The organism is Pseudonocardia xishanensis (genome assembly GCF_039541715.1).
In the GTDB taxonomy this organism is placed as follows: domain Bacteria; phylum Actinomycetota; class Actinomycetes; order Mycobacteriales; family Pseudonocardiaceae; genus Pseudonocardia; species Pseudonocardia xishanensis.
In genome coordinates, this window is record NZ_BAABGT010000003.1 from 1 (window position 1) to 55,443 (window position 55,443).

Consider the following 55,443-nt stretch of genomic DNA (forward strand, 5'->3'; position numbering starts at 1 on the left):
TGACGTCGGCCAGGACCCGCTCGGCGACGGGCCTGCCGGGCAGCATGCGTGCGGTCATGAAGGGTGCTCCTCGTAGCGCGGCGGCCCAGGCGGTCGACCCCCGCGGACTCGGCTCCCCGATGGTCGGTGCCATCCTTCGTCTGCCGCCAGTCGCGCTCGTCGGCCATTGTGCCACCAGGCCAGTGGTGCGGGATTGGCCCTTCACGAACAGGCCACTTGTTCGCATCCTGGACGCATGGACCTCCGCCCGCTCCCCGTCGTGTACCGCCCGGCCCGTCGACTCCCCCAGCTGGTCGTGGGCCTGGCGCTGTACGGGACGTCGATGGCGATGCAGGTCCGCGGAGCGCTCGGCCTCAACCCCTGGGACGTGCTGCACCAGGGACTGGAACAGCGGCTGCCGCTGAGCTTCGGGGTGATCACCGCGATCACCGGCGTGGCCGTGCTGCTGCTCTGGATCCCGCTGCGGCAACGGCCCGGCATCGGGACGGTGGCCAACGTCGTGGTGATCGCCCTGTCCGTCGACGCCGCCCTCGCCCTGATCCCCGAGGCCCACGGCTGGCCCACACGGGTCGCGCTGATGGCGGGCGGGATCGTGCTGAACGGCCTGGCCACGGCCCTCTACGTCGGCGCCCGCCTCGGCCCCGGCCCGCGCGACGGGCTGATGACCGGTCTCGCCGCCCGCACCGGCGCCTCGATCCGGGTGGTGCGGACCGGGATCGAGGTCGTCGTGCTCGGCACCGGCTGGCTGCTGGGCGGCACCGTCGGCCTCGGCACCGTGCTCTACGCGCTGGCGATCGGCCCGCTCACCCAGCTGTTCCTCCCGTGGGTGAGGGTGCGGACCCCCGGCGGGGACGACCTCGTCGCGCCCGCGCCTCCCGCCGGCCGTTCCATGCGATGAGCAGCACGAACGTGCCGGCGAACAGCACCTCGGTCACACCCACGGCCACGTCGACCGGCAGCAGGTGGACCAGCGGGACCCGGATCACCGCCTCGGCGAGCAGCCCGACGCCCCACACGGTCGAGATCAGCGAGCCCCGCAGCAGCGTGCGCGGGGCGCCGGTCGCGAACGCCATCGCGAACCCGGCCATGTCAGGACTCGTCGGCGTTCCAGGAGCCGTGGAACCCGGCCGGGACGCCGCGGGGCAGCGCGACGCGGGCGACCCGGCTCAGGTCGGACGCGTCGAGAACGAGCAGGTCGGAAGCCCTGCCGTCCCGGGTGGTCGTGATCGACAGCAGCCAGCCCTCGTCCTCGTGCCTCCGGTCGGCGGCGGGTACGAACACCGCCTCGCCCGCGACGACGTCCGCACCCAGCTCGTGGGCCGCGACCGCGCCGGTCTCGGCGTCGTGGCGCAGGACCGCCGCCCGGGTCCCGGAGTCGGCGACGGCGTAGAGGTAGCGGTTCGACCGGCCCGCCAGGTCGTCGTCGACCGTCGGGAACTCGAGCCCCTGGTCGGACAGCTGCGTCTGGCTCACCGTGCCGGCGGCCGGGTCGACGGCCCACCGGTGCAGGGTGGCGACGCCCGCCGCCGCGGCAGCGGAGGCGTGGCCCGCCTCGTTGGGGCCGATCGAGTCCCACACCGCGGTGATGTCCTCGGGGGCGTACCGGGCGACGTCGAGCACGATCCGGCCCGCCGCGTCCTCGAACGCGTTGCCGACGTGGAAGACGTAGCACGGGTCGATCTCGAACCAGCGCACCTCGCCCGGGCGGTCCAGCGGCATCACGCCGAGCCGGGCGCCGTAGGTGTCGCTCCAGCCGTAGGGCAGCGAACCGGCCATCGCCGCCTCGAGCGAGAAGGCCATCGGCAGGTCGAGGAAGACCGCGTGCCGCTCGGTGACCGCGAAGTCGTGCATCATCGTGGGTCCGGCGACGGCGATCTCCGCGCTGGTCACGAGCTCGCCCGCCGCGTCGAGCCGGTGGTAGGTGAGCAGCGGCGGCAGCGCGCCGTAGCCGAAGAAGTGCAGGTCGCCCGTGGTCGGGTCGGTCTTCGGATGCGCGGTCATCGCGGTGGTGAGCCTGCCGCCGAAGTCCCGCGGGCCCACGGTCTCCAGCTCGGGGGTGACCTCGTACGGAAACCCGTTCTCGACCAGCGCGAGGAGCCGCCCGGCGTGCCCGACGATGTGCGTGTTGGCGGTGACGGCGGCCCGGTCGAAGGTGCCGTCCGGCCGCACGAACGGGTGGCCCTCGAGCGCCTCGGTCCGCACCCAGCGGTTGCGGTACCACTCCGCGCGGCCCTCCCGTAGCCGGACGCCGTGCAGCATCCCGTGCCCGGCGAACCAGTGCCCGGGGTCCTGACCGGGCAGGGGGTTGGGGCCGTTTCGGAGGTATCGCCCGGTCAGCTCCGGCGGGAGACTGCCCTCGACGGGCAGGTCGCGCGCCTCGATCTCGTCCGGCACCGGGGCGAGGTGGCCCCGCAGGTACAGCGGCGTGTCCGTGGTGGTCATGGGGACGAGCGTCCTCGGATGGCCTCGACATGTCAATACTGACATGTTGATATCGACATGTAGGCTGCGTACATGTCACTGCCGCACGCCCTGCTGGGCCTGCTCGCCGTCCAGCCGCGTAGCGGGTACGAGCTGACGAAGGTCTTCGAGCAGGATCTCGGCCGCTACGCCTGGCAGGCCGGGCACACCAGCATCTATCCGGAGCTGAACCGGATGGCGGAGAAGGGGCTGGTCGAGGTCACGTCGGAGGGCGCGCGCGGCTCGCGCACCTACGCGGTGACCGACGAGGGCCGGGCGGAGCTGCGGACCTGGCTGCTGTCTCCGCCGAGCCAGGGGAAGGTGCGCAACGAGCAGGTCCTGCGGATGTTCATGCTGTCCGCGCTCGAGCCCGCGGACGCGCTGGTGGTGCTGCGCCGGATCGAGGAGACGACCGACCGCACGGCTGCGGAGCTGCGCCGGGTCCGCGAGGCCGAGCCGGACGCGCTGACCGGCCCCGAGGGCTTCGGGCAGCTCGCGGCGGAGTACGGCCTGCGCCAGTACGAGGCGGTCCGGGACTGGGCGGCCTGGGCGATCGAGCGTCTCGAGCGCGAGGCCTGACACGACGACACCCCCGCCCGAGGGACGGGGGTGTCGTGGGAGGGCGGGTCAGGCGGCCTCGGGAACCGCCTCCTCGGCCACGCGGGCCGGGGTCGACTCCTCGAGGTCCTCCAGCGTCCACGGCCGGACGACGAGGACGAGGACGGCCAGCGCGATCAGCTGCGCACCCGCGATCGTCAGGCCCATCGCCAGCGCGTTGTTCCCCAGCAGGCCGACCACCGGGGACGTCACCGCGCCGATGCCGAACTGGATGGCGCCGAGCAGCGCGGCCGCGGTGCCCGCCCGCTCGCCGTGCCGCGACAGCGCCAGGGCGGGGGCGTTGGGGATCGCGAGGCCGACCGAGGCGAGCACGACCCACAGCGGCACGATCACGCCGACGAGGCCACCGGTCGCGGTGCCCGCGAGCACGGCCAGGGTCACGCCGCCGACGGTGCCGCCGATCATCGCCGCGAACAGCAGCTGCTTCGGCTCGTAGCGGCGCAGCAGTGCCGCGTTCGCCTGGGTGGCGGCGATCAGGAAGATCGCGCCCGCGCCGAAGAGCAGGCCGAACTGCTGGGCGTCGAGCCCGTACTGCTGCTGGAACACGAAGCTGGAACCCGAGACGTAGCCGAACATCCCGGCCATCGCGAAGCCCGCGACGAGGACCAGGCCCACGAAGGTGCGGTCCCGCAGGAGCAGCCCGTAGCTGCGCAGCGTCGAACCGACGCGCGCGGGGCGGCGCCGCTCGGCGGGCAGCGTCTCCTTCAGGCCGACGGCGAGCAGCGCGAGCGCCGCGACACCGTAGACGGCCAGGAAGACGAAGACCCCACGCCACTCGGCGAAGCGGAGGAGCTCACCGCCCAGGGTGGGGGCGAGCACCGGCGCCGCTCCCATGACCAGCATCAACCGGGAGAGCAGGGTGGCGGCGGCGCGCCCGGTGAACAGGTCGCGGACCACGGCCATGGCGACGACCGCGCCCGCGGCCGCGCCGACGCCCTGCAGCACGCGCAGCACGCCGAACACGGCGATGTTCGGGGCGACGATGATCAGCAGCGAGGACGCGATGTGCAGCCCGGTCCCGATCAGCAGGGGGAGCCTGCGGCCGAAGGCGTCGGACAGCGGGCCGATGAACAGCTGGCCGAAGGCCAGCCCGACCAGGGTGCCGGTGAGCGTCAGCTGGATCGTCGAGGCCGAGGAGGCGAACTCGCCCGCGATGCCCGGCAGGGCGGGCAGGTACATGTCGATGGTGAGTGGGCCCAGCGCGATGAGGGCGCCGAGCAGCAGCGCGAGCCGCGTGCGGCTGGGGGCGGAGGTGGTGCTCAACGACGGAGCCTTCCTAGCGGTGTCGGGGTGCGGATCGCCCGGCTTCCTCGCCTGATCACGGTTCGTCCCCGTCGGTGTGTTCCGCGTGGTTCAAGGCGCCGGGAGCGGAGGCTGTTCCGCTTTCCCGATCGGATGTGACACCGGTCTCTTACTCGTCGGTAGCTACGATTCGTGGCATGCGCAGCCCCGACGGTGTCGACCTGGCCCTCCACGCCGAGGGGCCGCCGGACGCCCCCGCCGTCCTCGCGGTGCACGGCTACCCGGACGACCACACCGTGTGGGCGGGCGTGGTCCCGCTGCTCGCGGACGAGTTCCGGGTGGTCACCTACGACGTCCGCGGCGCCGGTGCCTCCGGGGCCCCGCCCGACCGCGCGGGCTACCGGATCGAGCGCCTGGTGGCCGATCTCCTGGCCGTGGCGGACGAGGTATCCCCGGGCCTCCCGGTCCACCTGCTCGCCCACGACTGGGGCTCGGTGCAGGCCTGGCAGGCTGTCGCGGAGCACCCGGACCGGTTCGCGACCTTCACCTCGATCTCGGGCCCGTCGCTCGCCCACCTGGCCCGGTTCCGCGGCCGCGGGCGGCTGCGCCAGCTCGCCAAGTCCTGGTACATCGGGTTCTTCCAGCTCCCGAAGCTGCCCGAGCTGGCCTGGCGGATGGGGGTGATGGGCCGGGCCGTCGCCCGTCGCGAGGGCGTGCCGCGGCCCGCCCAGCGGGACGGGATCAACGGCCTGGAGCTCTACCGCGCCAACATGACCGGCGTCCGCGGAGACGGCCGCACCACGGTGCCGACCCAGGTCCTCGCCCCCACCCGGGACCGCTACCTGACCCGCGAGCTGCTGGCCTCCGCGGCGCGGTTCGCCCCCGATCTGCGGTTCCGCGAGATCGCGAGCGGCCACTGGCTCCCCCGCGAGCGCCCCGACGTCGTCGCGCGCTGCGTCCGCGAGCACATCGCGGCGACCTCCGACTCGCGCGAGTCCCCCACTTCGGACGCGCGAGTCGGACGTCGGCGCTGGGCGGGGAAGGTCGTGCTGGTGACCGGCGCGGCGAGCGGGATCGGCAAGGCCGTGGCCGAGGGCTTCGAGCGCCGCGGCGCCACGGTCGTCACGGTCGACAGAGCGCCGGGCTGCACGTTCCAGGTCGACGTCACCGACGTGGCCGCGATGGAGCGCCTGGCCGAGGAGGTCTGCGCCGGGACCGGCGTGCCGGACGTCGTCGTCAACAACGCGGGCATCGCGGTCTCCGGCCCGTTCCTCGCCCACTCCGCCCAGGACTGGCAGGACATCGTGGACGTCAACCTGGTGGGCGTCGTCCACGGCTGTCGGATCTTCGGGGCCCGGATGGCCGAGCGCGGCGAGGGTGGGCACCTGGTGAACGTCGCCTCCGCCGCCGCCTTCACCCCGACGTCCTTCCTGCCCGCCTACTCCGCCACGAAGGCGGCCGTGCTGATGCTGTCGGAGTGCCTGCGTGCGGATCTCGCGTCCGAGAACATCGGGGTCACCGCGCTCTGCCCGGGGTTCCTCCCCACGAACATCGCGGGCTCGGCGCGGTTCGTCGGCGTCGACGATCCGGCCGCCGAGCAACGCCGCACCGACCGGTTGCTCAAGCGCCGCCCGTACAGGCTGGAGAAGGTCGCGGACGCCGTGGTCCGGGCCGTCGAGCGCAACCGACCCGTCCAGCTGGTGACGGCGGAGGCCCGACTGGCCCGGGTGACCCCGCCGCCGATCCTCCGGCGGATCGCCGCGCTCGCCCGGCCGTAGGCTGCCGACGTGGTGGTGGACGATCTCGTGACCCCCGCGCTGCTCGTCGAGCGCGGGGCCCTGCGGCGGAACCTGGACACGATGAGCGCCGCGCTCCCCGGCGGCAGGCTGCGCCCGCACGTCAAGGCGCACAAGTGCACGTCGCTGGCGCGGTGGCAGCGGGACAACGGCCATCCCGGGTTCACCTGCGCCACGATCCGCGAGTGCGAGGTGATGGCCGAGCACGGCCTGGGCGGGGACCTGCTGCTGGCCAACGAGGTCGTCGACGCGACCCGGCTCGGTGCGCTCGTGCGCAACGGCGCGCGGGTCACCCTCGCCGTCGACTCCCGGGAGACGATCGCGGCGGCCCTGCGCGGCAACGTGATCGAGGTCGTGATCGACGTCAACGTCGGCCTCCCGCGCTGCGGCTGCCCGCCGGAGAAGGCCGGGGAGCTGGCCGACCTCGCCCGACGCAACGGGCTCGAGGTCCGGGGCGTGATGGGCTACGAGGGCCACCTGATGATGGTGCGGCCCGAGGCCGACCAGCGCCGGATGGTGCGCGAGTCCATGGAGAAGCTGGTCGCCGCGGCGCGGGACGTCGGTGGCGAGCTGGTGTCCGCGGGCGGCACCGGCACCTACCGGCTCAACGAGTGGGCCACCGAGATCCAGGCAGGCTCCTACGCGCTGATGGACTCCGCCTACGCCGAGCTGGGGCACCCGTTCGAGCAGGCGATCTTCGTGCTCGGCACGGTCATCTCGGTGTCGGCGGACCACGCCGTCGTCGACGTGGGGCTCAAGGCGCTCGGCATGGACCACGGCAACCCGTCGATCCCCGGCGCGCAGGTCTGGTTCTGCTCGGACGAGCACACGACCTTCGCGCCCGGCTCGCTCAAGCTCCGCGTCGGCGACCGGATCCGGGTCGTGCCCGCGCACGTCGACCCGACCGTCGCGCTGCACGAGGCGATGTGGCTGGTGGACGGCGAGCACGTCGCCGAGCGCTGGGCCGTGGACATGCGGGGCTGGTGACCGTGCTCGACCGGAACCCCCTCGCGGCACGCCTGCGGCCCTTCACCTCCACGATCTTCGCCGAGATCACCCAGCTCGCCGTGGCGCACGGCGCGATCAACCTGGGCCAGGGCTTCCCGGACACCGACGGCCCCGCCTCTCTGCTCGCCGACGCGCAGCAGGCGATCGCCACCGGCGCCAACCAGTACCCGCCCGCTCCGGGACTGCCCGCCCTGCGCGAGGCCGTCGCGACGCACCAGCGGCACTTCTACGGTCTGGACGCCGGCGAGGTCCTGGTCACGGCGGGCGCCACGGAGGCGATCGCGAGCGCGGTGATCGGGCTGTGCGAGCCGGGGGACGAGGTCGTCGTCTTCGAGCCGTACTACGACTCCTACCCGGCGGTGATCGCGATGGCCGGGGCGACCCGGCGCACCGTCGCGCTGCGCGCCCCGGACTTCCAGCCGGACCCGGCCCAGCTGCGCGCCGCCTTCGGCCCGCGCACGAAGGCGGTCCTGGTCAACACCCCGCACAACCCCACGGGCACCGTCTTCGGCCCGGACACCCTGCGCGCCATCGGCGACCTGGCGGTCGAGCACGACGCCGTCGTGATCACCGACGAGGTCTACGAGCACATGACCTTCGACGCGACGCACGTCCCGATGGCGACCCTCCCCGGCCTGGCCGACCGCACCCTGACGGTCTCCAGCGCGGGCAAGACCTTCTCGGTCACGGGCTGGAAGATCGGCTGGATCCACGGCCCGGCCGAGCTGGTGGCGGCGGCCCGGGCGGTGAAGCAGTTCCTCACGTTCGCGGGCGGCGCACCGTTCCAGCCCGCCGTCGCGAAGGCTCTCGCCCTCCCGGACGAGGTCTACGCCGCGATCGCGGGGGACCTCCGGCCCAAACGGGACCTGCTGGTCGACGGCCTGCGCGAGGCGGGCATGCGGGTCTTCGCGCCGCGGGGGACGTACTTCGTGGTCGCCGACCTGGCCCCACTGGGGGTCACGGACGCAGCCGCCTACGCCCGCGAGATGCCGGCGAGGCTCGGGGTGGCCGCGGTGCCGGTCAGCGTCTTCTGCGACGACCCCGCCCTGGCTCCCACCCTGCTGCGCTTCGCCTTCTGCAAGCGGGACGAGGTGCTGCAGGAAGCCCTCCGCCGGCTGTGAGCGGTCCCCGGTCGACCTCGTGCCCGTGACGGCTCACGGGGTCGCCGGGGTGCCGGACCAGCGGGTCCTCGCGCCCGTGACCGTGCCCTTCATCAGGAACGCGTCCGCGTCCAGGACCGTGCCCGCGCCCATCTCGACGCCGTAGTGCACGAAGGCGTCGGCGCCCACCGTGACCCCGTCCCGCAGCGCCGTGTGGTCGGACTTGAAGGTCCCGTCCTCCAGCGAGTGGCACTGGACGGTGCTGCGCGGACCGAGGGTGACGTGGTCCCCGATCGTGACCAGCGTGTGTTCCGGCATGGCTGCCCCGTCGTCCAGCAGGCGCCTGCCCACCCGCACCCCCAGCGCGCGCAGGACCAGCGCCTTCAGCGGCGTCCCGTCGAACAGGGCGAGGAAGGGCGGCAGGAGCTTCCACAGCCGCTCGTGCCCCCAGAAGTACGGGTCGTGGATCGAGCAGAGCGCCCGCTGCACCGACGGCGGGATCGCGAACGCGGGCGAGCCGAGCAGCCCGGTGTCCGTGCGCACCTCGCCGTCCAGCGGTAGAAGTCGAAGGCCAGGGTCATGCCCTGGTAGACCCGGTCGTCCGCGCGGTAGCCGTACAGCTCGCCCGACACCCGCACGAAGTTGACGATCGAGCCGTGCTCGGTCGCCACGCCCTTCGGTCGACCGGTCGTGCCGGAGGTGTAGATGAGGTAGGCGAGCTCGTCCGCCGGGCTGCCCGCCTCGGCGGCGGTCAGCGGGTCCGGGTCGCCCGCCTCGTCCGCGGGATCGACCGCGACGACCTCCCCGGGCAGCGCGGCCGCCAGGTGCGGCGGGGCGAGGGCGAAGCGGGCCCCGGAGTCCGTGCAGATGTAGCCGATCCGGTCGGCCGGGAAGCCCGCGTCGAGCGGGACGTAGGCGGTTGGACCTTCAGTGCGGCGCGCACGGCCGCGTACCCGGCGACGGCGTCGTCCGCGAGCAGCGCCACCCGGTCGCCGGGCCCGGCGCCCGCGGCGCGCAGTCGCCGGGCGAGCCGGTTCGCCCGCCGGTCCAGCTCGGCGAACGAGATCTCGGTGTCCCCCACGACCACGGCGGTCGCGGTGGGGCGGCGCAGGGCGAGGTCTTCGAAGACGTGGTGCAGCCGCTCGCCCGGGCGCCGGCGGACGGTCTGGTCGCGGCTCTCGTCGACCAGCACCAGGGCCGCGTCGGGCGGAAATGTGATTCGGCCTACCGTCGAGTGAATCCGCGACGCGCACGCCTCCGGGATTCGCTCACCGGGAGCCGGGCTACCGGCGGGGGACCAGCCGCACCACGACCCACTTCGAGGTGGGGGTGCCGGACTCCAGCGCCTGGGAGTCCAGCGGGATCAGCGGGTTGGTCTCGGGGTAGTACGCGGCGACGCAGCCCTTGGGGGTGTCGTACGAGACGAGCCGGAAGTCCTGCGCCCGGCGCTCGACGCCGTCCTCCCATTCGGAGACCAGGTCGACGTGGTCCCCGTCGGCGAAGCCGAGCTCGGCCAGGTCCGCGGGGGAGATGAACACGATCCTGCGGCCGGAGTGGATGCCGCGGTAGCGGTCGTCCAGGCCGTAGATCGTGGTGTTGAACTGGTCGTGGCTGCGCAGGGACTGCAGCACGAGCCTGCCCTCGGGCACCGTGGCGACCTGGAGCGGGCTCACCGTGAACACCGCCTTGCCCTGGGGCGTGGGGAAGGTGCGGGTGTCCCGCGGGCCGTGCGGCAGGGTGAACCCGCCGCGGCGGGTGATCTTCTCGTCGTAGGCCTCGCAGCCCGGCACGACCCGGCCGATGGACTGCCGGATCCGGGAGTAGTCCGCGGCGAAGTCCCGCCAGGGGATGCCGTAGCGGTCGCCGAGGGTGGCGTGCGCGATGCCGCAGAGGATGTCCACCTCCGACCGCAGCAGCGGGCTCGCGGGTTCGGAGCGCCCGCGGGAGGCGTGCACCGCGGACATCGAGTCCTCGACGGTCACCCGCTGCACCAGCCCGCCGGTGAGGTCCTTCTCGGTACGGCCCAGCGTGGGCAGGATCAGCGCGTCCCGCCCGGCGGCGAGGTGGCTGCGGTTGAGCTTGGTGGAGATCTGCACGGTCAGGGCCGCCGACCGCAGGGCGGCCTCGGTGACGTGGGTGTCGCTCATGGCCGACGCGAAGTTCCCGCCCAGCCCGACGAACACGCGGGCGCGACCGTCCCGCAGCGCCCGGACCGCGGCGGCCGCGTCGTGGCCGTGCTCGCGCGGCGGCTCGAAGCCGAACTCGGCGCCCAGGGCGTCCAGGAAGGAGCCCGGGGACTTCTCCCAGATGCCCATGGTGCGGTCGCCCTGGACGTTGGAGTGTCCGCGGACCGGGCACAGGCCTGCGCCGGGCTTGCCGATCATGCCCTGGAGCAGCGCGACGTTGACGAACTCCGAGATCGTGGCGACGGCGTTGCGGTGCTGGGTGATGCCCATGGCCCAGCAGTTCACGATCCGCGACGAGGTCGCGAACATCTCCGCGGCGGCCTCGATGTCGCTCCACGCCAGCCCGGTGGCGGCCACGACGGCGGCCCGGTCCAGCTGCCGGACGTGCGCGGCCCACTCCTCGAACCCCACGGTGTGGCGCTCGATGAAGTCCGTGTCCACGGCCCCGCGCTCGAGGAGCAGGTGCCCGATGGCCTGCCAGAGGGCGAGGTCGCCGTCCGACCGGATCTGCAGGTAGCGGTCGGCCAGCGAGGTGCCGAGGCCCGCGAGCCCGGCGGGCTTCTGCGGGTTGTCGAACTTCAGCAGCCCCGCTTCGCGCAGTGGGTTGACCGCGAGGATCCGTGCGCCGTTCTGCTTGGCGATCTCCAGCGCGGAGAGCATCCGCGGGTGGTTGGTGCCCGGGTTCTGCCCGGAGATGACGATCAGGTCCGCCTCGTGGATGTCCTGCAGCGTCACCGAGCCCTTGCCGATGCCGATCGTGCGGGCCAGCCCGACCGACGTCGACTCGTGGCACATGTTCGAGCAGTCCGGCAGGTTGTTCGTGCCGAACGCGCGGGCGAAGAGCTGGTAGACGAACGCGGCCTCGTTCGACGCGCGGCCGGACGTGTAGAACAGCGCCTCGTCCGGGCTGTCCAGTGCCTGCAGGTGCTGGGCGACCAGCGCGAACGCGCCGTCCCAGGAGATCGGCTCGTAGTGGTCCGCCCCGTCCCGACGAACCATCGGCCGGGTCAGCCTGCCCTGCTTCTCCAGCCAGTGCTCGGTCCGCCGCTCCAGCTCCGGGATCGGGTGCGCGGCGAAGAACTCCGCGCCGACGGTCTCCCGCTGGCCCTCCCACGACACGGCCTTGGCGCCGTTCTCGCAGAACTCGGCGGTGTGCCGGTGGCCCTGGGGGTCCGGCCACGCGCAGGACATGCAGTCGAACCCGTCGACCTGGTTGAGCGCGAGCAGGTTCCGGGCGGTCTTGACCACGCCCATCTGCCTGATCGCCCGGGTCATCGACACCTGGACCGCCTTGAGCCCCGCGGCGTGGTGCGCGGGCCTGCCGACCACGAGGTCGGCCTCCTCGCGGTCGACGGGCGGCGTGCGGTCGGGCGTGGTGGTCACCAGCGAACCTCCGGGTCGTGCGGTGCACCGAGTCTAGGTGCCTACAGGACGAGCAGGAGCGCGACCACCAGCACGACGAGGCAGAAGGCCGCGATGATCCCGAGCACGAGGTGCGGGCTCACGGCGGCGCGGGCGGGTGCCCAGCCAAGCTCGGCGGCGATCCCGGTGAGCATCCGGTGGGCCTCGACGGCGGGATCGACCGGGGCCTCGGCGCGGCGGTCCAGACGCAGCAGCGAGCCGCCCTGCTCGGGGGCCTCGTCGAGTGTCTCGCGGGTGTCGGTGACCCGGTAGGTGCCCTCCGCGAGCACCACGGCGTGCGTGAGCCGCTCGCGGTGGCGGCGCCCGCGCGCCCGCGGAGGGCCGACGACCTCGGCGGTCAGCACGAACCCGTCCGGCGTGCGCTCCACCGTGTACGGACCGGCCTTCGCGGCCTTGCGGACCTTCGCGACGAAGGCCTCCGGGCTCGAGGTCACGCCGCGGGGCTGGCGCCAGGCCGCTGCTCGCAGGCCGCCAGCGTGGACAGGTCGAGGCCCAGCTCCGTGGCCAGCGCGGCCACGGTGAAGAACGCCGGGGTGGGGATCCGGCCGGTCTCGATCTTGCGCAGGGTCTCCGGCGAGATGTCGGCCGCCGCGGCGACGGCGCCGATGCTCCGCTCGCCGCGGGCCGCGCGCAGCAGCGCCCCCAGACGCTCGCCGCGCTCACGGTCCTCGGCGGTCAGGGGTACGCGCACCATGGACGTCATAGTAATACCGGTATTGTTATCTCTCGTGATCGAGCTGAAGACGCCGGGGGAGATCGATGCGATCGACGCCGCCGGTTCCGTGGTCGCCCGCATCCTCACCGCGGTGCGCGAGAGGGCCGCGCCGGGCGTGCGCCCCACCGAGCTGGACGCACTGGCCGCGGACCTGATCGCCGAGGCGGGTGCGGTCTCCAGCTTCCGGGGCTACCACCCGCGCTGGGCGCCCGGCCCGTACCCGGGCGTGCTGTGCGTCAGCGTGAACGACGCGGTGGTGCACGGCATCCCCGCCCGCACGAAGCTCAAGCAGGGCGACCTGCTCTCCGTCGACTTCGCAGTGCACCTCGACGGCTGGTGCGCGGACGCCGCGTTCAGCATGCTCGTGAGCGGTGGCTCCGAGGCGTCCATGAACGGTTCCGCACGCTCCACCTCCGCAGACGAGAAGCTGATCCGGACGACGGAGGCGGCCCTCCAGGCGGGCATCGACGCCGCGCAGCCGGGCGTTCGGATGGGGGACGTCGGGCACGCGATCGCCCAGGTCGCGCGGGGTGCCGGTTACGGCATGCTGGCGGACCACGGCGGGCACGGCGTCGGCCGGTCGATGCACGAGGAGCCGCACGTCCCGAACGAGTCCAAGCCCCGCCGCGGCCTGCGCCTCCAGCCGGGCCTGGTCATCGCGATCGAGCCGATGCTCCACGCGGGCGGGCGGGACTCCTACCGGCACGACCGGGACGGCTGGACGATCCGCACCGCGGACGGCAGCCGCGCCGCGCACGCCGAACACACCATCGCGATCACCGAGCAGGGCCCGCGCATCCTCACCCTCCGGTGAGGGTCGGACTCGCGGGGTGAGCACCCGCGAGTCCCGCACTTCGGCCACCCGAGTCGGACATCTGTGGGTGTCGAACGCTCGGTCGGTCGGGCAGGATCGTGCCGTGTCCGACGTCGTGCCGTTCAGTCCCGAGACCACCGCCGCCATCGCGCGTGCCCGCCAGCACACCCTGGGTGATCTGTTGCACCGCACCGCGAGGCGCTACCCGGACAAGCTCGCCGTGGTCGCGGGCGAGCGCCGCGCCACGTTCGCCGAGTTCGACGAGGCGGTCAACCGGTGCGCGAACTCGCTGGGCTCCCGCGGCCTGGCCAAGGGTGACCGGCTGGCGCTGCTGTCCCACAACTCGTGGGAGTTCGCGGTACTGGCCTTCGCCACCGCCCGCCTCGGCGTGGTGCTGGTACCGGTGAACTTCATGCTCAACGCCGAGGAGATCGGCTTCATCCTGTCCCACTCCGGGGCGAAGGGCCTGGTCACCGAGGACGCCCTCGCCGTCACCGCGGAGAAGGCCCTCGCCGTGGCGGGACTGACCGGCGGGGTCCGCGGCTGGATCGCCCTGGGCGGGACCGCGGCGTCGGGGGACTGGGAGGACGTCGGCACCTGGATCACCGACGGCGCCCCCGACGCCCCGCAGGTCGCCGTGGCCGACGACGACCCGCTGCGGCTGATGTACACCTCCGGCACCGAGTCCCGCCCCAAGGGCGTGATGCTCTCATCGAAGTCGCTGACCAGCCAGTACGTGTCCTGCATCGTCGACGGCGGCATGACCGCCGACGACGTCGAGGTCCACTCGCTGCCGATGTATCACTGCGCGCAGCTGGACTGCTTCTTCTCCGTCGACGTCTACCTGGGTGCGACGAGTGTGATCCTCCCGGGTGCGGACGCGGCCACGATCCTGGCCACGATCGAGGCCGAGAAGGTCACCAAGCTGTTCTGTCCGCCCACGGTGTGGATCTCGCTGCTGCGCCACCCGGACTTCGACACCCGGGACCTCTCCTCGCTGCGCAAGGGCTACTACGGGGCCGCGGCCATGCCGGTCGAGGTGCTGCGCGAGCTGCAGGGCAGGCTGCCCGAGGTACGGCTGTGGAACTTCTACGGCCAGACCGAGATGTCCCCGCTGGCCACGATCCTGCGCCCCGAGGAACAGCTCCCGATGGCAGGCAGCGCCGGGCGGGCCTCGCTCAACGTCGAGACCCTCGTCGTCGACGACGACGACAACCCCGTCCCGGTCGGGGAGGTCGGCGAGATCGTGCACCGCTCCCCGCACGCCGCGCTGGGCTACTACAACGACGAGGACAGGACCGCCGCGGCGTTCCGCAACGGCTGGTTCCACTCCGGCGACCTCGGCGTGATCGACGACAACGGCTATCTGGCGGTGGTCGACCGCAAGAAGGACATGATCAAGACGGGTGGGGAGAACGTCGCCTCCCGCGAGGTCGAGGAGGCCCTCTACCTGCTCGACGGCGTGGCCGAGGTCGCCGTGTTCGGCATCAGCCACCCGCACTGGATCGAGGCCGTCACCGCGGTCGTCGTGGCCAAACCGGGCGTCGAGCTCACCCGCGAGCAGGTCGACGCGCACGCCCGCGAGAAGCTCGCCGGCTACAAGCGCCCCAAGTACGTGGTCTTCGCCGACGCCCTACCGAAGAACCCCAGCGGCAAGATCCTCAAGAAGGACCTCCGAGTCGAACACGGGAACCTCGCCGCCGAGGGTAGCTGATCGTACGTTCAGTAGGCTAGAACGGACCTCATGTACCCCGGCACCTGGGCCCGAGAGCGGCCCGACCATCCGGCGACGATCATGTCGGGAGGGCCGCTCGACGGCATGGTCCAGACCCACGCGGAGCTCGACGAGCGATCGACCCGGCTGGCCCGGGTGCTCGCCTGCGCGGGCCTGAGCAGGGGCGACCACCTCGCCGTCGTGCTGGAGAACCGGCCGGAGGTGTTCGAGGCCTACTGGGCGGCCCGCCGGTCAGGGCTGATCGTCACCGCGGTGAACAGCCATCTGACGCCGGGCGAGATCGCCTACATCGTGGGCGACTGCGGGGCCCGCGCGCTCGTCGTGTCGGCGGCGCTGGCCGGGTTCGACGCACCGGACGTCGAGCTCCGGCTCTCCGTCGGTGGGTCCGTCGCGGGGCACGAGGACTACGAGGCCGCGCTCGCGGCGGTGTCCGCGGAACCGCTCGCCGACCAGCCGGCGGGGATCGACATGCTCTACTCCTCCGGCACCACCGGGCGCCCCAAGGGGATCCTCAAGCCCCTGCCGGAGCGGCGGATCGACGAGCCGGGCGAGCCGATGCTCGAGATCTTCGCGTCCGCCTACGGCTTCAACCGGGACACCGTCTACTACTCGCCCGCGCCGCAGTACCACTCCGCGCCGCTGCGTTTCGGCGCGATGACGCACGCGGTCGGCGGCACGCTGGTGGTCGCGGACCGGTTCGGCGCCGAGCAGGCCCTCGCCGACATCGAGCGGTTCCGGGTCACCCACAGCCAGTGGGTGCCCACGATGTTCGTCCGGCTGCTCAAGCTGGCCCCGGAGGTCCGGGCGCCCTACGACCTGTCCTCGATGCGGGTCGCGGTCCACGCCGCCGCGCCGTGCCCGGTCGAGGTCAAGCGCCGGATGATCGAGTGGTGGGGTCCGGTGCTGGAGGAGTACTACAGCACCACGGAGTCGCCGGGGCAGACCCGGATCTCCTCCGCCGAGTGGCTGGCGCACCCGGGTTCGGTCGGCCGGGCGAAGGTCGGGGTGCTGCGGATCTGCGCGGACTCGGGCGCCGAGGTGCCGCCCGGCCGGATCGGCACGATCTACTTCGAGCAGCCTGCGCCCACGTTCAGCTACCACGGGGACCCGGTGAAGACCGCGGAGTCACGCCATCCGGACCACGAGAACTGGGCGACGACCGGCGACCTCGGCTACGTCGACGAGGACGGGTGGCTCCACCTCACCGACCGCAAGGCCTTCATGATCATCTCGGGCGGGGTGAACATCTACCCGCAGGAGATCGAGGACGCGTTCGCGCTGCACCCCGCGGTGCGCGACGTCGGCGTGATCGGGCTCCCGGACGAGGAGATGGGCGAGCAGGTGCTCGCCGTCGTCGAGCCCGCGGAGGGGGCCGAGCCGGGCCCGGCGCTCGAGCGCGAGCTGCTCGAGTTCGTCCGGACCCGGATCGCGGGGTTCAAATGTCCCAGGCGGATCGACTTCACCGACGCGCTCCCGCGCACCCCGACCGGGAAGCTGGTGAAGCGGCGGTTGGCCGAGCGCTACCGCTGAGCCGCCGCGCGGACGAGCTCGCCGATCGCGGTGGCCGGGCGGCCCAGCAGGGTCGCCAGGTCGTCGCCGGGCTCGCTGAAGAAGCCGCTGCTCACCAGGGCGCCGATGAAGTCCTCGTCGGCGAGCGGGAGTTCCCTGTGTGTCACGGCGGTGCCGGTCGCCTCGGTGATCGCAGCGGCCAGCTCGTCGTAGGTCCACAGCGGACCGCGCAGCTCGTGGACCGCGTTCTCGTGGCCCGTGCCGGTCAGCGCGGCGGAGGCGGCGAGCCCGAAGTCCCGGATGGTGGCGGTGTTGAGCGCCTTGCCCGCGTCCGCCGCCGCGATCTCCCCGGCCTCCACGGCTGCGGCCACGACGGCGGGGTTCACGAAGAGGTCGCTGTAGAAGCTGTTGCGCAGCACGGTGAACGGGACGCCGGACTCGCGCAGCAGTCCCTCGGTGACCGCGTGGTCGGCGAGGAAGCCCGGGCCGGTGTCCGCCGAGATCGCGCTGGTGTAGACGATCCGTCCGACACCGGCGGCCTGTGCTGCGGCGATCGCGTTGCCGTGCTGGCGGGGCCGGGTGCCGGGCGTGACGTCCGGGCTCGACACGATCAGCACCACGTCCGCGCCCGCGAACGCCTTCTCCAGGCTCGTCGGGTCCTCGTAGTCGCCCTGGCGCACCTCGACACCGGGAACGTCCACCTTCTCGGGCGTGCGTGCCACGCCCACGACCTGCTCGGCGGGCAGGCGGGTCAGCAGGTCGTCCAGGACGACGCGTCCGAGCTTCCCGGACACCCCGGTCACCGCGATCATGATGTTCTCCCTCTGGTGGTCTGGTGCCACGAACCTACGGTGATGTACTTTCTCTTCGTAAGTACGTACCTCGAGGTAATCACAGGGGTCCATGGTGAGCACGCAGGTGGAGACGGTGTCGTGGCCCGCCCCGGGTGACGCGTTCGACAGGAACTGCCCCACGCGGATCGTGCTGGACCACGTCACCTCGAAGTGGGCGGTGCTCGTGCTGGTCGCCCTGCGGGAGGACGGCGAGACCCGGTTCAGCGCACTGCGCCGCCGGGTCGGCGGGGTCAGTGAGAAGATGTTGGCGCAGACCCTGCGCACGCTGGAGGGGGACGGGTTCCTGGAACGGCGTGTCCTCGCGACCACGCCGCCGCAGGTCTCCTACCTGCTCACCGAGCCGGGCGAGGAGGTCACCGCACACCTCGCCGGGCTCGTCGGGTGGATCAACTCGCGGGCGCTGGGAAGGGTGGGGTCCACTCGCTGAGCAGGTCGGCCAGATCCGGCAGGCCGCTCAGCGTCAGGTCCCCGCGCAGGCCCTTGAGCGCCGCGGTCCGCATCCCCGCGCCGTATCCCGCGGCCAGGCCGGGATCGCTGTCCTCGACGACGAGGCACGCCGCGGGCTCGACCCCGAGCGCCGCCGCGGCCTTGAGGTAGCCCTCCGGGCTGGGCTTGCCCTCGCTGATGTCCTCGCTGGTCACCAGGGTGGCCGGGGTCGGCAGGCCCGCGGCGCCGAGCCGGGCGGCGGCCAGCCGCCGGTCGGCGCTGGTGACGACGGCCCACGGCAGGCCGAGCACGTCCAACAGGCGCAGCAGCGAGTGGGCGCCGGGGATCTCGCGGACGTCGACGAGGTCGGTGTACTGCAGCTCGAGCTGGCGTGCGGCCGCCGCCGCGACCGCGGCATCGTCCAGGTCGGGTCGCATCTCGCGCACCGTGGGCTCCGACGGCCTCCCGTGGGCGACGGCCAGCACGGCGGCGGGGTCGACACGGAACTCCGCGGCCCAGGTGTGCCAGGCGCGCTCCACCGCGGCGTCCGAGTCGACGAGCGTGCCGTCCATGTCGAACAGCACGGCCCGGAGGTCCTCGAGATCCATGCGGCCACCGTAGCCCGTGCGGAATACCCCTGGGGGGTGTCTGGTTGGGCGAGGCATGGACGACATGACTTACCGGATGGCGGAGGGCCTGCTGAACGGCGGACGGCCGCTGGAGGCCCTGTCGATGCTCACCCCGCGGGCCGAGGAGCTGCTCGAGACGGCGTCCGGCGCGGTCCTGCTCGGCCGGGCCTACTACCACTCGGCGCAGCTCGGTCGGGCCGAGAAGGCCCTGACCAGGGCGGTCGCGCTCGCGCCGACGGACTCCTTCGCGCGCTACCTGCTCGGCCGCACGCTGCAGCGGCAGTCCCGCTACGCCGAGGCCCTGCCCCACCTCAAGCTCGCCGCCGCCCAGGACCCGGCCTACGCCGAGGACCGCGACACCTGCGCGGCCCGCGTCGCCTGACCCGCGACGGCCCGCGTCGATCACCCCGCGTCCGACTCGGGTGCCCCGGTGTCGAACCCGCGGGCCGGGAGTGGGGGACTCGCGGAACCACGTCCGCGAGTCCCCCACTCCCGACGCCCGAGTCGGACGCTCGTCAGCCGACGAGGGCGGGGGTCGGGTCCTCGGTGCTCGTCTCGACGGCGGGGTCGGCGAGCATCGGGCAGGCGAGCCAGGGCTCGGGGATGCCGAAGGCGTCGACCAGCAGGCGGGCGTGCGGGCGCAGCTCCGCGCAGAGGTCGTTGACGGCCGCGGTGAGGGCTCGGGACTCGCTCGCGGTGAGCCTGCCGTGCTCGAGATACCAGGCGCGGTCCCGCTCGATGACGGACAGGGCGTGCAGGTCGCAGACCTTCCCGAGCAGCTCCCGCACCGCGGGGTCGGCGCGCTCGATGCCGGCCACGAACGCGTCGAACACCACGGTGTCGACGTGCGCGCGGGCCGCCGCCAGCAGGTGGTCCTGCGCGGCGTTGAAGATCCCGAACTGGTCGGCGCCCTTCTTCAGGGCGGGCCGCAGCCGTCGGGCCACCCCGGCCAGCAGGTGCTCCGAGCGGTCGGCGATCAGCGCGCGCTGCGCGTCGCGCGAGCGGGGGTCCAGAGCCTTCACGCGGACCCGGTTCAGGCCGGTCCGCTCCGCGGCGGCCCCCACCGCCTGCCCGCCGAGGAACCGGGCGAGCTCCATCTTGGACAGCCGGGACACGGACCTGCCGTAGTCGCTCACCAGGTTCTTGGCGAGCAGCTGCAGCAGGACGGTGTTGTCCCCCTCGAACGTGGTGAAGACGTCCGTGTCCGCCTTCAGCGCGGGCAGGTGGTTCTCGCTCAGGTAGCCCGCCCCGCCGCAGGCCTCGCGGCAGGTCTGGATGGTGTGCGTGGCGTGCCAGGTCGACGCCGCCTTGACCCCGGCCGCACGGCCCTCGAGAGCGCGCTGGGCCTTCTCGTCCGGGGCGGCGCCCGGCTCCTGCAGGCGGTGCATCTCCGCGACCATGTCGTCTTGCGCATAGGTCAGCGCGTACGTCGTGGCCAGCAGGGGGAGGAGCTTCCGCTGGTGCACGCGGTAGTCCAGGATCGCGGTCTCCTCGCCCGTGGCGGGATCGGCGAACTGGCGGCGGCGCTCGCCGTAGCGGATCGCGAGCGTCAGCGCCTTCTGCGCCGCGCTGCCCGCCCCGCCCGCCACCGAGATCCGGCCGCGCACGAGCGTGCCGAGCATGGTGAAGAAGCGACGGCCCTCGTTCTCGATCGAGCTGGAGTAGGTGCCGTCCTCGGCCACGTCGGCGAACCGGTTGAGCAGGGCCTCCCGCGGCACCCGGACGCCGGTGAACGTCAGCCTGCCGTTGTCGACGCCGTTGAGCCCGGCCTTGTGGCCGCAGTCGCCGATCTCGACGCCCGCGGCGGGCTTCCCGTCGACCCGGATCGGGACCAGGAACGCGTGCACGCCGTGCGTCTCGCCCTGCGTGACGAGCTGGGCGAACACCACGGCCATCTCGCCGTCTCGTGCCGCGTTGCCGATGTAGTCCTTGCGCGCGCCGGGCTCCGGGGTGTCGATCACGAACTCGCGGGTGTCCGCGTCGTACGTGGCGGTGGTGAGCAGGTGCTGGACGTCCGACCCGTGCCCGGTCTCGGTCATCGCGAAGCAGCCGAGCAGCTCGCCGTCCATGATCCGGCGCAAGTACCTGTCATGGTGACGAGAGGTGCCGAGGACCTGTACCGCTCCGCCGAACAGGCCCCACTGCACGCCGGCCTTGACCAGCAGTGACAGGTCGCCGTAGCCCAGCGCCTGGAAGGCGGTGACCACCCCGCCGACGTCCCCCTCGCCGCCGTACTCGGCGGCGAAGCCGCGGTGCGGCTGGCCGGTCCTGGCCAGCTCGCGGGTCAGGTGCAGGACGCGTTCGCGGTACTCCTCGCGGGACCAGTCCGGGTCGGCGGGGGCGAAGCGGGCCATCTGGTCGCGCACGTCCGCGCGGACGGCGGCCCAGCGGCCGTCGAGGCTCCGCTGGAGGGGCTGTAGGAGATCGGCGTTCATCGGGGTCCTCCTTCGGAGGTCGCGAGTCCGGACAGTCCGGTCCAGGCGAGGTCGGTCAGGCGGGCGGCGAGCTCCGCCCGGGTGGTGCCGTCGGGGCGGGCCAGCCAGTCGTCCGCCGCGCCGCGGACCATCCCGACGACGGCGTGCCCCCAGATCCGCGGGGCCGCCGCGGCGGGCAGGTAGGTGGTGATGACGGAGGCGACGTGGTCACCGATCACCGTGACGAGGTCGGCGACGGGATCCGCCCCGTCCAGCAGAGGCCGATGTACCACGAACCGGTACACCTCGGCGTCCGACTCGATCAGCCGCAGATAGGCGTCTATACCTGCGATGACGGCGGCGCGCGGCCCGGCGCCGTCGGCGAGGGCCCGGTCCGTCGCGCGGCGGACCTGGTCCACCAGTACCCGGGCGACGGTCTCGCAGACGGCGACGTAGAGGGCGGTCCGGTCGCGGAAGTGCCGGTAGAGCGCGGTCTTGCTGGTGCCGGCCGCGATCGCGACCTCCTCCATGCCGACGCCAGCGCCGTGTCTGCGGATGGCGGCCACCGTGGTGGTCACCAGCTCTGCGCGACGCTGCTCGCGATGGGCGTCCCATCGCGAGTCGCGCCGGTCCCGGGTCAGGCTCACGAAACCGACAGTACCGTGTACCGTGGGTACTGGCTACCGATGGGTAACCCATTCGAGGAGGTCTCATGGCTCCGCGCAAGGCCGCCGTCATCGGTGGCAACCGCATCCCGTTCGCGCGGGCGAACGGCAGGTACGCCCGGGCGTCGAACCTGGACATGCTCACCACCACGCTCGACGGGCTGGTGGCCCGCTTCGGGCTGGCGGACGAGCGGCTCGGCGAAGTGGTCGCCGGCGCCGTCCTCAAGCACTCCCGGGACTTCAACCTCACCCGCGAGGCGGTGCTCGGGTCCCGGCTCGCACCCTCGACCCCGGCCTACGACATCCAGCAGGCCTGCGGGACCGGCCTCGAGGCCACCATCGCGGTGGCGAACAAGATCGCGCTCGGCCAGATCGAGAGCGGCGTGGCCGGGGGTGTGGACACCGCGTCCGACGCGCCGATCGCGGTGAACGAGGACCTGCGCAAGGTCCTGGTGGCTCTCAACGGCGCGCGCTCGCTGTCGCAGCGCCTGAGGCTGCTCGGCAGGCTGCGCCCCGGCCAGATCGTGCCCGAGATCCCGCAGAACTCCGAGCCCCGCACCGGGCTCTCCATGGGGGAGCACGCGGCGGTCACCGCCCGCGAGTGGGGCGTGTCCCGCGAGGCGCAGGACGAGTTCGCCGCGGCCTCGCACCAGCACCTCGCCGCCGCCTACGAGCGGGGCTTCTTCGACGACCTCGTCACCCCGTACCTGGGTCTGACCCGGGACGACAACCTGCGCCCGGACTCCACGGCGGAGAAGCTGGCCCGGTTGAAGCCGGTGTTCGGCAAGGGTGAAGGCGCGACCATGACGGCGGGCAACTCGACCCCGCTGACCGACGGTGCCGCCCTCACCCTGCTCGGGTCCGACGAGTGGGCCGCGGCGCACAAGCTGCCGGTGCTGGCGCATTTCGTGGACGCCGAGACCGCGGCGGTGGACTACGTGCACGGAGGCGGAGCCCCCGGAGCCCGTGGAGCCGACCATCGGTACGGGCGGGACGGGCTGCTCACCGCTCCCGTCTACGCCGTGCCGCGGCTGCTGGCCCGCAACGGGCTCACGTTGCAGGACTTCGACTTCTACGAGATCCACGAGGCGTTCGCGTCCACCGTGCTCGCCACCCTCGCGGCCTGGGAGGACCCGGGCTTCGCCAAGGAGCGCCTGGGGCTGGACGCGCCGCTGGGCTCGATCGACCGCTCCCGGCTCAACGTCGTGGGATCCTCCCTCGCCGCCGGGCACCCGTTCGCCGCGACCGGCGGCCGGATCGTGTCGACGCTGGCGAAGCTGCTGCACGAGAAGGGCTCCGGGCGCGGCCTGATCTCCATCTGCGCCGCCGGTGGGCAGGGTGTGGTCGCGATCCTGGAGGCGGCTCGATGAGCGAGCGGGTGAACGAGTCGGTCGACACGGCGAGCAGGCGAAGCCGGGCGACGAACCACAACGAGGAGCGCGGATGAGCAACGACCGGATCCGGGACTTCTCGAACGGTGCCCTGGCGAAGCGGCTCGGTGTGCCGCGGGTGCCGGTGCTCCGGCGGTACTCACCGGGGCAGCCGCTGCTGCCCGGGCCCGCGTTCGTGGCCGGGACGGGGCGGTTCGCCGAGGCCGTCGCCGCGCTGATCGTCGAGGAGGGTTGCACCGTCGTCGAGGAGATCGGCGAGGAGAGGGTCGCGGCCGTCGTCGTCGACCTGACGGATGCGACCACACTGGACGATCTCGCCGCCGCGCGCGCGATCCTGCAGCCCGCGGTCCGGAAGCTCGCCCCCTCGGGGCGGGTGCTGCTCCTCGGGCCCGACCCCGCCGAGGCCGCCGGGGTCGAGGCCGCCGCGGTCGCCCAGGCGCTCGACGGGCTGGTCCGCACGATCGCCAAGGAGGTCCGGGCGGGGGCGACCGCCAACCTGCTGGTCGTGGCCGCGGGCGCCGCGCCCGCCGCCGTCGACAGCTCGGTGCGGTTCCTCCTGTCCGCGCGGTCGGCCTATGTGGACGGTCAGGTGATGCGCGTCGGGGTGCCGGTCGGCACGCCGCAGGACCCGCCCGCGATGGACTCGCCCACGGAGAAGCCGCTCGCCGGGCGGATCGCGGTGGTCACCGGTGCGGCACGGGGCATCGGGGCGTCCATCGCGGACACGCTGGCGCGGGACGGGGCCACGCTCGTCGTCGTCGACATCCCGGCGGCGGGGGAGAACCTGGCGAAGGTCGCGAACCGCACCGGGGGGGTGGCGCTCCAGCTCGACATCACCGCGGACGACGCGCCCGCGCGGCTGGTCGCGTTCCTGGCCGAGCGCTTCGGGCGCGCGGACCTGGTCGTGCACAACGCCGGGATCACCCGGGACAAGCTGCTGGCCAACATGGACGCCGAGCGCTGGGACTCCGTGCTGAATGTGAACCTGCGGGCGCAGCTGCGGATCACCGACGCCCTGCTGGCCTCCGACCTGCTCGGCGACGGCGCCCGGATCGTGAGCGTGTCCTCGCAGAGCGGGATCGCGGGCAACCGGGGGCAGGCCAACTACGTGGCCTCGAAGGCCGGGATCATCGGGATGGTGCGGGCGCTGGCGCCGGTCGTCGCCGAGAAGGGCGTCACGATCAACGCCGTGGCGCCGGGGTTCATCGAGACGGACATGACGGCGACGATGCCCGTCGCCACCCGCGAGGGCGGGCGCCGGATCAACTCGCTGCGCCAGGGCGGGCTGCCGGTCGACGTCGCCGAGACGATCGGCTGGCTCGGCCAGGCCGCGTCCGGCGGGGTGAACGGGCAGGTCGTGCGGGTCTGCGGCCAGTCGATGATCGGAGCCTGATGATCGGGTTGTACGCCAAGGCCGCCGCGGGTGCGGTGCTGCCGCGCGCGAAGTCGTTGCCGGACACCGTGCTGGAGCGGTCCGTCACCCCGTCGGTGGGGCGGGTGGCCGACTACTCCGCGGTGTGCGGGTTCCCGCTGTCCGACGTCCTGCCGCCGACGTTCCCGCACGTGCTCGCGTTCGCCCTGCAGATCGAGCTGATGGCTGCGCGCACCTTCCCGCTCGCGCTCCCGGGGCTGGTGCACGTCGCGAACACGATCACGGTGCGGCGGGCGATCACGGTCGGCGAGCCGCTGGACGTCCGGGTGCACGCCGAGCGGTTCGCGGCGCACGCCCGTGGGGCCCAGGTCGATCTCGTCTCCGCGATCTCCACGGGCGGCGCGGTCGTGTGGGAGGGCCGGTCGACCTACCTCGCCCGCGGAGCGCAGGCCCCGACCGGCCCGGCGGGCGAGCTGCCCGAGGTCACCGTCCCGGAGGGCCCGGCCGCCGCGGTGTGGTCCCCGGCCGCGGACCTCGGGCGCCGGTACGCGGCGGTGAGCGGGGACGTCAACCCGATCCACCTGAACCCGCTCACGGCCAAGGCCTTCGGCTTCCCCCGCACGATCGCGCACGGGATGTGGACCGCCGCGCACGCCCTCGCCTCGCTGCAGGGTCGGATCCCCGACGCCCTCACCTACACCGTCCAGTTCCGCAAGCCCCTGCTGCTGCCGTCGGTGGTGGAACTGGCGACCGAGCGGGCCGAGGGCGGGTGGGACCTGGCGGTGCGGAACCGGAAGGGCTCGATCCATCTGGCGGGCGCCGTCCGCTGACCGGCGTCCTCAGGATCGGGTGAGCAGCGCCCGCACGGCCGCCGGGTTCTCGACGTGGGTGTTGTGGCCCAGGCCGGGCAGCGTGACGGGGGCGGGGACCAGCGCGGCCGGGTCGGCGTCGCTGACCATCGGGTCGCGTTCGCCGCGGGCGAGCGTGACCGGGGTGGTCACGGCTGGAGGAGGTCGCCGCGGTGTGATCCCCCGTTCGGCCTAGACTCCGCGCATGGCGGACCCCGCGCTGCGGCCCGGCGGCTCCGTGCTGGGGCTGCCGATCCGGCTGTTGCTCGGCGTCGCGGTGGCGCTCGCCAACTTCGGCGGGGCCGCGATCGTGTTCGCGTTGTCCGCGTGGGTCGTGCCGCAGGGCGAGCTCGCGGACGCCGGGGCGGTCCGGCTGCTCAACATCGCCGTCCTCGTCGGGTACCTGGTCGTGGTCACGCCGCTGGGGATCCTGGCCGGACGGGGGCTGTTCCGGCTCCGCGGCAGGGCGGCGCGCCGCGACCCGCAGCGCCGCGCGCGCCGACTGGTCCTCTACGGACCGCTGCGGCTCGTGGTGATGCTCGCGCTCCTGTGGGGTTGCGCCGTCGTCCTCTTCGGACTGGTCAACCTGCGGTTCTCGTGGCGGCTGGCGCTGTCGGTCGCCGAGACGATCACGGTCGGTGGGATCGCCACCTGCTCGCTGTCGTACCTGCTCGGCGAGCGGATCCTGCGCGGCCCGGCCTCGGTGATCCTGGCCGGGGAGCCGCCGCGCAGCCGGGCGCTGCCGGGTGTGTTGCTCCGCCCGGTGCTGTTCTGGGCCCTCGGCACGGCCGTGCCGATCACCGGGCTGCTGCTCGGCGGGGTGTCCGCGCTGGCCTTCCGGGACGTCTCCGCCGAGCGGCTCGCGGTGATGATCCTGTCCATCGGCGTCGCCGCGCTGCTCGCCGGCATCCTCACGACGGTCGGGGCGGCGCGCGCGGCGGCCGATCCGGTGATCTCCGTGCGGCGGGCGATGCAGCGCGTCGAGCAGGGCGACCTCGACGTCTCCGTCCCCGTCTACGACCACACCGAGCTGGGCAGGCTGCAGGCCGGGTTCAACACGATGGTCGAGGGCCTGCGTGAGCGGGAGCGGCTGCGGGACCTGTTCGGCAGGCACGTCGGGCAGGACGTGGCGCGGGCGGCCGCGGCGTCCGACGGGGTCGAGCTGGGAGGCGAGGTCCGCCGGGTCGCGGTGCTGTTCGTCGATCTCGTCGGCTCGACGGCGCTGGCGGTCGAGCGTCCGCCGCACGAGGTCGTCGAGCTGTTGAACCGGTTCTTCGCGGTGGTCGTGGAGGCCGTCGAGCGGCGCGGGGGCTGGATCAACAAGTTCGAGGGCGACGCCGCGCTGGCGGTCTTCGGCGCGCCCGTCGCCGTGGCGGACCCGGCAGGCTCGGCGCTCGCCGCGGCCCGCGAGCTGGCCGAGGAGCTCGCCGACCGCGGCATCACCGCAGGAATCGGGGTGTCCGCGGGCGACGCGGTCGCGGGCAACGTCGGCGATCCGCGCCGCTACGAGTACACGGTCATCGGCGACCCGGTGAACGAGGCGGCCCGGCTCACCGACCTGGCCAAGAACCGTGGCGGGGTGGTGGCATCGGGGGCCGCGCTCGACCTGGCCGGGGCCGCGGAGGCCGCGCGCTGGGACCGCGGCGACGCCGTGGTGCTGCGGGGCCGTCGCACCCCCACGGAGGTCGCCACTCCGCAGGGCGCGCTCCGGGTGCGCTGAGCGCGGTCAGCCGGCGAGCACGCGCACGGGCTGACGGGTGCGCGCCGCCCCCGCGACCTGGTGGGCGAGCTGCGGGAGCGGAAGCGGCCGACGGCGGGTGACGGTAGCGGCGGCCACGCCCGGGAGCGCCACGAACGGGTAGCGGTGGGCGAGCTCGCCGACGCGCGCACAGGCCTCCTCGCTGAACCTCGCCACGTCCGCCCGGGTCCACGAGGGCAGGACGGCCAGGAAGTCGTCCCTGCCCATCCGGACGACCGTGTCGACGTCCCCGAGCATGCCGCCGACCGAGTGCGCGACACCCTGCAGCGCCGCCAGCTCCGCGCGCAGCCCGTGCTGGGCGCGCACCTCGGACACCCCGAGCACCCGGAGCAGCACGAGCCCGATCGGCAGCGTGCCCTCGCCCAGTCCGCGGGTCCAGCGGTCCAGGAAGGACACGGTGTGCAGGCCGGTGCGCGGGTCGCGGTCCCGGCCCTCCGCCTCGATCTCGGCCAGCCGCGTCTCGGCCCGGATGCGACGGCGGTCGGCCTCGTCCGCGCGGGCGGTGAGGAACCGCAGCGGCGCGTCCCACCAGCCCTGCACCGCGGGCTCCGGCACGGCGACGACGGCGGCGAGCACGTCGTCGATCGCCGCCCGACCGTCGTCGGTCAGGGGCAGGGTGGACCGCAGCCGCAGGATCTCGCGGTAGGCCTCGTCCCGGCGGTAGGACCAGCGACCCCGGAACTGGCGCCCGCCCTCGAGCGACAACGCCCCGGGGGCGACGCGTTCGAGATCGGTCGCCACGAGCGTGGCCCCACCGTGCGGGCCGAGGACGGTGACGCTCCACTCGCGGGCCAGCGGATCGTCCGCGCCCACCAGCGCGTGCCGGATCCCCGGGGGCAGCCGCGGCGGCAGGTCCTCCGCCAACCCGACGACCGTCACCGCGCCGGACGCGGCGATCCGCCGGTAGACCTCGACCTCGCGCTCGAAGTACGACCACTTCTGGAACATCGCGACGACCACCAGCGGCCCGGCGGGCGCAGCCAGCGCGAACCGCTCGATCGCGTGCGAGACGTCGACGAGCACCCGCTTGCCGTAGAGCCCTTCGTCACCGCTGGTGAGCGTCACCCGACGGAGGGTAGCGGAGGCGTCAGCCGGTGTTCTTCATGCCCGCCGCGATGCCGTTGATGGTCAGCAGCAGGGCGCGTTCGAGGTCGGCGTCCGCCACGCCCGTCCTGCGGCGCTGGGCCAGCAGCTCGACCTGCAGGTGGTGCAGCGGCTCCAGGTAGCCGTTGCGCACGGACAGGGTGTGGCGCAGGACCGGGTGGCCCTCCAGCAGCACGGCGTTGCCGGTCAGCGACAGCACCTCGCGCAGGGTCCGCCCGTGCTCGGCCCGGACCTGCTCGAACAGCTCCTGCTGCCCGGGCTCCACCAGCGTGGACACGTAGTACGAGGCGATCCGCAGGTCCGTCTTGGCCAGCGTCATCTCGACGTTGCCGAGCAGGTTCGAGAAGAACGCCCACCGGCGCATCTCGTCCAGCACGTCCCCGTAGCCCGCCTCGCGGGCGGCCCGCAGACCGCTGCCCAGGCCGTACCAGCCGGGGACGACCATCCGGGTCTGCGTCCAGCCGAACACCCACGGGATGGCGCGCAGGTCGTCGAGCGACGGGTTCGCCCCCGGACGCTTCGACGGCCGCGATCCCACGTTGAGCCTGCCCAGCTCGTCCACCGGGGTGGCCGCGGCGAAGAACTCCGGCAGCCGCGGGTCCCCGACGAGCTCGCGGTAGGCCTTCTTGCCCGCCTCGGACACACACGTCATGGCCTCGTCCCAGCGGGCCAGCGTCTCGTCCGGCCAGCGGGACTCGGTGTGGAGCACGCTGGCGTCGAGCATGGAGGCGAGCAGGATCTCCAGGTTGTCGTGGGCCAGCGTGGGCAGCGAGTACTTGTCCGAGATGACCTCGCCCTGCTCGGTGAGCTTCATCGTGGCGTCCACCGAGCCGTACGGGGCGGACGCGATGGCCTCCCCCGCGGGCCCGCCGCCGCGCCCGACCGAACCGCCGCGGCCGTGGAACAGCCGCAGCCGCACGCCGAACCGCGCGGCGGTGTCCCGGAGCTGGCGCTGCGCGCGGTGGATCTCCCACTGCGAGCTGGTGATCCCGGCGCCCTTGTTGGAGTCCGAGTACCCCAGCATGACCTCCTGCAGGTCACCGCGGTTGCGGACCTGCTGCCGGTAGCCGGGGTCGCTGAGCAGGCCCTCCAGCAGGGTGCCCGCCTGCGAGAGCTCCTCGACGGTCTCGAACAGCGGCACCAGGTCCACGGACGAGCGCGGGTCGGACTTGAGCTCGACCATGTACGACTCGCGGGCGAGCACCGCGACGGCGAGCAGGTCGTCCACGTCCTGGGCCATCGAGACGATGTAGGTGCGCGCCACGTCCGGCCCGAAGTCGTGCTGGACCTCGTGGAGCATGTCGAACGTGGCGATCACGGTCCGCGCCGCCTCGGGGACGCCGTAGTGCCGCCGGATGAGTGGGCGGTGGCCCTGCAGCTCCTTGGACAGCAGCTCGCGGCGCTCGGCGCGGGTCAGCTCCGCGTAGGGCTTGTCCAGCTCGCCGAGCTCGTCGTAGATCGCGCCGAGCGCGTCGTGGTGTTTCCGGCTGTGCTCGCGGATGTCCAGCTCGGCGAGGTGTAGCCCCAGCGCCTTCGCCGCCCGGATCGCCCGGGCGAGGGTGCCGCCCGCGATCCGCGCGCCGAGGTGGCCGCGCAGCGAGCGGTCGAGGACCCCCAGGTCGGCGAGGTAGTCGGCCACGCCGAGGTAGTCCACGCCTGCGACGTGGGGGGAGTGCGCGGCGATCCGCGCGCGGGTGTTCTCGAGCTTGGCCTGGACGTAGGACAGCTTGAGCCGGTACGGCTCGAACTGGTTGAGCCGGATGAACCGGTCGTGCACCGCGGGCAGGACCCGGCGGTCTCGGGCCAGCGAGCCGCGCAGCTCCTCCGAGACGCCCATGACCTTGGTGGAGATCGACAGCTCCGAGATGAGCTGCTCGACGAGCGAGTCGTGGATCTTCAGCGCGCGGTCCGAGTACAGCTCCAGGACCTCGCGGGTGACGTCCGGGGTGACGTTGGGGTTGCCGTCGCGGTCCCCGCCGACCCAGACCCCGAGGGTGAGCGGGCGGGAGTCGGCGGGGACCTCGAACCCGTGCGCGGCGGCCTCGGCCTCGAACTCGCCGACCAGGTCGGGGACCGTGGTGGTGCCCAGCCGCTCCATGAACCAGGCGACGTTGCGGGCCTCGTCGGTCACGGTGGGGCGGCCCGGGCGGATCTCGTCGGTCTGCCAGAGCAGGTCGACCAGGGAGCCCAGCTCGGCGTCCGACACGCCGCGGTCCAGCCCGTCCGCCACCCGGCGCAGGATCCGCAGCACGGACTGCCGCGACGCCTCGGTGGGGTGCGCGGTGAACACCGGCCGCAGCTGGGCGCGGGCGAGGACCTCCTGCACCGCCGCGTGGTCGGCGTCCCCGGCGAGGCGCTCCATGACGGTGTGCAGCGGGCGGCGCTCGGCGGGCCGCAGCGCGCGCAGCTCACGCGAGCGGTGCAGCTGCTCGGCGACGTTCGCGAGCTGGAAGTACTGCGAGAACGCCCGGGCGAGGGTGACCGCGGTCCCGGTGTCCAGCCCGGACAGTCGTTCGGTGACCGCGTCCGGGTCCTCCCGGGCGAGCTTGCGGACCTCCTCGACCAGCTCGAGCAGGTCCGGCCCGGCCTGGTTCGCGAGCGACTGCCCCAGCATCGTGGACAGCCGCCGGATGTCCGCACGCAGAGCACTGTGCTCGGACTCGGAGACGACACCGGAGTGGGCCGCCAGCGAGTCCGGGGCCAGCAGTTCGGTGCGGTGGGCGCTCGCGGTCACCGTGGTGGGCTCCGTCCGTCGGAGAGACCGCTCGCGTCGGCGGGAACGGCAGGGCTGTCTCGCATCGTCGCCCCTCGGCGGGGGCGGGGCCATCGCTGGAGGTCCCCCGTTACGGGCACGAAACACGGGCGGCCCCCGGTCGGGGACGCCCGTGGTGCGCGGCGGATCAGCTGGGCACGGCGTCCAGGTCCTGGGCCAGCAGCTCGGCCAGTGCCTCGACGGACTGCTCGCCGTCCTCGGTGTCCTCGGCGGCGAGCACGACCTCCTCGCCGGAGTTCACGCCCAGGCCCAGCACCGAGAGGATGCTGCGGGCGTCCACCGGACCGCGGTCACCCGCGGCGATGGTGACCTTGGCGGGCTGCTGTCCGGCGGCCTTGCAGAACAGGTTGGCGGGGCGGGCGTGCAGCCCCACGGACGATCCGACCTTCACGCGGCGCTCGGCCATGGTGGTCTCTCCCTCTCTCAGACGGTGGCCGCTCGGCGCGGCGCGCGAACGGTCTCGGTGGCGGCCTTCTTCTGGCCCACGGACTTCAGCGCGATCACCAGCGCGGCCGAGACGAGCGTCCCGGCGACGATCGCGACCAGGTAGCCGAACGGGTTGCCGATCAGCGGGATCACGAAGACGCCGCCGTGCGGGGCCCGCAGGGTGGACCCGAAGGCCATCGACAGCGCGCCGGTCACCGCGGACCCGGCCATGATCGACGGGATGACGCGCAGCGGATCGGCCGCCGCGAACGGGATCGCGCCCTCGGTGATGAACGAGGCGCCCAGCAGCCAGGCCGCGCGCCCGTTCTCCCGCTCGGCCTCGGTGAAGAGCCTCTTCCGCACGGTCGAGGCCAGGGCCAGGGCCAGCGGCGGGGTCATCCCCGCGGCCATCACGGCGGCCATGATCAGCAGTGCGGTGTCGGACTGCGTGGACAGCCCCGCCACGGCGAAGGCGTAGGCGGCCTTGTTGACCGGGCCGCCCATGTCGAAGGCCATCATCAGCCCGAGCAGGGCGCCGAGCAGGATCGCGTTGGAGCCGGACAGGCCGTTGAGCCAGTCGGTGAGGCCCGTGGTGGCGGCGGCCAAGGGCTGCCCGACGACCACGAACATGATCCCGCCGACGACCGCGGTACCGATCAGGGGGAGCACCAGCACCGGCATGATCCCGGCGACCGCCTTGGGCGCCTTCCACTTCTTCATCCAGAAGATCAACCCACCGGCCAGCAGACCGGAGACCAGACCGCCGAGGAACCCCGCGTTCGTCTCGACCGCGACCAGGCCGCCGACGAAGCCGGGCACGAGGGCGGGCCGGTCGGCGATCGCGTAGGCGATGAAGCCCGAGAGGACCGGCACCAGCAGACCGAAGGCCAGCGCGCCGAGCTGGAACAGCAGTGCCGCCCAGGACAGGTGCGAGGTCCAGTCGAAGCCCTCGGTGACCTTCGGGGCCTCGGTGATCTGGTATCCGCCGAGCGCGAACCCCAGCGCGATCAGCAGGCCGCCCGCGGCCACGAACGGGATGACGTAGGAGACCCCCGTCATCAGCCACCCGCGGACCCTGCTCGCGGTGCCCGGGCCGGACTGCTTGACCGCGAGCACCGGCTCGGCGGACCGGTCCGCGGGCGCGGCGGTGGCCGCGGCGACGGCCTGCTCGATCAGCGCGTCGGCGCCGGAGATCGCCTTCTTGACACCGCTCGTGACGGTGGGCAGATGGGCGAAGCGGTCCTTGTCCCGGACCTCGACGTCGGCCGCGAGGATGATCGCGTCGGCCTGGGCCAGCTGCTCCGGGGTGAACGGGGTCGAGCCCGCGGACCCCTGGGTCTCGACGACGATCTCGTGGCCCGCCTCCTCGGCGGCGACCTCGAGGGCCTCGGCGGCCATGTACGTGTGCGCGATGCCCGTGGGGCACGCGGTGACGGCCAGGAGCTTCATGCCCCGACCTCCTTCTGGATGTAGTCGGCGACGGCGGCGGCGTCGGTCGCGTCGTGCAGTTCCTGCTTGAAGGCCTTGCGGACCAGGCGGCGGGCCAGTGCGGCGAGCACCGTCATGTGGTCGGTGTTCCCGCCCTCCGGGGCGGCGATCATGAAGACGAGCGTGGCGGGCCCGTCCTCGGCGCCGAAGTCGACGCCGGTGGTGCTGCGGCCGAACGCCAGGCTCGGCACGGTGACGGCAGCGGAGCGGCAGTGCGGGATGCCGATGCCACCCTCGAGCCCGGTGGGCATCTGCTGTTCGCGGGCCTCGATGTCGGCGAGGAACTGCGCGAGGTCGGTGACCCGGCCCGCCTTCGCCAGGCGCTCGGCCAGCGCCTGGACGGCTGCCTGGCGGCTGGTCGAGGGCAGGTCGAGATCGACGAGATCGGCGGTGATCAGCTGGTCGGTCATGCGGCGTCTCCGGTGAGTGCGAGCTCGGTCTGAGGGGTGCCGACGTGGACGTCGGCGAGGGGGATCCCGTGCGGTGCGGGCATCTCGCTGCCCGGCAGGCGGCAGGCCGCGGCTCCGTACGCGACGGCACGTGCCAGGGCGTCCGGCCCGGTGCCCCCGGCGGCGAGGAAGCCCGCCAGGGTCGCGTCGCCTGCGCCCACCGTGCTGCGGACGGCGACGGGCGGGGTGGCGGCGTGCCACTCCCCGGTCTCCTCGACCAGCAGGGCGCCACCGGCGCCGAGGCTGACGAGGACCGCGCCGACGCCCCCGGCGCGGAGCTGCCGGGCTGCGGCGAGCACGTCGCCGAGGCTGTCGAGGGAGCGGCCGACGAGCTCGGCCAGCTCCTCGTGGTTGGGCTTGATCAGGTCCGGTCCGGCGGCGACCGCGGCCCGCAGGGGCGCCCCGCTGGTGTCGATCGCGGTCCGCGTGCGGGACCGGCGGACGAGCGTCGCGTGGAAGTCCACCGGCATGCCCTCGGGCAGCGACCCGCAGCTGACCAGCCACGACGCGTCCCGGGAGCGGGCGATCGCCTGCTCGGTGATCTCGTCGATCTCCTCGACGGTGAGGACCGGTCCGGCCTCGTTGAGCTTGGTCGTGGTCCCGTCCGGCTCGACGATCGTGATGTTCGAGCGGGTCGCCCCGTGGATCGGGACGGTCACGGCGGGCACGCCGAGGACGTCCAGCAGGCCCTGCAGACGCCCTCCCGGCGCGCGGCCCGACGGCAGCACGGCGAGGGTGGGCACGCCCGCGCGGGTCAACGCGCGGGAGACGTTGACGCCCTTGCCGCCCGGGTCGAGCCGACCGGACAGCGCCCGGTGCACCTCGCCGCGGCGGAGCTCGGCGACCTCGACCGTGCGGTCCAGGCTCGGGTTGGGCGTGACGGTGACGATCATGGGCTCACCTCCTCGTGAATGGGGTCGGACGCGCGGGCCGGGATGTCGGGCTCGCGGGTGGTGGGGTCGGGCGGGTCAGGCTCTGAGGACGCGGGGGCCCGCGGCCTCGATGGCCGCGGCGGCGTCGTCGTCGAGCGCGGTGTCGGTGACCAGCGCGTCCACCTGGTCGAGGCGGGCGAACCGGACGAACTGGTCGGTGCCGTACTTGGTGGCGTCCGCCAGGACGACGGTCCGCCGGGCGGCGGCGACCATGGCTCGCTTGGCGGCCGCCTCGGCGGGGTCGGGCGTGGTGAGGCCGCGCTCCGGGGAGAAGCCGTTCGTCCCGACGAACGCGACGTCCACGGTGAGCGTCGCCAGGGTGTCGACCATCCAGTCGTCGACCGCGGCCATGGTGGTGCCGCGGACGCGCCCGCCGAGCAGCCGGACGATGACGTTCGGCCGGGTCGCGAGCATGGACGCGATCGACAGCGAGTTGGTGACGACCGTGATCTCGCGGTCCGTCGGCAGTACCTGGGCGAGGCGGGCGGTGCTGGTGCCCGCGTCGAGCAGGATGGTGAGGCAGCCCTCGAGCTCGACGAGCGCGGCCTTGGCGATGCGCTCCTTCTCCTGGCTGGCGAGGCTGTCCCGCTGGCCGAGGGCGGGCTCGAAGTCGAGCCGGTCGGCCGGGATCGCACCGCCGTGCACCCGACGGACGAGGCCCTGCCGCTCGAGGGTGCCGAGGTCTCGCCGGATGGTCTCCGGCGTGACGTCCAGCTCCTGGGCCACCGAGGCCACGTCGACCCGCCCACCCTCACGGGTGCGGGTGAGGAGCCATTGCTGCCGCTCCGCTGCGTACATCTTCGTATGCTCCCGGATTAGTGCCCGATTCCGCTTGCTTGAGTCTGAGTATGTGGGTTTTACTGGTGTTCGTCAACGGGTCACGGCGAAGTCATCCGAGGAGTTCTCATGCAGCTGACCGGCATCCCCGCGAGTCCCGGCCGCGCCGGAGGGCGCGTGGTGCGCGTGGCGGACGCGCCCGGTGAACCTCCCGTCGGGCCCGTTCCCACCGATCCGGACACCGAAGCGGACCGAATCGGACCCGCGATGGAGGTCGTCGCGGCACGGCTGCAGGCGCGGGCGGACGCGGCGACCGGGGACGCCCGGGAGGTGCTGGAGGCGACGATCACGATGGTCGGCGATCCGGCGCTGCTGGACAACGCCCGCGGTCTCGTCGCCGCGGGTCGGCCCGCCGCGCGTGCGGTGTGGGAGGCCGGGTCGCAGTTCGCGGACATGCTCGCCGGGATGGGCGGCTACCTGGGCGAGCGCGCCGCGGACGTCCGGGACGTGCGGGACCGCATCGTCGCCGAGCTGCTCGGGCTGCCCGCGCCGGGGGTCGCCGACCTGTCCGAGCCCTGTGTGCTGGTCGCGGCCGACCTCGCCCCCGCCGACACCGCCGGGCTCCAACCCGGCATCGCACTGGCGCTGGTGACCGAGCAGGGCGGGCCGACCAGCCACACGGCGATCCTGGCGCGCTCGCTGGGGATCCCCGCCGTCGTCGGGTGCACGGGGGCGCGGTCGCTGGGGGAGTTCGTGATCGTCGACGGGGCCACCGGCACCGTCGACGAGGTGTCCTCCGCCGCCGAGGCACGGGTCGAGGGCGCCGCCGCCGCGCGGGCGACCTGGGACGGGACCGGGCGGACCCGCGACGGACACCTCGTCCCGTTGCTGGCGAACGTCGGGGACGCCGCGGGGGCCGCCCAGGCGGCGGGCCGCGACGCCGAAGGGGTCGGTCTGTTCCGCACGGAGCTGGCGTTCCTCGCCGCCACCGAGGAGCCCTCCGAGCAGCGGCAGCGTGCGGTCTACGACGGGGTGCTGGGCGCCTTCGGCGGCAGGCCGGTGACCGCCCGGACCCTCGACGCGGGCGCGGACAAGCCCCTGCCGTTCCTCACCCTGGACGGCGAGCCGAACCCCGCGCTGGGGGTGCGCGGCCTGCGGATCGCACGGGTCCCGGGTGCCGGGGCGGACGTCCTGGAGCGTCAGCTCGCCGCGCTCGCCGCCGCCGCGAAGGAGACCGGCGCCGAGCTGAAGGTCATGGCGCCCATGGTCGCCACGGCCGAGGAGGCGCGGTTCTTCGTCGAGCGCTGCCGCGTGCACGGGATCGCGAGCGCCGGTGTCATGATCGAGATCCCGGCCGCGGTGCTGACGGCGCGGGAGATCATGGCCGCGGTGGACTTCGTCTCCGTCGGCACCAACGACCTGGCCCAGTACCTGTTCGCCGCGGACCGCCAGTCCGGCCCGGTCGCCGCGCTCAACGACCCCTGGCAGCCCGCGCTGCTGCGGCTGATCCGGCTGCTGGGCGAGGCGTCCGCGGAGACCGGCGTGCCGGTCGGCGTGTGCGGGGAGGCCGCGGCCGATCCGTTGCTGGCCACGGTGCTGGTCGGACTGGGGGCGGCGAGCCTGTCGATGGGCTCGGGCTCCCTGGCCGCGGTGGGCGCGGCCCTCGCCGAGGTGACCCTGGAGCAGTGCCGCGCCCGCGCTGCCGCCGCCTGCGCCGCGCCCGACCCGGCTGCGGCTCGGGCCGCGGCCCGCGGCGGTCCGGACGTACTCTCGGGAGCATGAGCACCGCCGTCGGCATCGCCCTGGACGACAGCTACGCCCGCGCACTGCCGGAGCTCGGCGTGCCGTGGAAGGCCGAGGCGGCGCCGGAGGCCCGGGTGCTGCTGGTCAACCGGGGGCTCGGGATCGACCCCGCACTCGTCACGCCGGAGAACCTGCTCGGCGAGGGCACCGCGATGGCCTACGCCGGGCACCAGTTCGGCAACTACAGCCCCCGCCTCGGGGACGGCCGCGCCCTGCTGCTCGGCGAGCTGCCGGACGGGCGCGACCTGCACCTCAAGGGCTCGGGTCGGACCCCGTTCGCCCGCGGCGGGGACGGCAAGGCGCCGCTGGGGCCGATGCTGCGCGAGTACGTGATCAGCGAGGCCATGTACGCCCTCGGCATCCCGACCACCCGCTCGCTCGCCGTCGTCGCGACGGGGGAGGCGGTGCTGCGCGAGCGCGGGCCGGAGCCCGGTGCGGTGCTCGCCCGCGTCGCGGCCAGCCACCTGCGCGTCGGGACGTTCCAGTACGCCGCCGCGACCGGGGACGTCGCGCTGCTGCGCAGGCTGGCCGACTATGCGATCGCCCGCCACCACCCGACGGTCGACGGGTACCTCGGTCTCTACGAGCGGGTCGTCGAGGTGCAGGCGGCGCTGGTGGCGCGCTGGATGCAGGTCGGGTTCGTCCACGGCGTGATGAACACCGACAACACGACCATCTCCGGCGAGACCATCGACTACGGCCCCTGCGCCTTCATGGACGCCTACGACCCGGCCACGGTGTTCAGCTCGATCGACCGGAGCGGCCGCTACGCCTACGGCAACCAGCCCGCCGTCCTGCAGTGGAACCTCGCCCGGCTCGGCGAGGCCCTGCTCCCGCTGATCGACTCCGACCAGGACACCGCCGTCGAGAAGGCCACCGAGGTGGTGCGCGGTTTCACCGCCCGCTACGACCACCACCTGCGCGCGGGCTGGCAGGCGAAGCTGGGCCTGGGCGCGCCGCCGAAGGAGCTCCTGGACGACCTGTTCACCCTGCTCGCCGAGCGCCGCCTCGACCTGACGACGTTCCTGCGGGACCTCGCGGAGCACCTGCGCGGCGGCCCCGCCCCGGTCGACGACCCGTGGCTCGCCCGGTGGACGGCCGAGCACCCCGACCCGGCCGTGATGGACCGGGCCAACCCGGTCTACATCCCCCGCAACCACCTCGTCGAGGAGGCCCTGACCGCGGCCGTGGCGGGCGATCCGGCGCCGTTCGAGCAGCTGGTCGCGGTGCTGAGCAGGCCGTACGAGGTCCGGGCGGGCCTCGAGCGCTACGCCCGGCCGGGCCCCACCGAGGGCTTCGTCACCTTCTGCGGCACCTGAGCGGTATCGCCGTCCGGATCGTCCCGCTCTGTTCCTCCACGGACGCGGGGGGAGGCCGTGATGGAGACGGCGGACATCGTGGTGGTGGGTGGCGGCATCGCCGGGTCTGCGCTGGCGACGGTGGTGGCCCGCGAGGGCCGCGACGTGCTCCTGCTCGAACGCGCGACGGCCTACCGGGACAAGGTGCGCGGCGAGACCATCGCCTGCTGGGGCGTGGCGGAGATCCTGCGGATGGGCCTCGAGGAGGTGTTCCTCGCGGCGGGCGGGGTGTACGCGACCCGGGCCGTGTTCTACGACGAGATCGTCCGGCCCGCGCAGGCCGAGGCGGGTGCGGCGCCGCTGAGCCGGGTGCTCCCCGGCGTCGCGGGGGCGCTGGACGTCTGGCATCCGCAGGCCTGTGAGGCGCTGATCACGGCGGCCGCCGCGGCCGGAGCCAGGGTGGTGCGCGGGATCGGCCGGGTCGAGACGACGCCGGGGGAGCCGCCCGCGGTGCGGTACACCGACCCGTCGGGCGGGGAGCACACCGTGGTCTGCAGGCTCGTGGTGGGGGCGGACGGCAGGCTGTCCGGTGTCCGGCGGTCGGCCGGGATCGAGCTGGTGGTCGGCACCCCGCGCACCAGGGGCGGCGGCATGCTGGTCGACGGGCTCGACGACTGGCCCGCCGACACCGCCGCCCTCGGCACCGAGGGCGACCTCCACTACCTGCTCTTCCCGCGCGCGGACGGGCGGGTCCGGCTCTACCTGCTGCACGACGTCCGGGACCGCGGCCGGTTCTCCGGCACCGACCGGCCCCGGGCGTTCCTCGACGCCTACCAGCTCGACTGCATCCCGGACAGCGCCATGTTCGGGCGGGCGAGACCTGCCGGGCCCTGCGTCTTCTACCCGATGACGGACTCCTGGACCACGACCGACCCGATCGCCCCGGCCGTCGTGCTGATCGGGGACGCCGCGGGCTGGAACGACCCGATCATCGGCCAGGGACTGTCGATCGCCCTGCGGGACGCCCGCACCGTCGCCGAGATCGTGCTCGACGACGGCGACCTCGCCCCGTACGTCGACGAACGCCGCGAGCGGATGCGCAGGCTGCGGGTCTCCGCCTCCGTCGTGACCGATGTGGCCTGCACCTTCACCCCGGAGGGGGCCGCCAGACGGGCGGCCTACGGCGCGACGATGGCATCCGACCCGGTCCTCGCGGGCCCGCGGGCGGCGGTCCAGGCGGGCCCGGACCGCGTCCCGGGGGAGTCCTTCGGGCCGCGGACGGTGGAGCGCATCCGCGCGCTGGGCTGAGCACCCTCACACGGTCACGCTCAGCGACCTGAGATGCCCGTAACGGACAGTGCACGCCCGAGTAACAGCGGTCCCCGAGGCTGGGTGGTCCACCACCACGAGGAGACCGCCGGATGATCAGCAAGCCCACCTTCCTGCAGGGCATCTTCGGTGTCGAGGGGGCCGGGATCGACAAGCCCGTGCTGCTCGAGGCCGGACTCCGCTACACGGTGCCCCCGGGGGTGGTCACGCAGCCGCTCTACTTCCGCGGCGGCAACAGCACGGACGAGCTGGTCACGGTGGTGCTGGTCCGCGACGGCGCCCCGATGCGCTACTTCCCGATCGGCGCCCGGGCGAGCACCCACGTGCCGCTGGCGGTCGTGGAGGATCTGGACGAGGGCACCGTCCTCGAGGTGCACCTGGCCGCGCGCGAGGGCCTCACCGGCACCGTGGTCGTCGACCTCGGCCTGGTGGAGGTCTGAGGATGGCGGCGAAGGAGCAGCTCGTCGTCGTCGGGAACGGGATGGCGGGGGCCCGCGCGGTGGAGGAGATCCTCGCGCGCGGCGGGGCCGAGCGGTTCGCGATCACCATGTTCGGCGACGAGCCGTACGGCAACTACAACCGGATCATGCTCAGCCACGTGCTGGCGGGCGACGAGTCGGACGACATCTACCTCAACCCGCTCGATTGGTACCGCGACAACGACATCACCCTGCACGCCGGGGTGCGCGTGGTGCGGGTGGACCGGTTCGCGCGCAAGGTGTTCTCCGACGACGGCCAGGTCCTGCCCTACGACAGGCTGATCATCGCGACGGGCAGCCGCACGTTCTTCCCGCCGATGGACGGCATGTGGGTGGACGACCGCACGCTCACCCCGGGCGTCTTCGGGTTCCGCACCCTGGACGACACCACCGCGATGCTGGACTACGCCCAGGACCACTCGTCCGCCGTCGTGATCGGCGGGGGGCTGCTCGGCCTGGAGGCGGCGTACGGGCTGCGCAAGCACGGGCTGGACGTGCACGTGGTCCAGGGCGGCGCGGTGCTGATGAGCCAGCAGCTGGACGAGGAGGCGGGCGCCATCCTGCGTCGCATCCTGGAGGACGAGGTCGGTATCACCGTCCACACCGGACAGCGCCCGGCCGCGATCCGGTCCACCGGCTCGGTCGCCGGGGTGGTGCTCAAGGACGGCTCGGCGATCGACGCGGACATGGTCGTGGTCACCGCGGGCATCCGGCCCAACGTGGGCCTCGGCGTCGTCTCGGGGCTGACGGTGGAGCGGGCGATCGTCGTCGACGACCAGATGCGCTCCGTGGACGACCCGGACATCTTCGTCGTCGGCGAGTGCTGCCAGCACCGCGGCGAGGTCTACGGGCTGGTCGCGCCGCTGTGGGAGCAGGCCGCGGTGCTGGCGGACGTGCTCACCGGCGCGGACCCGAAGGCGGCCTACCACGGCTCGCGGAACGCGACGAAGCTCAAGGTGGCGGGCGTCGACGTCGCGCAGATGGGGCTCAAGCGGCCGGAGAAGGAGGACGACGAGTTCGTCCGGTTCTCCGAGCCGCGCCGCGGCGTCTACAAGTCGGTGGTGATCCGCGAGGGCAGGCTGGTGGGCGCCACGCTCGTCGGGGAGACGGACAAGGTCGCCTTCCTGACGCAGAGCTTCGACCGCGGGCTGCCGCTGCCCGAGGAGCGCGTCGAGCTGCTGTTCTCCCTGGCCGGGCCGTCGGAGGCCGAGGGCGCCGCGGAGATGGACGACTCGGTGCAGGTCTGCAACTGCAACGGGGTCACGAAGGGCGACCTGTGCGGGGCCGTCGCCGGGGGCTGCGGCTCGGTCGCGGAGGTGATGGCCGCGACCCGCGCGGGCAAGGGGTGCGGCTCGTGCAAGTCGCTGGTCGCGCAGATCGTGGAGTGGGCGGGTGGTTCGTCGGCGCCGGATGAGTCCGCGTCCTGGTACGTGCCTGCGATCCCGCTGGACAAGCCCACGCTGATCGAGGCGATCCGGGCCCGGGGGCTGCGCAGCGTCTCGTCCGTGTTCGCGGCGCTCGCCCCGGACGGCGAGGACGCGGGGTCCAAGATGGCGCTCTCCTCGCTGCTCACGGTGATCTGGGCGGGCGAGTACGTCGACGAGCGGGACGCGAGGTACATCAACGACCGGGTGCACGCGAACATCCAGCGGGACGGCACCTTCTCCGTCGTCCCCCGGATGTCCGGCGGCGTGACGACGGCGGCGGAGCTGCGTCGGATCGCGGACACCGCGGACCGGTTCGAGATCCCGATGATCAAGGTGACGGGCGGGCAGCGGATCGACCTGCTCGGCGTCCGCAAGGAGGACCTGCCCGCCGTGTGGGAGAGCCTGGACATGCCGTCCGGGTACGCCTACGGCAAGTCGATGCGCACGGTGAAGACCTGCGTCGGGACGGACTTCTGCCGCTACGGCCTCGGTGACTCCACGCAGCTCGGGATCGACATCGAGGAGCGGTACAAGGGCCTGGAGAGCCCCGCGAAGCTCAAGCTCGCGGTGGCCGGGTGCCCGCGCAACTGCTCGGAGGCGCTGGTCAAGGACATCGGGATCGTCGCGGTCGGGGACGATCGGTGGGACGTGCTGGTCGGCGGCGCCGCCGGTGCCTCGGTGCGGCAGGGTGACGTGCTGGCGACCGTGGACGGCCGGGACGAGGCGTTGCGGCTCACCGGGGTGTTCATGCAGTACTACCGGGAGAACGGGCGCTGGCTGGAGCGGACGTACGACTTCGTCCCGCGGGTCGGGGTGGACGAGCTGCGCGCGCTGCTGGTCGAGGACCGCGACGGGATCGTCGCGGGGCTGGAGGAGCGGATGCAGGCCGCGGTGGACGCCTACCGCGATCCCTGGCTGGAGGGGCGGGAACCCGCGACGGAGGGACAGTTCCACGACTCCCTGCCGTTGATCCCGCTGCCGCAGGTGCCGATCAGGGACGGCTCGTCGTCGCCCGCGGGGGTGGCGCGGTGAGCGCCCCCGGGCTGACGGCACACCGGTTGGGCCCGGCGTCGCAGGTGCCGGTCGGGGAGGGCCGGGGGTTCTCGGTCGAGGGCAGGCAGATCGCCGTGTTCCGGCTGCGGGACTCGTCCCTGCGCGCGTTGGACGCGACGTGTCCGCACGCCGGGGGCCCGCTCGCCGACGGCCAGCTCGATGCGCGCAAGGTCGTGTGCCCGCTGCACATGCGGGCCTACTCGTTCGCGGACGGCTCGTGCCCCGAGGGGCCGGGGGTGGCGGTGCATCCGGTGCGCGAGGAGGCGGGCGAGCTGGTCGTGGAGCTGTGAGGAGTCAGCGTGGGAGGTCCGCGGACTCGCCGAGGGCCTCGGTGAGCAGCCTGCGGACGCGCGCGTTCTCCGCGGTGTAGTAGACGAACGTGCCCTCGCGGCGGCCCTCGACCAGGCCCGCGAGGCGCAGCTTCGCGAGGTGCTGGCTGACCGCGGTGGGGGCGGCGCCGACGAGTTCGGCGAGGCAGGCCACCGACGTCTCGCCCTGGAGCAGGGCCCAGAGGATCTTGATCCGGGTGGGGTCGGCGAGCATGCGCAGTGCGTCCGCCGCCCGCCTGACCTGGTCCTCGGGCGGCATCGCGAAGTCCGGTATGCCCTCGTGCACGCGGCGAGTCTACCGAACACCTGAGCGGTCATACAGATGTGTCCGTTGCTGTATGCGTATCTTCCTGTGTGCGAAGGTATGTTGGTGCGCATGCTCTCCCTCCCGGAGGTGCGGTCCGCCGCGCTCGCCCTCGCCGCATTCGCCCTGGCGGTACCCGCCGACCTCTGGGGCGCGCCGTGGCCGCTCGTCGCGCTGCTGTACGCGGCCTGCTACGTCGCCGGTGGCTGGGAACCCGCCCGGTCCGGGCTGCAGGCGCTGCGGGAGCGGACGCTCGACGTCGACCTCCTCATGATCGTCGCGGCGCTCGGCGCGGCCGCGATCGGCCAGTACCTCGACGGCGCGCTGCTGATCGTCATCTTCGCGGGGTCGGGCGCCCTCGAAGCGGTGATGACGGCGCGGACCAGGGCGGGCATCACCGGCCTGCTCCACCTCGCGCCCGAGACCGCGCACCGCGTGGTGTGCCGGGAACCCGGGTCGGCGGCGGGGGTCGAGGCAGACACCGTGACCGTGCGCGCCGCGGATCTGCTGGTCGGGGACGAGGTCGTCGTCAGGCCGGGTGAGAAGGTGCCCGCCGACGGGACGGTGCTCGCGGGGGCCGGCGAGATCGACGCCTCGAGCCTGACCGGCGAGCCCCTCCCCGTTCCCCGGCGGACCGGTGACGAGGTCTTCGCGGGAACCCTCAACGGCACCGGCGTTCTGCGGGTGCGGGTGGCGACGGATCCCCGCGAGTCGGTCGTCGCGGGGATCGCGGCCCAGGTCGCGCGGGCCGCGGAGACCAAGTCGACGCGCCAGCTGTGGGTGGAGCGGATCGAGCGGCGCTACTCGGTGATCGTCGTTCTGGCGGCGGTCGCGGTCTTCGTGGTGCCGTTGGTGCTCGGTGCGGACCTGCGGTCGGCGCTGCTGCGCGCGATGACCTTCATGATCGTGGCCTCGCCGTGCGCGATCGTGCTCGCCACGATGCCCCCGCTGCTCGCCGCGATCGCGGTGGCGGGCCGGCGCGGGGTGCTGCTGAAGGAGGCGGGCGTGGTGGAGGCGCTCGCCGAGGTCGACGCGGTCGTCCTGGACAAGACCGGCACGGTCACCTCGGGGCGTCCGGAGGTGCGGTCGGTCGAGGCGGTCGTCGACTGCTCGCCGGACGAGGTGCTCGCGCTGGCCGCGGCGGCCGAACAGGGTTCCGAACACGTACTCGGCCGGGCGATCGTGGCGGCGGCGCAGCGCCGGGACCTGCGGGTGCCGGATGCCCGCGACACCACCGCGCTGCCCGGCGAGGGGATCGTCGCGCTGGTGACGCGGGACGGGGCGAGCGTGCGTGTCACGGTGGGCCGCCCCGACCTCGACGCCGGGGACCGCGATCGCCCCCTGCGTGCCGAGAGCGCGGTGGGCACAGCGCTGACGACACACGATCGGCGATCATGCAGCCCTCACGGCACGAAACGTGCCGAGGGGGCGGATCACCTCGCCGCGCTCGTCGTTCGGGTGGAGCGGCGGGGATGGACCGCGGTCGTCGTGAGGGTGGGCGGGGAGGCGGTCGGCGTGCTCGGGCTGGCCGACGAGCCGCGGCCCGGGGCGCGCGACGCGATCGACGGGCTCCGCGCGACCGTCGGCGAGCCCACCCTGCTGACCGGCGACGCCGTCGGCCCGGCTCGCGCGCTCGCCGAGCGGGCCGGGATATCGCAGGTCAGGGCGGGTCTCAGCCCGGCGGACAAGCACGCCCTGCTGCCCGAGCACGCACTCGCGGTCGGCGACGGGCTCAACGACGCGCCGCTGCTCGCCGGGGCCCACGTCGGGCTCGCGGTGGGGGACGGGGCGGCCACGCTCTCGGTCGAGGCCGCCGACGGGGTGCTGCTGCGCGATCCGCTGGGCGCGCTCGCCCCGCTCGTGCGGCTGGCGCGCCGGGCCCGGCGGACCGCGCGGGTCAACCTGGCGTTCGCGGCGGCGGTGATCGTGGGGCTGGTGGCCTGGGACCTCGTCGGGACGCTGCCGCTCGCCGTCGGCGTCGCGGGCCACGAGCTGTCGACCGTCCTGGTCTGCCTCAACGGGCTGCGGCTGGCGGTGTGGCCGGGCTGGTCAGAGGGTGGAGAGCGCCTCGAGGGCCATGCGCCGCAGCAGGCCCGCGACCTCGTCCGGGCTGCTCCGTGACCCGCTGTGGGGGGTGGAGTTGAGCAGTCCGAACGCGCCGTGCGCGGCCACCCTGGCCTCGTCGACCCCCAGGTGGGGATGCAGCCGGCGCAGGGTGTCGACCCAGATCTCGACGTAGGTCCGCTGCACCCGGCGGACCCGCCTGCGGTCCTCCGCGGACAGGTTGTCGAGGTCACGGTCCTGGACCACGATCAGCTCCGGCTCGCGCAGCGCGAACGCGAGCTGGAAGTCCACGAGCGCGGCCAGCACGGCGGCGGGCTCACCGCCCGCCCGTTCGCGCCCGCCCGCGAGCAGCCGCTCGCTGATGTCCACCAGGAGCTCGGCGAGCAGCGCCTCCTTGCCGGGGAAGTGCCGGTACAGCGCGGGCCCGCTGATCCCCACGGCCGCACCGAGCTCGGCGATGCTCACGCCGTGGTACCCGTGCCGGGCGAAGAGGACGGCCGCGGTGCGCAGGATCTGCTCCCGGCGCGAGAGGTTCGGCGCCGCCATGGCCGGTCAGCCTACCCAGTGCCGGCGGTCGGCTCCGTCTCAGCCGGACTTCAGGACCGGGCGTTTACCCTGCTCCCATGGCGCGCGCACCGGGATCAGGCGTGCGCGACCGCCTGCGCGCACGCCTCGGCGTCCGGACGACGACCGCGCTGGCCGCGGCGATCACCGTCGCGGTGGTGCTCCTGGTGGCCGGTGCGGCCCTGGTCCTCGGGCTCAACACGCTGCTGCGGATGCAGCTGATGAGTGCCGCCGACCAGCAGGCCACGCAGCTGGGCGAGCGGGTCGCGGCCAACTTCGCGGGCTCCGAGGACATCAAGCGCAACGGCATCCTGGCCACCGGGAAGCGCTCGGACTACGTCGAGGTCGTCACCGACTACAACGCCGATCCCGGACATCCGCCGGACGTCCAGAACATCGGCTCGTCCGATCCGCTGCCCGAGTACCCGCTGATGGCGGACGTGCTCGTCCGGCCCGGGGACGTCGAGGTCGTCGACTCGTGGGTCACCCTGAACGAGGGCAAGGACGTCGAGGTCCTGGTGGTCGCCAAGGGCTTCGAGTTCCCACCGACCGGGCAGCACTTCACCGTGCTCGCCGCGCAGCCGGTGGACTTCCTGCACCGCGCGGTCGACACCGTGCTGGTCATGGTGCTGTTCGGGGTCCCGGTGCTGGTGGTGCTCGTCGGCGGGGCCACGTACCTGTTCGCGGGCCGGGCCCTGCGCCCGGTCGAGGCGATGCGGGCGCGGGTGGCCGGGATGTCGGACCGCGACCTGAGCGGGCGGGTGCCGGTCCCGCCCGCGCGGGACGAGGTCGGCAGGCTCGCGGTGACCATGAACCAGCTGCTGGACCGGCTGGACGGCGCCCAGACGACCCAGCGCCGTTTCGTCGCCGACGCCAGCCACGAGCTGCGCAGCCCGCTGGCCACGATCGCCTCCGGCCTGGAGCTGCTCGACGGCAGCGTCGCCCCGGCCGACCGCTCCACCGTGCGCACCCTGCGCGGGGAGGCGGGCAGGCTGGACCGTCTGGTCGACGGCCTGCTGCTGCTCGCCCGGTCGGACGAGCGGGGGCTGCAGCCGAACCGCGAGGACGTCGACCTCGACGAGATCGTGGAGGCCGAGCGCGGGCGCCCGTCGGACGTCGGCGGGGTCGCCCCCGAGGTCCGCGCCGATCCCGTCCGGGTCTCCGGCGACCGCGCGCAGCTGGTGCGTGCCGTGCGCAACCTGGTCGACAACGCGCGCAGGCACGCCCGTACCCGGGTCCTGGTCTCCCTCACGGCGGACGGCCCGACGGCCCTGGTCGAGGTCGCCGACGACGGCCCTGGGGTGTCCCCGGCGGACCGGGACCGGATCTTCGAGCGCTTCGTGCGGCTGGACGAGTCCCGCGCGCGCTCGGACGGAGGCGCCGGGCTCGGGCTGGCGATCGTGCGGGAGATCGTGGCGGTACACGGCGGAACTGTCGAGGTCGCCGAGTCCGAGCTGGGTGGTGCTCTGTTCCGGCTGCGGCTCCCGCTGGTCGAGGCCGGACCGCCCCAGCCGGAACCCGAGCCCGGTCCCGAGCTGTTCGACGACCGCCCGGAGCCGCCGACCCTGCCCGCCCGGATCCCGCCGACGTCGGGGCGACGCCCCAGCCCGGCGCCGCGCACCCCTGTCCTGCCCCGCCCGGTCCCGATCCGCCTGGGCGACGCCCCCTCACCCGCGGACGTCAACCCCACCGGCCCGATCCCGACGGTCCCACCCGGCCGCTGAGGACGTCGTCAGGCGGGTTCGGGCATCCGGTAACCGACCCCGCGGAGGGTCTCGATGCTCTGGGTGCCGAAGGGGACGTCGATCTTCTTGCGCAGGTAGCCCACGTACACCTCGACGACGTTGACCTCGCCGTCGTAGTGGGCGTCCCAGACCGCGCGCAGGATGTCGGTCTTGGTGACCACCTCACCCGCGTGTCGCATGAGGTGCTCCAGCACCCCGAACTCGCGCGGGGTCAGCGTGATCTCGGTGTCCCCGCGGTGCACCCGGTGGCGGGCGGGGTCCAGCCGCAGGTCGCCGACCTCCAGGACCGCCGGCCGGGCCTCGCCCGAGCGGCGCTGCAGGGCCCGCAGCCGTGCGAGCAGCACGACGAAGGAGAACGGCTTGGTGAGGTAGTCGTCCGCGCCGAGGTCGAAGGCGTCCGCCTCGTCGTACTCGCCGTCCTTGGCGGTGAGCATCAGGACCGGCGTCCACACGCCGGCCGCCCGCAGCCGCTCGAGGATCCGGTACCCGGACAGCCCCGGCAGCATGATGTCCAGGATCACCACGTCGTAGCCGCCGCGGATCGCGGCGTCGAGGCCGCTGGGGCCGTCGTGGCGCAGGTCCACGCCGTGCCCCTCCCGGGCGAGGCCCCGACGGACCATCTCCGCGAGCGGGCGTTCGTCCTCGACCAGGAGCAGGCGCACGCGTCCACCGTAGGCCGGCCCGGGCCGCCCGGGTCGGCGGCCGGTGCTGGCGCCCGAGGTTAGTGAACGTTAACCTGGTGCTGTCGGACGTCGAAAGGGACAGCCATGGACCTCGAACTCAGCGAGGAGCACGCGGCCCTGCGGGCCACCGTCGAGGACTTCGCGCAGAAGGAGGTCGCGCCGGTCATCGGCGGCTTCTACGAGCGCGGCGAGTTCCCGTACGAGCTGGTCGCGAAGATGGGCGCGATGGGCCTGTTCGGGCTGCCGATCGCCGAGGAGTACGGCGGCATGGGCGGGGACTACTTCGCGCTGTGCCTGGCCCTCGAGGAGCTCGCCCGGGTCGACTCCTCCGTGGCGATCACCCTGGAGGCCGGGGTCTCGCTGGGGGCGATGCCGCTGGCCCGCTTCGGCTCCGCGGAGCAGCAGGCGCGCTGGCTGCCGCAGCTCGCGGCAGGCGAGAAGCTGGGCGCCTTCGGGCTGACCGAGCCCGGCGGCGGGTCGGACGCGGGCGCCACCCGCACCACCGCGAGGCTCGACGGGGACGAGTGGGTGATCAACGGGTCGAAGTGCTTCATCACCAACTCCGGCACCGACATCACCGAGCTGGTCACCGTCACCGCGGTCACCGGGGAGCGCGAGGGCGGGAAGAAGGAGATCTCGGCGATCGTCGTCCCGTCCGGTACCCCGGGGTTCACGGTCAGCGAGAAGTACTCCAAGGTCGGCTGGTCGGCCTCCGACACCCGCGAGCTGTTCTTCGACGACGTCCGGGTGCCCGCCGAGAACCTGCTCGGCGAGCGCGGTCGCGGGTACGCCCAGTTCCTGTCCATCCTGGACGAGGGCCGGGTCGCGATCGCGGCGCTGTCGGTCGGTCTGGCGCAGGGGTGTGTCGACGAGTCGGTCCGCTACGCCCACGAGCGCGAGGCCTTCGGCCACGCCATCGGCACCTACCAGGCGATCCAGTTCAAGATCGCCGACATGGAGGTCCGCGCGCACACCGCGCGCCTGGCCTACTATGCGGCGGCGGCGAAGATGCTGGCGGGCAAGCCGTTCAAGAAGGAGGCGGCCATCGCGAAGCTCGTCGCCTCGAACGCCGCGATGGACAACGCGCGAGACGCCACCCAGGTCTTCGGCGGCTACGGCTTCATGAACGAGTACCCGGTCGGGCGGTTCTACCGGGACGCCAAGATCCTGGAGATCGGCGAGGGCACCAGCGAGGTGCAGCGGATGCTCATCGCCCGGACCCTCGGGCTCCAGTAGGGTCGGCCTCCGCGAGCGTCGGAGCGTCCGGCGCCGAGGGGAGGAGCCGACGTGGCGAGCTGGGACGACCTGGTGTCCTACGTCCGGGTGCGGTACGAGATCATGCGCTCGGCCGAGACCGAGCTGTGGTTCAACCTCCCGACGACGGCCGAGCGCACCCAGCTCGTCGTCGTCCGGAGCGTCACCGGGCCGGACGGCGAGCCCGGCGCGCAGATCGCCTCCCCGGTGGGCAAGCTGTCCGACCTGGACCTGCCCCACCTGCTGACGAAGGCGGGCGAGTCCGCGATCGGCGGCGTCGTCGCGCAGGACGGCGTGGTGGTGTTCCGGCACGCCATCCCGCTGCACGAGGGCGAGCTCGCGGCGTTCGACGGGCCCTTCAAGCACGTCACCCACGTCGCCGACGAGCTCGAGGAGCTGCTCACCGGCGGTGACGAGCACTAGTCAGCCGACCGGCGTCGGCTCCAGCGCCTGCTCGACGACGGTCCGCAGGCGGGCGAGCAGGATGTCCGCCTCCGCCCAGGTCAGTGCCCCCGCGGCCACACCGCCGCGAAGTTCCTCGGCCACCGAACGCGCGAAGCGGGTCGACCACTCGTATCGCTGCTGCCCGTCACCCATTGCGACAGTGTGGGCTATGCCACTCGTCACGCCCGATCCGGGGACGCTGCGTGTCGCAGGGTCCCCGCGGCCGCGGACGACGGGGCCGGTCAGGTGAACGGCGGGTGGCCTGAAGTCCTCCGACGGGTGACCTCGGGGTGGCGCCGCGTCACAGCAGGCCGGGGACGGCCGACACGGACCGCAGCTGGGTGATCGTGGGGTGGCCCGCGGCGAGCAGCGCGACGTCCGTGCCGGGCTCGGAGGGCTCGTCCGGGCTCTCGATCGTGGCCTGGAGGGTGGCGGGCGCCCCGTCCACCCCACTCGTGTGGGCGATGCGGACCTGGACCGCCCCGACCGCGGCCAGCGCGGCCTCGCGCAGCGGACCGATCTCCGCGGCGGGGCGGTCGGGCACGTTGAGCGACAGTACGGACCCCGCGGGCCTGCCCGCGAGCAGGGCGAGGCTCTCCGGCAGCACGGCGAGCACCGTCTCCCAGTTCGCCTCCGCGGCGACGGCGAGCCCGCAGTCCAACGAGGTCGCGAGCGCCGACCGGCCGTGCATGGCCGCGGTCAGCGCCGCGCCGACGGTGCCGGAGTGGATCACCGAGCCGCCCACGTTGGCGCCGATGTTGATCCCGGAGAGCACGACGTCCGGCAGCCGGTCGAGCCAGCCCTCGAAGGCCGAGTGCACGATGAAGGCGGGGTGGCCCTCGACGGAGAAGGCGGGCACGTCCAGGCCCGGCAGCGGCCGCTCGTGCACCTTGACGCGGCGCTCCTCCGCGACGGCGTACACCGAGGCGCCGACCCCGGTGGAGTCGACGTGCGGCGCGGCCACGACCACCTCGAACCCGGCCGCGAGGGCGCCGCGGGTCAGGGCCGCGAGCCCCGGGGAGTCGATGCCGTCGTCGTTGGTGATCAGTGCCAGCACCCGTCGACGCTATCCCGACGGCCCGCGCGACCCTCAGGTGCGGGGGCGGCTCACCGCCGTCAGGGCGAGCGCCACGAGCGGCGCCACCGCCGTGGCCGCGAAGCCGAGGGCGCCGAACGCGGTGTGCAGCGGCACCCAGAGCACCGGGGCGAGCGCCCCGCCGAAGAACTGGAAGGACAACGCCAGCGACGCGGCCCCCGCCCGGTTGTCGGGCGCACTCGTCGCGGCCACCGAGTTGACCGTGGTCCGCAGCCCGGTCACCGCGATCCCCACCGCCGCGATCCCGAGCCCCAGCACGAATACCGACGGCCCGAGCGCGGCGGCCAGCAGACCCACCGCGAGCAGCACGTTCATCGCGACCCCGGTGCGCCGGGGCCCGAACGCGTCCAGCCTGCGGCCGAGCAGCGGCGCGGCGAGCAGGCCCGCTACACCGAACGCGGCCGCGAGCAGTCCGCGCTCCCACGGGCCGAGCCCGAACTCCTCCTGCGCCCGCAGGATCGACAGCACGGTCAACCCGACGGCGGCGAGGTAGCAGAGGAACGACAGCCCACAGGCCAGGGCGAGGTCCCGGTTGGCGAGGGCCATGACCGACGGCCGACCCCGCGGGGCACCGGTGGTCATCGTCGGCGGGAGCACCGCCAGCAGCAGCGCGACGACGGCGGGGAACGCGAAGGCCAGCCGCCAGTCCAGCGCGGCCGACGGCCCGGAGACCAGCGGGCTGGCCGCCTGCCCGGCCGCCTGCAGCCCAGCGAACAGCCCCAGCGCGCGTCCCAACCGGGCCCGGGGGACCAGGTCGGTGATCGCGGCGACGAGCAGCGGGGTGGTGAAGGCGTTGGTCGCGCCCTGCGCCGCGCGCGCGGCGAGGAACCAGCCCATCGACGGCGCCAGCACGCACGCCGCGCAGGACAGCACGAACAGCACCAGCGAGACCTGCATCGTGCGGGCCCGGCCCCACCGCTCGGCGAGCGTGCCGCTGACCAGCATCAACGCCGCGAACGGCAGCATGTATGCGGTCACCGCGCCCGCCGCGAGCTCCGGCGTGGAGCCCAGGCCCGCCGCGACCTCGTGCACCATCGGCGTGACCATGGTGCTGGCGTACGGGCCGAGGAACCCCCCGGCGTAGAGCGGCCACGCCCGGATGGCCGGGCGTGGCCGGACCGTCGTCACGTCAGACCTGGACCAGGTTCTTCACGACGGAGTCGTAGGAGTTGGTGTCCTCGATCAGGCCCCACGAGACCATCCAGTCGTAGGTGCGCTGGAACTGGTCCTGCGGGTACGGCGCCGGGTCGACGTAGCGCAGCCGACCGAGCGGGATCTCCTCCGGGGCCACCGATCCGAGCTCGGCCGGGATCTCGTTCGTGAGGTGGTGCAGGTAGGGCCGCGGGTCCTCGTTGATCTTCGCGACCGCCCGGACGACCGCACGGTTGATCCGCTCGTAGGTGTCCTCGTCCACGTCCGGGCTGGCGATCTCCGCACCGACGTAGAACGCCTCCGCGAGCACCTTGTAGCCCTGCTTCTCGGCCAGGGTGATCCACGGCTCCATCAGCGCCGCCGCCTCGACGGTGCCGTCGCGCAGCGCCTCGAAGCGGGCCTGCGGGCCGCCGTAGTGGGCGATCGCGATCTCCTCGCGGGGCAGGAAGCCCTCGAGGGTCTGCAACGCGACGTAGTGCGAGCCGTGGTGGAAGTTCACCGCGACGGTCCTGCCCGCGAGGTCCTGCGGGTGGGTCGCCGGGTGGTCGCCGCGGACCATGATCGCCTGGCCGTTGACGGCGGCGCGCTTGGACACGATCCGCCCGCCGACGGTCGTGTCCTGGGTCCGGCGGACCTGGCCCCACTCGCAGGCGCGGTAGAGCGAGGCCTCGCCGGACTCGAAGTGCGACTTGGTGGAGCCGAAGGAGCTGAGCAGCTCGTGGTCCTCCAGCGGGGAGATGCCCGGCTTGGCGTACTCCTTGGTCACGAACTGCACGTCGACGCCCTCGTCGTCGAAGTAGCCCTCGTCCTTCGCGACGAGCTGGGGCAGCGAGAAGACCAGGGAGAGCAGCTCCATGGTCACCGTGGGGCGGGTCATGGCGGTTCCTTCCTTTACAGCGCGGAGACGATGCGGGAGTGGAGGTCGAACAGGTGGGGGTCCTCGGCGGACCGCGGCCGCGCGTGGTCGACGCGGTACTCCGCGGCGATCCGGGCGGGCCGTCCCGCGAGGACGATCACGCGGTCGGCGAGCAGGGCGGCCTCGAGCGGGTTGTGGGTCACCAGCAGACCGGTCCGCGGGCGCTGCATCCAGAGGTCCTGCAGGAGCAGCCGGAGCCTGCGGGCGGTGAGCTCGTCGAGCGCGGAGAAGGGTTCGTCGAGTAGCACCAGGTCGGGCTCGACGGCGAATGCCCTGGCCACGGCGACGCGCTGGCGCTGGCCGCCGGAGAGCACCGTCGGGTAGGAGCCCGCATAGTCGGTGAGCCCGACGGCTGCGAGCACCTCGTCGGCCAGGGCGGGGTGGTCGCAGGCCAGCGTGATGTTCTCGCGCACCGATAGCCAGTCCAATAGCCGGGGCTGCTGGAAGACGATGCCCAGCCGCGGGTCGCCCGTCTCCACGGTGCCGGTGTCCGGTTGCACCAGGCCCGCGACGAGGTGCAGCAGCGTGGTCTTCCCGGTGCCGGACGCGCCGACGACGGCGACCAGCTCCCCGGGCTCGACGGTCAGCGAGAAGTTCGCGAGGACCTGCTGGGGGGTGCCGCTGCGGGCGTCGACGAAGGTCTTGCCGATCCCCGCCAGGGTGACGGTCACACCGACACCGCCTTGCGCCAGCGGGAGACCCTGCGTTCGAGACCCTGCAGGACGCCGTACTCCAGGATCGCCATGACCACCGCGAACAGCAGCGTCCAGGCCAGGACCGCGGCCACGTTCTGGGCCGCGAAGGCGTTGTTGAGCTGGTAGCCGACGCCGGAGGACATGCCGAACACCTCCACCAGCACGATCACCTTCCAGCCCAGCGACAGGCCCAGCCGTGCCCCGGCGAACAGCGACGGCGCGAGGGCGGGCAGCCACAGCTTGCGCAGCCGGGTGGTGCGGGAGAACCGGTAGACGTGCGCCATCTCCAGCAGGTCGGGGTCGACGGACCGGGTGCCCTGGTAGATCTGCAGCATCAGCGCGGGTGCCGCGGACAGCGCGACGGCGGCGACCGGGTTGACCAGGTCGATGCCGAACCAGATGACGCACAGCAGCGCCCAGACCAGCCCGGGGATGGTGAGCCCCAGCAGCACCGCGGGCTCGAAGAACCGCCGGGCGAACGCGGAGCGCCCCATCGCGATCCCGATCGCCACCGCGACGACGAACGCCAGTGCGAACCCGAGCGCGACGCGCAGCACGGTGATACCCAGCTGGTCCAGGAACGCCCCGTCCGACACGATGTCGACCAGCTCCGCGGCGATCGCCGGGACGCCGGGGACGAGCACGCTGTCCAACAGGACCGCCATGAGCTGCCACGCGCCCGCGAGGAGCACGAGGAACAGCAGGGCGGGCAGGAACCGCAGGCCGCCCTGGGGCTTCGGGGCGGCGGTGAGGGCCGCGGACACGCGGGTGGGTCGGACCTCGGTCGCGGTCACGCCGACCCTCCGAGGTCCAGCCACGGCACCTGCGCGGGCGTGGCCTTGATCAGACCGACCTGCTGCGCCACCTCGGTCTGGCGGCGGAGGTTGGCGAACACGGACTCGCCCCAGGCGACCGGGTAGACGTTCTTCATCCGCTCCGGGAGCAGCGCGATCGCGGCCTTCTCCTCGGCGGGGATGCCGTAGGCGTCGGCCAGGTCGGCGAGGACCTGCGGGTTCTCCTGGACGACCTGGTGCGCCTTCAGCCGCAGGGTGGCGAGCGCGGCCGCGGTCTCCCGGTTGCCGTCGACCCAGGTGCGGGTGGCGCCCTGACCGTTGAGGAACAGCGCGTTCGGGTCCTCGCCGGTGCCCTGCGACCACAGCTCGCCGACCGTGGCGAGCTGGCGGGCGCCCTTGCCGACGAGCCGGGTCGCGTTGGGTTCGATGGTCACGATCGCGTCCACGTCGCCGCGGTCGAACAGCGCCAGACCGGCGAGCACGGCGCCGGGGAAGAGCTGGTGGTCCGCGGCGAGGTCACCGCCGTTGACGGCGACCGCGAGCTGCGTGGAGCGGAAGGCGTCGGAGTTGTTCGGCGGCGTCGCGATCTTCTTGCCGCGCAGGTCGGCGATGGTGCGGTAGGGACTGTTCTCCGGGACGAGCCAGCGCACGTGGTTGTTCAGGCTGGTGGAGAAGATCACCAGGTCCGCGCCCGCCTCCCCGGCGACGACCGCCCCGAGCGGACCCATGCTGGCCACGTCGAGCGCGCCGGAGAGCAGCTTGTTCTGCACGTCGCCGGGGCCGGAGCCCGCCACGTAGGTCAGGTCGAGGTTCCCGACCAGGTGGTTCTGCTCGCTGATCGGCCGGATCACCGCACCGGCGGTGCCCGCCTGGGTGTCCTCGACGCGGGCCGCGAGTGTCCCGCCGGTGGGGGCGCCGCCGCACGCGGCCAGCAGCGGCGCGGTGGCGACGAGACCGGCGCCGAACAGGCCGGCGCGGAGCAGGGAGCGGCGGTCGAGGCCGCGGTCGAGCAGCGGGGGACGTGCGGGCATGGGGACTCCTGGAGGGGCGGCCCGGGGCGGTGGGGCCGGGGGCGGGCAGGCGGGACGACGGCGCAGGCCGA

At 73.5% G+C, this 55,443-nt stretch carries 52 protein-coding genes and 3 pseudogenes; 25 read left to right on the top strand and 30 right to left on the bottom strand.

The genetic code is table 11. From position 1 onward, the window contains the following. Positions 1-235 precede the first annotated feature (235 nt). Positions 236-898: a membrane protein YczE gene (gene yczE, locus ABD993_RS00370; RefSeq protein WP_345411492.1), complete on the top strand. Its 663-nt coding sequence runs from the start codon at positions 236-238 to the stop codon at positions 896-898. A gap of 191 nt (positions 899-1,089) precedes the next feature. Here the strand turns inward: yczE and ABD993_RS00375 are convergent, their stop codons facing one another. Then, entirely contained in the window at positions 1,090-2,442 is a 1,353-nt protein-coding gene (locus ABD993_RS00375) for a carotenoid oxygenase family protein (RefSeq protein ID WP_345411494.1), read from the bottom strand. Positions 2,443-2,514: 72 nt separating this feature from the next. On the opposite strand from ABD993_RS00375, the gene ABD993_RS00380 reads away from it, so the two are divergent. After that, positions 2,515-3,039 carry a PadR family transcriptional regulator gene (locus ABD993_RS00380; protein WP_345411496.1) on the top strand — a complete coding sequence of 175 codons (525 nt, stop codon included), beginning with the start codon at positions 2,515-2,517 and terminating at the stop codon, positions 3,037-3,039. A 48-nt stretch (positions 3,040-3,087) separates the two neighbouring features. Here the strand turns inward: ABD993_RS00380 and ABD993_RS00385 are convergent, their stop codons facing one another. Then, a complete protein-coding gene (locus tag ABD993_RS00385; RefSeq protein ID WP_345411498.1) occupies positions 3,088-4,341 on the bottom strand; it encodes a multidrug effflux MFS transporter in 1,254 nt (417 codons plus the stop codon). 176 nt (positions 4,342-4,517) lie between these two features. Here ABD993_RS00385 and ABD993_RS00390 point away from each other — a divergent pair, with 176 nt between their 5' ends. From ABD993_RS00390 to ABD993_RS00400, 3 genes are read left to right on the top strand one after another with little or no spacing between them, the layout of a single operon-like run. Beyond that, positions 4,518-6,098, top strand: a complete 1,581-nt coding sequence (locus tag ABD993_RS00390; RefSeq protein WP_345411500.1) for an SDR family oxidoreductase — start codon at positions 4,518-4,520, stop codon at positions 6,096-6,098. Positions 6,099-6,107: 9 nt separating this feature from the next. After that, positions 6,108-7,103 (top strand): alanine racemase, encoded by a 996-nt coding sequence (locus tag ABD993_RS00395; protein ID WP_345411502.1) that lies wholly within the window; start codon positions 6,108-6,110, stop codon positions 7,101-7,103. After that, positions 7,100-8,245 (top strand): pyridoxal phosphate-dependent aminotransferase, encoded by a 1,146-nt coding sequence (locus tag ABD993_RS00400; protein WP_345411504.1) that lies wholly within the window; start codon positions 7,100-7,102, stop codon positions 8,243-8,245. Before ABD993_RS00395 ends, ABD993_RS00400 begins: the two co-directional genes overlap by 4 nt. Positions 8,246-8,278: 33 nt before the next feature. Here the strand turns inward: ABD993_RS00400 and ABD993_RS00405 are convergent, their stop codons facing one another. The 6 genes and pseudogenes from ABD993_RS00405 to ABD993_RS00425 all read right to left on the bottom strand — a co-directional run bounded on the left by ABD993_RS00405 (position 8,279) and on the right by ABD993_RS00425 (position 12,526). Continuing rightward, the gene (locus tag ABD993_RS00405; RefSeq protein ID WP_345411506.1) at positions 8,279-8,767 is read right to left on the bottom strand and encodes a hypothetical protein; all 489 of its coding nucleotides are present in this window, start codon (positions 8,765-8,767) and stop codon (positions 8,279-8,281) included. Positions 8,768-8,832: 65 nt separating this feature from the next. Next, positions 8,833-9,093 (bottom strand): annotated as a pseudogene (locus ABD993_RS36555) (AMP-binding protein); the annotation flags it as partial. Beyond that, positions 8,976-9,416: an AMP-binding protein gene (locus ABD993_RS00410; protein ID WP_345411508.1), complete on the bottom strand. Its 441-nt coding sequence runs from the start codon at positions 9,414-9,416 to the stop codon at positions 8,976-8,978. The pseudogene ABD993_RS36555 and the gene ABD993_RS00410, both read right to left, overlap by 118 nt. A gap of 91 nt (positions 9,417-9,507) precedes the next feature. Further along, complete coding sequence (locus ABD993_RS00415) at positions 9,508-11,793, bottom strand: FdhF/YdeP family oxidoreductase (RefSeq protein WP_345411510.1); 2,286 nt, start codon at positions 11,791-11,793, stop codon at positions 9,508-9,510. A 41-nt stretch (positions 11,794-11,834) separates the two neighbouring features. Continuing rightward, entirely contained in the window at positions 11,835-12,266 is a 432-nt protein-coding gene (locus ABD993_RS00420) for a hypothetical protein (RefSeq protein WP_345411512.1), read from the bottom strand. Further along, positions 12,263-12,526 carry a helix-turn-helix domain-containing protein gene (locus ABD993_RS00425; RefSeq protein WP_345411514.1) on the bottom strand — a complete coding sequence of 88 codons (264 nt, stop codon included), beginning with the start codon at positions 12,524-12,526 and terminating at the stop codon, positions 12,263-12,265. Before ABD993_RS00425 ends, ABD993_RS00420 begins: the two co-directional genes overlap by 4 nt. A 34-nt stretch (positions 12,527-12,560) precedes the next feature. On the opposite strand from ABD993_RS00425, the gene map reads away from it, so the two are divergent. From map to ABD993_RS00440, 3 genes are all read left to right on the top strand, one after another. After that, entirely contained in the window at positions 12,561-13,361 is an 801-nt protein-coding gene (map, locus tag ABD993_RS00430; protein WP_345411516.1) for a type I methionyl aminopeptidase, read from the top strand. A gap of 103 nt (positions 13,362-13,464) precedes the next feature. Continuing rightward, entirely contained in the window at positions 13,465-15,075 is a 1,611-nt protein-coding gene (locus ABD993_RS00435; protein WP_345411518.1) for an acyl-CoA synthetase, read from the top strand. Positions 15,076-15,105: 30 nt separating this feature from the next. Next, positions 15,106-16,626, top strand: a complete 1,521-nt coding sequence (locus ABD993_RS00440; protein WP_345411520.1) for an acyl-CoA synthetase — start codon at positions 15,106-15,108, stop codon at positions 16,624-16,626. Here ABD993_RS00440 and ABD993_RS00445 read toward each other — a convergent pair. After that, entirely contained in the window at positions 16,617-17,417 is an 801-nt protein-coding gene (locus ABD993_RS00445) for an NAD(P)H-binding protein (RefSeq protein ID WP_345411522.1), read from the bottom strand. The two genes, ABD993_RS00440 and ABD993_RS00445, sit on opposite strands and share 10 nt — an antisense overlap. Before the next feature lie 91 nt (positions 17,418-17,508). Between ABD993_RS00445 and ABD993_RS00450 the strand changes: the two genes are divergently transcribed. Beyond that, entirely contained in the window at positions 17,509-17,886 is a 378-nt protein-coding gene (locus ABD993_RS00450; protein WP_345411524.1) for a winged helix-turn-helix transcriptional regulator, read from the top strand. Here the strand turns inward: ABD993_RS00450 and ABD993_RS00455 are convergent. Continuing rightward, positions 17,846-18,493: an HAD-IA family hydrolase gene (locus ABD993_RS00455; RefSeq protein WP_345411526.1), complete on the bottom strand. Its 648-nt coding sequence runs from the start codon at positions 18,491-18,493 to the stop codon at positions 17,846-17,848. The two genes, ABD993_RS00450 and ABD993_RS00455, sit on opposite strands and share 41 nt — an antisense overlap. 55 nt (positions 18,494-18,548) lie before the next feature. Between ABD993_RS00455 and ABD993_RS00460 the strand changes: the two genes are divergently transcribed. After that, positions 18,549-18,896 carry a CDC27 family protein gene (locus tag ABD993_RS00460; protein WP_345411528.1) on the top strand — a complete coding sequence of 116 codons (348 nt, stop codon included), beginning with the start codon at positions 18,549-18,551 and terminating at the stop codon, positions 18,894-18,896. Positions 18,897-19,029: 133 nt separating this feature from the next. Here ABD993_RS00460 and ABD993_RS00465 read toward each other — a convergent pair whose 3' ends face one another. After that, a complete protein-coding gene (locus ABD993_RS00465) occupies positions 19,030-20,949 on the bottom strand; it encodes an acyl-CoA dehydrogenase family protein (protein ID WP_345411530.1) in 1,920 nt (639 codons plus the stop codon). After that, positions 20,946-21,575, bottom strand: coding sequence for a TetR family transcriptional regulator (locus ABD993_RS00470; RefSeq protein WP_345411532.1), 630 nt, complete (start codon positions 21,573-21,575; stop codon positions 20,946-20,948). The genes ABD993_RS00465 and ABD993_RS00470 overlap by 4 nt, the downstream gene beginning before the upstream one ends. 65 nt (positions 21,576-21,640) lie before the next feature. On the opposite strand from ABD993_RS00470, the gene ABD993_RS00475 reads away from it, so the two are divergent. From ABD993_RS00475 to ABD993_RS00485, 3 genes are all read left to right on the top strand, one after another. Next, positions 21,641-22,963, top strand: coding sequence for an acetyl-CoA C-acetyltransferase (locus tag ABD993_RS00475; RefSeq protein ID WP_345411534.1), 1,323 nt, complete (start codon positions 21,641-21,643; stop codon positions 22,961-22,963). Between the two features lie 73 nt (positions 22,964-23,036). Then, positions 23,037-24,377, top strand: coding sequence for a 3-oxoacyl-ACP reductase (locus ABD993_RS00480; protein ID WP_345411536.1), 1,341 nt, complete (start codon positions 23,037-23,039; stop codon positions 24,375-24,377). Next, positions 24,377-25,186: a MaoC/PaaZ C-terminal domain-containing protein gene (locus ABD993_RS00485; protein WP_345411538.1), complete on the top strand. Its 810-nt coding sequence runs from the start codon at positions 24,377-24,379 to the stop codon at positions 25,184-25,186. The genes ABD993_RS00480 and ABD993_RS00485 overlap by 1 nt, the downstream gene beginning before the upstream one ends. 9 nt (positions 25,187-25,195) lie before the next feature. On the opposite strand, the gene ABD993_RS00490 is transcribed toward ABD993_RS00485, so the two are convergent. Next, positions 25,196-25,357 carry an alpha/beta fold hydrolase gene (locus tag ABD993_RS00490; protein ID WP_345411541.1) on the bottom strand — a complete coding sequence of 54 codons (162 nt, stop codon included), beginning with the start codon at positions 25,355-25,357 and terminating at the stop codon, positions 25,196-25,198. A gap of 52 nt (positions 25,358-25,409) precedes the next feature. Between ABD993_RS00490 and ABD993_RS00495 the strand changes: the two genes are divergently transcribed. Next, positions 25,410-26,924: an adenylate/guanylate cyclase domain-containing protein gene (locus ABD993_RS00495; protein WP_345411543.1), complete on the top strand. Its 1,515-nt coding sequence runs from the start codon at positions 25,410-25,412 to the stop codon at positions 26,922-26,924. Positions 26,925-26,930: 6 nt separating this feature from the next. Here ABD993_RS00495 and ABD993_RS00500 read toward each other — a convergent pair whose 3' ends face one another. The 7 genes from ABD993_RS00500 to ABD993_RS00530 form a co-directional block, all read right to left on the bottom strand. Next, entirely contained in the window at positions 26,931-28,028 is a 1,098-nt protein-coding gene (locus ABD993_RS00500) for a DICT sensory domain-containing protein (protein WP_345411546.1), read from the bottom strand. A 22-nt stretch (positions 28,029-28,050) separates the two neighbouring features. Further along, positions 28,051-30,801: a phosphoenolpyruvate carboxylase gene (gene ppc / locus ABD993_RS00505; protein ID WP_345411549.1), complete on the bottom strand. Its 2,751-nt coding sequence runs from the start codon at positions 30,799-30,801 to the stop codon at positions 28,051-28,053. A 166-nt stretch (positions 30,802-30,967) separates the two neighbouring features. Further along, the gene (locus tag ABD993_RS00510) at positions 30,968-31,246 is read right to left on the bottom strand and encodes an HPr family phosphocarrier protein (protein ID WP_345411551.1); all 279 of its coding nucleotides are present in this window, start codon (positions 31,244-31,246) and stop codon (positions 30,968-30,970) included. A 17-nt stretch (positions 31,247-31,263) separates the two neighbouring features. Then, on the bottom strand, positions 31,264-32,715 hold the full coding sequence (locus ABD993_RS00515) for a PTS fructose transporter subunit IIC (RefSeq protein WP_345411554.1): 1,452 nt from the start codon (positions 32,713-32,715) through the stop codon (positions 31,264-31,266). Further along, positions 32,712-33,164, bottom strand: a complete 453-nt coding sequence (locus ABD993_RS00520) for a PTS sugar transporter subunit IIA (protein ID WP_345411557.1) — start codon at positions 33,162-33,164, stop codon at positions 32,712-32,714. Before ABD993_RS00520 ends, ABD993_RS00515 begins: the two co-directional genes overlap by 4 nt. Beyond that, positions 33,161-34,096, bottom strand: a complete 936-nt coding sequence (gene pfkB, locus ABD993_RS00525; RefSeq protein ID WP_345411558.1) for a 1-phosphofructokinase — start codon at positions 34,094-34,096, stop codon at positions 33,161-33,163. The genes ABD993_RS00520 and pfkB overlap by 4 nt, the downstream gene beginning before the upstream one ends. Positions 34,097-34,171: 75 nt before the next feature. Continuing rightward, positions 34,172-34,933 carry a DeoR/GlpR family DNA-binding transcription regulator gene (locus tag ABD993_RS00530; RefSeq protein ID WP_345411560.1) on the bottom strand — a complete coding sequence of 254 codons (762 nt, stop codon included), beginning with the start codon at positions 34,931-34,933 and terminating at the stop codon, positions 34,172-34,174. A 108-nt stretch (positions 34,934-35,041) separates the two neighbouring features. Here ABD993_RS00530 and ABD993_RS00535 point away from each other — a divergent pair, with 108 nt between their 5' ends. The 6 genes from ABD993_RS00535 to ABD993_RS00560 all read left to right on the top strand — a co-directional run bounded on the left by ABD993_RS00535 (position 35,042) and on the right by ABD993_RS00560 (position 42,591). Further along, entirely contained in the window at positions 35,042-36,694 is a 1,653-nt protein-coding gene (locus ABD993_RS00535; RefSeq protein ID WP_345411562.1) for a phosphoenolpyruvate--protein phosphotransferase, read from the top strand. Continuing rightward, complete coding sequence (locus ABD993_RS00540; RefSeq protein WP_345411564.1) at positions 36,691-38,034, top strand: protein adenylyltransferase SelO; 1,344 nt, start codon at positions 36,691-36,693, stop codon at positions 38,032-38,034. The genes ABD993_RS00535 and ABD993_RS00540 overlap by 4 nt, the downstream gene beginning before the upstream one ends. A gap of 60 nt (positions 38,035-38,094) precedes the next feature. Next, a complete protein-coding gene (locus ABD993_RS00545) occupies positions 38,095-39,321 on the top strand; it encodes an FAD-dependent oxidoreductase (RefSeq protein ID WP_345411567.1) in 1,227 nt (408 codons plus the stop codon). A 113-nt stretch (positions 39,322-39,434) separates the two neighbouring features. Further along, complete coding sequence (locus tag ABD993_RS00550) at positions 39,435-39,782, top strand: molybdopterin oxidoreductase (RefSeq protein ID WP_345411569.1); 348 nt, start codon at positions 39,435-39,437, stop codon at positions 39,780-39,782. 2 nt (positions 39,783-39,784) lie between these two features. Next, the gene (nirB, locus tag ABD993_RS00555) at positions 39,785-42,280 is read left to right on the top strand and encodes a nitrite reductase large subunit NirB (RefSeq protein ID WP_345411571.1); all 2,496 of its coding nucleotides are present in this window, start codon (positions 39,785-39,787) and stop codon (positions 42,278-42,280) included. Beyond that, entirely contained in the window at positions 42,277-42,591 is a 315-nt protein-coding gene (locus ABD993_RS00560; RefSeq protein ID WP_345411573.1) for a Rieske (2Fe-2S) protein, read from the top strand. Before nirB ends, ABD993_RS00560 begins: the two co-directional genes overlap by 4 nt. 4 nt (positions 42,592-42,595) lie before the next feature. Here the strand turns inward: ABD993_RS00560 and ABD993_RS00565 are convergent, their stop codons facing one another. Further along, entirely contained in the window at positions 42,596-42,916 is a 321-nt protein-coding gene (locus tag ABD993_RS00565) for an ArsR/SmtB family transcription factor (RefSeq protein WP_345411575.1), read from the bottom strand. 90 nt (positions 42,917-43,006) lie between these two features. On the opposite strand from ABD993_RS00565, the gene ABD993_RS00570 reads away from it, so the two are divergent. Next, complete coding sequence (locus ABD993_RS00570; RefSeq protein ID WP_345411577.1) at positions 43,007-45,055, top strand: heavy metal translocating P-type ATPase; 2,049 nt, start codon at positions 43,007-43,009, stop codon at positions 45,053-45,055. On the opposite strand, the gene ABD993_RS00575 is transcribed toward ABD993_RS00570, so the two are convergent. After that, entirely contained in the window at positions 44,984-45,544 is a 561-nt protein-coding gene (locus tag ABD993_RS00575; protein WP_345411579.1) for an SACE_7040 family transcriptional regulator, read from the bottom strand. The two genes, ABD993_RS00570 and ABD993_RS00575, sit on opposite strands and share 72 nt — an antisense overlap. Before the next feature lie 641 nt (positions 45,545-46,185). On the opposite strand from ABD993_RS00575, the pseudogene ABD993_RS36560 reads away from it, so the two are divergent. After that, positions 46,186-46,590 (top strand): annotated as a pseudogene (locus ABD993_RS36560) (histidine kinase dimerization/phospho-acceptor domain-containing protein); the annotation flags it as partial. A gap of 147 nt (positions 46,591-46,737) precedes the next feature. Further along, a pseudogene (locus ABD993_RS36565) lies at positions 46,738-47,286 on the top strand (ATP-binding protein); the annotation flags it as partial. Positions 47,287-47,294: 8 nt separating this feature from the next. Here ABD993_RS36565 and ABD993_RS00585 read toward each other — a convergent pair. Then, positions 47,295-47,969, bottom strand: coding sequence for a response regulator transcription factor (locus ABD993_RS00585; RefSeq protein WP_345411583.1), 675 nt, complete (start codon positions 47,967-47,969; stop codon positions 47,295-47,297). A gap of 105 nt (positions 47,970-48,074) precedes the next feature. Here ABD993_RS00585 and ABD993_RS00590 point away from each other — a divergent pair, with 105 nt between their 5' ends. After that, complete coding sequence (locus tag ABD993_RS00590; protein ID WP_345411585.1) at positions 48,075-49,226, top strand: acyl-CoA dehydrogenase family protein; 1,152 nt, start codon at positions 48,075-48,077, stop codon at positions 49,224-49,226. Between the two features lie 51 nt (positions 49,227-49,277). Next, a complete protein-coding gene (locus ABD993_RS00595) occupies positions 49,278-49,667 on the top strand; it encodes a hypothetical protein (RefSeq protein WP_345411587.1) in 390 nt (129 codons plus the stop codon). Here ABD993_RS00595 and ABD993_RS00600 read toward each other — a convergent pair whose 3' ends face one another. The 7 genes from ABD993_RS00600 to ABD993_RS00630 all read right to left on the bottom strand — a co-directional run bounded on the left by ABD993_RS00600 (position 49,668) and on the right by ABD993_RS00630 (position 55,372). Next, positions 49,668-49,841, bottom strand: coding sequence for a hypothetical protein (locus ABD993_RS00600; protein WP_345411588.1), 174 nt, complete (start codon positions 49,839-49,841; stop codon positions 49,668-49,670). A 148-nt stretch (positions 49,842-49,989) separates the two neighbouring features. Next, complete coding sequence (gene surE, locus ABD993_RS00605; protein ID WP_345411590.1) at positions 49,990-50,745, bottom strand: 5'/3'-nucleotidase SurE; 756 nt, start codon at positions 50,743-50,745, stop codon at positions 49,990-49,992. A gap of 33 nt (positions 50,746-50,778) precedes the next feature. Continuing rightward, a complete protein-coding gene (locus ABD993_RS00610; protein ID WP_345411592.1) occupies positions 50,779-51,912 on the bottom strand; it encodes an MFS transporter in 1,134 nt (377 codons plus the stop codon). A gap of 1 nt (position 51,913) precedes the next feature. Further along, positions 51,914-52,813 (bottom strand): ABC transporter substrate-binding protein, encoded by a 900-nt coding sequence (locus tag ABD993_RS00615; RefSeq protein ID WP_345411594.1) that lies wholly within the window; start codon positions 52,811-52,813, stop codon positions 51,914-51,916. Between the two features lie 14 nt (positions 52,814-52,827). Then, a complete protein-coding gene (locus ABD993_RS00620) occupies positions 52,828-53,523 on the bottom strand; it encodes an ABC transporter ATP-binding protein (protein ID WP_345411596.1) in 696 nt (231 codons plus the stop codon). Further along, a complete protein-coding gene (locus ABD993_RS00625; protein ID WP_345411598.1) occupies positions 53,520-54,341 on the bottom strand; it encodes an ABC transporter permease in 822 nt (273 codons plus the stop codon). Before ABD993_RS00625 ends, ABD993_RS00620 begins: the two co-directional genes overlap by 4 nt. Next, complete coding sequence (locus ABD993_RS00630) at positions 54,338-55,372, bottom strand: ABC transporter substrate-binding protein (protein WP_345411600.1); 1,035 nt, start codon at positions 55,370-55,372, stop codon at positions 54,338-54,340. Before ABD993_RS00630 ends, ABD993_RS00625 begins: the two co-directional genes overlap by 4 nt. Between the last annotated feature and the right edge of the window lie 71 nt (positions 55,373-55,443).

What these genes read in the sequence shown, in the direction of transcription:
- ABD993_RS00450 (WP_345411524.1), top strand. Translation starts at nt 17,509, where the DNA reads ATGGTGAGCACGCAGGTGGAGACGGTGTCGTGGCCCGCCCCGGGTGAC.
- ABD993_RS00570 (WP_345411577.1), top strand. Translation starts at nt 43,007, where the DNA reads ATGCTCTCCCTCCCGGAGGTGCGGTCCGCCGCGCTCGCCCTCGCCGCA.
- ABD993_RS00460 (WP_345411528.1), top strand. Translation starts at nt 18,549, where the DNA reads ATGGACGACATGACTTACCGGATGGCGGAGGGCCTGCTGAACGGCGGA.
- ABD993_RS00575 (WP_345411579.1), bottom strand. Translation starts at nt 45,544, where the DNA reads ATGGCGGCGCCGAACCTCTCGCGCCGGGAGCAGATCCTGCGCACCGCG.
- ABD993_RS00485 (WP_345411538.1), top strand. Translation starts at nt 24,377, where the DNA reads ATGATCGGGTTGTACGCCAAGGCCGCCGCGGGTGCGGTGCTGCCGCGC.
- pfkB (WP_345411558.1), bottom strand. Translation starts at nt 34,096, where the DNA reads ATGATCGTCACCGTCACGCCCAACCCGAGCCTGGACCGCACGGTCGAG.
- ABD993_RS00530 (WP_345411560.1), bottom strand. Translation starts at nt 34,933, where the DNA reads ATGTACGCAGCGGAGCGGCAGCAATGGCTCCTCACCCGCACCCGTGAG.
- ABD993_RS00545 (WP_345411567.1), top strand. Translation starts at nt 38,095, where the DNA reads ATGGAGACGGCGGACATCGTGGTGGTGGGTGGCGGCATCGCCGGGTCT.
- ABD993_RS00600 (WP_345411588.1), bottom strand. Translation starts at nt 49,841, where the DNA reads ATGGGTGACGGGCAGCAGCGATACGAGTGGTCGACCCGCTTCGCGCGT.
- ABD993_RS00390 (WP_345411500.1), top strand. Translation starts at nt 4,518, where the DNA reads ATGCGCAGCCCCGACGGTGTCGACCTGGCCCTCCACGCCGAGGGGCCG.
- ABD993_RS00465 (WP_345411530.1), bottom strand. Translation starts at nt 20,949, where the DNA reads ATGAACGCCGATCTCCTACAGCCCCTCCAGCGGAGCCTCGACGGCCGC.
- ABD993_RS00445 (WP_345411522.1), bottom strand. Translation starts at nt 17,417, where the DNA reads ATGATCGCGGTGACCGGGGTGTCCGGGAAGCTCGGACGCGTCGTCCTG.
- ABD993_RS00535 (WP_345411562.1), top strand. Translation starts at nt 35,042, where the DNA reads ATGCAGCTGACCGGCATCCCCGCGAGTCCCGGCCGCGCCGGAGGGCGC.
- ABD993_RS00380 (WP_345411496.1), top strand. Translation starts at nt 2,515, where the DNA reads ATGTCACTGCCGCACGCCCTGCTGGGCCTGCTCGCCGTCCAGCCGCGT.
- ABD993_RS00630 (WP_345411600.1), bottom strand. Translation starts at nt 55,372, where the DNA reads ATGCCCGCACGTCCCCCGCTGCTCGACCGCGGCCTCGACCGCCGCTCC.
- ABD993_RS00475 (WP_345411534.1), top strand. Translation starts at nt 21,641, where the DNA reads ATGGCTCCGCGCAAGGCCGCCGTCATCGGTGGCAACCGCATCCCGTTC.
- ABD993_RS00425 (WP_345411514.1), bottom strand. Translation starts at nt 12,526, where the DNA reads ATGGTGCGCGTACCCCTGACCGCCGAGGACCGTGAGCGCGGCGAGCGT.
- ABD993_RS00515 (WP_345411554.1), bottom strand. Translation starts at nt 32,715, where the DNA reads ATGAAGCTCCTGGCCGTCACCGCGTGCCCCACGGGCATCGCGCACACG.
- ABD993_RS00520 (WP_345411557.1), bottom strand. Translation starts at nt 33,164, where the DNA reads ATGACCGACCAGCTGATCACCGCCGATCTCGTCGATCTCGACCTGCCC.
- yczE (WP_345411492.1), top strand. Translation starts at nt 236, where the DNA reads ATGGACCTCCGCCCGCTCCCCGTCGTGTACCGCCCGGCCCGTCGACTC.
- ABD993_RS00540 (WP_345411564.1), top strand. Translation starts at nt 36,691, where the DNA reads ATGAGCACCGCCGTCGGCATCGCCCTGGACGACAGCTACGCCCGCGCA.
- nirB (WP_345411571.1), top strand. Translation starts at nt 39,785, where the DNA reads ATGGCGGCGAAGGAGCAGCTCGTCGTCGTCGGGAACGGGATGGCGGGG.
- ABD993_RS00480 (WP_345411536.1), top strand. Translation starts at nt 23,037, where the DNA reads ATGAGCAACGACCGGATCCGGGACTTCTCGAACGGTGCCCTGGCGAAG.
- ABD993_RS00510 (WP_345411551.1), bottom strand. Translation starts at nt 31,246, where the DNA reads ATGGCCGAGCGCCGCGTGAAGGTCGGATCGTCCGTGGGGCTGCACGCC.
- ABD993_RS00495 (WP_345411543.1), top strand. Translation starts at nt 25,410, where the DNA reads ATGGCGGACCCCGCGCTGCGGCCCGGCGGCTCCGTGCTGGGGCTGCCG.
- ABD993_RS00455 (WP_345411526.1), bottom strand. Translation starts at nt 18,493, where the DNA reads ATGGATCTCGAGGACCTCCGGGCCGTGCTGTTCGACATGGACGGCACG.
- ABD993_RS00590 (WP_345411585.1), top strand. Translation starts at nt 48,075, where the DNA reads ATGGACCTCGAACTCAGCGAGGAGCACGCGGCCCTGCGGGCCACCGTC.
- ABD993_RS00375 (WP_345411494.1), bottom strand. Translation starts at nt 2,442, where the DNA reads ATGACCACCACGGACACGCCGCTGTACCTGCGGGGCCACCTCGCCCCG.
- ABD993_RS00550 (WP_345411569.1), top strand. Translation starts at nt 39,435, where the DNA reads ATGATCAGCAAGCCCACCTTCCTGCAGGGCATCTTCGGTGTCGAGGGG.
- ABD993_RS00440 (WP_345411520.1), top strand. Translation starts at nt 15,106, where the DNA reads ATGTACCCCGGCACCTGGGCCCGAGAGCGGCCCGACCATCCGGCGACG.
- ABD993_RS00615 (WP_345411594.1), bottom strand. Translation starts at nt 52,813, where the DNA reads ATGACCCGCCCCACGGTGACCATGGAGCTGCTCTCCCTGGTCTTCTCG.